This is a genomic window from Rhodospirillales bacterium (genome assembly GCA_016872535.1).
Taxonomy (GTDB): Bacteria; Pseudomonadota; Alphaproteobacteria; order Rhodospirillales; family 2-12-FULL-67-15; genus 2-12-FULL-67-15.
The window spans coordinates 1-49,104 of record VGZQ01000011.1 but is presented as its reverse complement, the minus strand read 5'-3'; the positions used below and the strand labels follow the sequence as shown (position 1 = coordinate 49,104).

Annotated in this window: 48 protein-coding genes; 20 read left to right on the top strand and 28 right to left on the bottom strand. The window is 65.7% G+C overall.

What is annotated here, in order from left to right:
- Positions 1 to 250, bottom strand: a 250-nt coding sequence (locus FJ311_03855; GenBank protein MBM3950570.1) for a hypothetical protein, incomplete at its 3' end; no start/stop codon positions are given.
- A gap of 177 nt (positions 251 to 427) precedes the next feature.
- Here FJ311_03855 and FJ311_03850 point away from each other — a divergent pair.
- Positions 428 to 670: a type II toxin-antitoxin system prevent-host-death family antitoxin gene (locus FJ311_03850; GenBank protein MBM3950569.1), complete on the top strand. Its 243-nt coding sequence runs from the start codon at positions 428 to 430 to the stop codon at positions 668 to 670.
- Entirely contained in the window at positions 670 to 1,083 is a 414-nt protein-coding gene (locus FJ311_03845) for a type II toxin-antitoxin system VapC family toxin (GenBank protein ID MBM3950568.1), read from the top strand. The genes FJ311_03850 and FJ311_03845 overlap by 1 nt, the downstream gene beginning before the upstream one ends.
- 34 nt (positions 1,084 to 1,117) lie before the next feature.
- Here FJ311_03845 and FJ311_03840 read toward each other — a convergent pair whose 3' ends face one another.
- The 8 genes from FJ311_03840 to FJ311_03805 all read right to left on the bottom strand — a co-directional run bounded on the left by FJ311_03840 (position 1,118) and on the right by FJ311_03805 (position 6,834).
- Entirely contained in the window at positions 1,118 to 1,771 is a 654-nt protein-coding gene (locus FJ311_03840; GenBank protein ID MBM3950567.1) for a fumarate hydrolyase, read from the bottom strand.
- A 1-nt stretch (position 1,772) separates the two neighbouring features.
- Positions 1,773 to 2,654 carry a fumarate hydratase gene (locus FJ311_03835; GenBank protein MBM3950566.1) on the bottom strand — a complete coding sequence of 294 codons (882 nt, stop codon included), beginning with the start codon at positions 2,652 to 2,654 and terminating at the stop codon, positions 1,773 to 1,775.
- On the bottom strand, positions 2,651 to 3,547 hold the full coding sequence (locus tag FJ311_03830; GenBank protein MBM3950565.1) for an ABC transporter permease: 897 nt from the start codon (positions 3,545 to 3,547) through the stop codon (positions 2,651 to 2,653). Before FJ311_03830 ends, FJ311_03835 begins: the two co-directional genes overlap by 4 nt.
- Entirely contained in the window at positions 3,540 to 4,352 is an 813-nt protein-coding gene (locus tag FJ311_03825; GenBank protein ID MBM3950564.1) for an ABC transporter ATP-binding protein, read from the bottom strand. The genes FJ311_03830 and FJ311_03825 overlap by 8 nt, the downstream gene beginning before the upstream one ends.
- Positions 4,353 to 4,356: 4 nt before the next feature.
- The gene (locus tag FJ311_03820; GenBank protein ID MBM3950563.1) at positions 4,357 to 5,358 is read right to left on the bottom strand and encodes an ABC transporter substrate-binding protein; all 1,002 of its coding nucleotides are present in this window, start codon (positions 5,356 to 5,358) and stop codon (positions 4,357 to 4,359) included.
- 62 nt (positions 5,359 to 5,420) lie between these two features.
- Positions 5,421 to 5,786, bottom strand: a complete 366-nt coding sequence (sdhC, locus tag FJ311_03815) for a succinate dehydrogenase, cytochrome b556 subunit (GenBank protein ID MBM3950562.1) — start codon at positions 5,784 to 5,786, stop codon at positions 5,421 to 5,423.
- Positions 5,783 to 6,175 carry a succinate dehydrogenase gene (locus FJ311_03810; GenBank protein ID MBM3950561.1) on the bottom strand — a complete coding sequence of 131 codons (393 nt, stop codon included), beginning with the start codon at positions 6,173 to 6,175 and terminating at the stop codon, positions 5,783 to 5,785. The genes sdhC and FJ311_03810 overlap by 4 nt, the downstream gene beginning before the upstream one ends.
- Positions 6,118 to 6,834 (bottom strand): succinate dehydrogenase/fumarate reductase iron-sulfur subunit, encoded by a 717-nt coding sequence (locus tag FJ311_03805; protein ID MBM3950560.1) that lies wholly within the window; start codon positions 6,832 to 6,834, stop codon positions 6,118 to 6,120. Before FJ311_03805 ends, FJ311_03810 begins: the two co-directional genes overlap by 58 nt.
- Before the next feature lie 107 nt (positions 6,835 to 6,941).
- On the opposite strand from FJ311_03805, the gene FJ311_03800 reads away from it, so the two are divergent.
- Together FJ311_03800 and FJ311_03795 are read left to right on the top strand one after the other, a co-directional pair.
- Positions 6,942 to 7,778, top strand: a complete 837-nt coding sequence (locus tag FJ311_03800) for an amidohydrolase (protein ID MBM3950559.1) — start codon at positions 6,942 to 6,944, stop codon at positions 7,776 to 7,778.
- A 68-nt stretch (positions 7,779 to 7,846) separates the two neighbouring features.
- Positions 7,847 to 8,404 (top strand): hypothetical protein, encoded by a 558-nt coding sequence (locus FJ311_03795; protein ID MBM3950558.1) that lies wholly within the window; start codon positions 7,847 to 7,849, stop codon positions 8,402 to 8,404.
- A gap of 33 nt (positions 8,405 to 8,437) precedes the next feature.
- Here FJ311_03795 and FJ311_03790 read toward each other — a convergent pair whose 3' ends face one another.
- The 3 genes from FJ311_03790 to FJ311_03780 form a co-directional block, all read right to left on the bottom strand.
- Positions 8,438 to 9,043 carry a hypothetical protein gene (locus tag FJ311_03790; protein ID MBM3950557.1) on the bottom strand — a complete coding sequence of 202 codons (606 nt, stop codon included), beginning with the start codon at positions 9,041 to 9,043 and terminating at the stop codon, positions 8,438 to 8,440.
- 101 nt (positions 9,044 to 9,144) lie between these two features.
- A complete protein-coding gene (locus FJ311_03785; GenBank protein MBM3950556.1) occupies positions 9,145 to 11,814 on the bottom strand; it encodes a glycosyltransferase in 2,670 nt (889 codons plus the stop codon).
- Positions 11,815 to 11,904: 90 nt separating this feature from the next.
- Complete coding sequence (locus FJ311_03780; protein MBM3950555.1) at positions 11,905 to 12,378, bottom strand: hypothetical protein; 474 nt, start codon at positions 12,376 to 12,378, stop codon at positions 11,905 to 11,907.
- A 142-nt stretch (positions 12,379 to 12,520) separates the two neighbouring features.
- Between FJ311_03780 and FJ311_03775 the strand changes: the two genes are divergently transcribed.
- Positions 12,521 to 12,925 carry a hypothetical protein gene (locus FJ311_03775; GenBank protein ID MBM3950554.1) on the top strand — a complete coding sequence of 135 codons (405 nt, stop codon included), beginning with the start codon at positions 12,521 to 12,523 and terminating at the stop codon, positions 12,923 to 12,925.
- Here FJ311_03775 and FJ311_03770 read toward each other — a convergent pair.
- On the bottom strand, positions 12,894 to 14,504 hold the full coding sequence (locus tag FJ311_03770; protein ID MBM3950553.1) for a hypothetical protein: 1,611 nt from the start codon (positions 14,502 to 14,504) through the stop codon (positions 12,894 to 12,896). The two genes, FJ311_03775 and FJ311_03770, sit on opposite strands and share 32 nt — an antisense overlap.
- A gap of 3 nt (positions 14,505 to 14,507) precedes the next feature.
- On the bottom strand, positions 14,508 to 16,367 hold the full coding sequence (locus tag FJ311_03765; protein ID MBM3950552.1) for a hypothetical protein: 1,860 nt from the start codon (positions 16,365 to 16,367) through the stop codon (positions 14,508 to 14,510).
- A 123-nt stretch (positions 16,368 to 16,490) separates the two neighbouring features.
- On the opposite strand from FJ311_03765, the gene FJ311_03760 reads away from it, so the two are divergent.
- Together FJ311_03760 and FJ311_03755 are read left to right on the top strand one after the other, a co-directional pair.
- Positions 16,491 to 17,558, top strand: a complete 1,068-nt coding sequence (locus tag FJ311_03760; GenBank protein MBM3950551.1) for a tartrate dehydrogenase — start codon at positions 16,491 to 16,493, stop codon at positions 17,556 to 17,558.
- 73 nt (positions 17,559 to 17,631) lie between these two features.
- Entirely contained in the window at positions 17,632 to 18,732 is a 1,101-nt protein-coding gene (locus FJ311_03755; protein MBM3950550.1) for a YeeE/YedE family protein, read from the top strand.
- A 16-nt stretch (positions 18,733 to 18,748) separates the two neighbouring features.
- Here the strand turns inward: FJ311_03755 and FJ311_03750 are convergent, their stop codons facing one another.
- The gene (locus tag FJ311_03750; GenBank protein MBM3950549.1) at positions 18,749 to 21,037 is read right to left on the bottom strand and encodes an NADP-dependent malic enzyme; all 2,289 of its coding nucleotides are present in this window, start codon (positions 21,035 to 21,037) and stop codon (positions 18,749 to 18,751) included.
- A 65-nt stretch (positions 21,038 to 21,102) separates the two neighbouring features.
- A complete protein-coding gene (locus FJ311_03745; protein MBM3950548.1) occupies positions 21,103 to 21,822 on the bottom strand; it encodes a glutamine amidotransferase in 720 nt (239 codons plus the stop codon).
- Positions 21,823 to 21,879: 57 nt separating this feature from the next.
- On the opposite strand from FJ311_03745, the gene ugpQ reads away from it, so the two are divergent.
- From ugpQ to phnE (FJ311_03720), 5 genes are all read left to right on the top strand, one after another.
- Entirely contained in the window at positions 21,880 to 22,626 is a 747-nt protein-coding gene (gene ugpQ / locus FJ311_03740) for a glycerophosphodiester phosphodiesterase (GenBank protein MBM3950547.1), read from the top strand.
- A 76-nt stretch (positions 22,627 to 22,702) separates the two neighbouring features.
- Positions 22,703 to 23,740: a phosphate/phosphite/phosphonate ABC transporter substrate-binding protein gene (phnD, locus tag FJ311_03735; GenBank protein MBM3950546.1), complete on the top strand. Its 1,038-nt coding sequence runs from the start codon at positions 22,703 to 22,705 to the stop codon at positions 23,738 to 23,740.
- Positions 23,741 to 23,777: 37 nt separating this feature from the next.
- Positions 23,778 to 24,575, top strand: a complete 798-nt coding sequence (phnC, locus tag FJ311_03730; GenBank protein ID MBM3950545.1) for a phosphonate ABC transporter ATP-binding protein — start codon at positions 23,778 to 23,780, stop codon at positions 24,573 to 24,575.
- Between the two features lie 41 nt (positions 24,576 to 24,616).
- A complete protein-coding gene (gene phnE / locus FJ311_03725; GenBank protein MBM3950544.1) occupies positions 24,617 to 25,366 on the top strand; it encodes a phosphonate ABC transporter, permease protein PhnE in 750 nt (249 codons plus the stop codon).
- Positions 25,367 to 25,379: 13 nt separating this feature from the next.
- Complete coding sequence (gene phnE / locus FJ311_03720; GenBank protein ID MBM3950543.1) at positions 25,380 to 26,177, top strand: phosphonate ABC transporter, permease protein PhnE; 798 nt, start codon at positions 25,380 to 25,382, stop codon at positions 26,175 to 26,177.
- A 3-nt stretch (positions 26,178 to 26,180) separates the two neighbouring features.
- Here phnE (FJ311_03720) and FJ311_03715 read toward each other — a convergent pair whose 3' ends face one another.
- Positions 26,181 to 27,674 (bottom strand): glycerol-3-phosphate dehydrogenase, encoded by a 1,494-nt coding sequence (locus FJ311_03715; GenBank protein ID MBM3950542.1) that lies wholly within the window; start codon positions 27,672 to 27,674, stop codon positions 26,181 to 26,183.
- A gap of 146 nt (positions 27,675 to 27,820) precedes the next feature.
- Between FJ311_03715 and FJ311_03710 the strand changes: the two genes are divergently transcribed.
- Positions 27,821 to 29,125, top strand: a complete 1,305-nt coding sequence (locus FJ311_03710) for a spore maturation protein (GenBank protein MBM3950541.1) — start codon at positions 27,821 to 27,823, stop codon at positions 29,123 to 29,125.
- Between the two features lie 15 nt (positions 29,126 to 29,140).
- Complete coding sequence (locus tag FJ311_03705; GenBank protein MBM3950540.1) at positions 29,141 to 29,461, top strand: parvulin peptidyl-prolyl isomerase; 321 nt, start codon at positions 29,141 to 29,143, stop codon at positions 29,459 to 29,461.
- Positions 29,462 to 29,472: 11 nt separating this feature from the next.
- Here the strand turns inward: FJ311_03705 and FJ311_03700 are convergent, their stop codons facing one another.
- Positions 29,473 to 29,817, bottom strand: a complete 345-nt coding sequence (locus FJ311_03700) for a DUF1491 family protein (protein ID MBM3950539.1) — start codon at positions 29,815 to 29,817, stop codon at positions 29,473 to 29,475.
- 21 nt (positions 29,818 to 29,838) lie between these two features.
- On the opposite strand from FJ311_03700, the gene FJ311_03695 reads away from it, so the two are divergent.
- Positions 29,839 to 30,249: an HIT family protein gene (locus FJ311_03695; GenBank protein ID MBM3950538.1), complete on the top strand. Its 411-nt coding sequence runs from the start codon at positions 29,839 to 29,841 to the stop codon at positions 30,247 to 30,249.
- A gap of 6 nt (positions 30,250 to 30,255) precedes the next feature.
- Here the strand turns inward: FJ311_03695 and FJ311_03690 are convergent, their stop codons facing one another.
- Entirely contained in the window at positions 30,256 to 31,182 is a 927-nt protein-coding gene (locus tag FJ311_03690) for an exopolyphosphatase (protein ID MBM3950537.1), read from the bottom strand.
- Positions 31,183 to 31,347: 165 nt separating this feature from the next.
- Here FJ311_03690 and FJ311_03685 point away from each other — a divergent pair, with 165 nt between their 5' ends.
- Complete coding sequence (locus FJ311_03685; GenBank protein ID MBM3950536.1) at positions 31,348 to 31,566, top strand: hypothetical protein; 219 nt, start codon at positions 31,348 to 31,350, stop codon at positions 31,564 to 31,566.
- Between the two features lie 7 nt (positions 31,567 to 31,573).
- On the opposite strand, the gene FJ311_03680 is transcribed toward FJ311_03685, so the two are convergent.
- The 7 genes from FJ311_03680 to FJ311_03650 all read right to left on the bottom strand — a co-directional run bounded on the left by FJ311_03680 (position 31,574) and on the right by FJ311_03650 (position 39,645).
- Entirely contained in the window at positions 31,574 to 32,488 is a 915-nt protein-coding gene (locus FJ311_03680) for a methionyl-tRNA formyltransferase (protein MBM3950535.1), read from the bottom strand.
- A gap of 78 nt (positions 32,489 to 32,566) precedes the next feature.
- Positions 32,567 to 33,910: a formyl-CoA transferase gene (gene frc, locus FJ311_03675; protein MBM3950534.1), complete on the bottom strand. Its 1,344-nt coding sequence runs from the start codon at positions 33,908 to 33,910 to the stop codon at positions 32,567 to 32,569.
- 34 nt (positions 33,911 to 33,944) lie between these two features.
- A complete protein-coding gene (oxc, locus tag FJ311_03670) occupies positions 33,945 to 35,684 on the bottom strand; it encodes an oxalyl-CoA decarboxylase (protein MBM3950533.1) in 1,740 nt (579 codons plus the stop codon).
- Between the two features lie 37 nt (positions 35,685 to 35,721).
- Positions 35,722 to 36,444: a GntR family transcriptional regulator gene (locus FJ311_03665; protein MBM3950532.1), complete on the bottom strand. Its 723-nt coding sequence runs from the start codon at positions 36,442 to 36,444 to the stop codon at positions 35,722 to 35,724.
- Between the two features lie 60 nt (positions 36,445 to 36,504).
- Complete coding sequence (locus tag FJ311_03660; GenBank protein ID MBM3950531.1) at positions 36,505 to 37,962, bottom strand: tripartite tricarboxylate transporter permease; 1,458 nt, start codon at positions 37,960 to 37,962, stop codon at positions 36,505 to 36,507.
- Positions 37,963 to 38,031: 69 nt separating this feature from the next.
- Complete coding sequence (locus tag FJ311_03655; GenBank protein MBM3950530.1) at positions 38,032 to 38,529, bottom strand: tripartite tricarboxylate transporter TctB family protein; 498 nt, start codon at positions 38,527 to 38,529, stop codon at positions 38,032 to 38,034.
- 114 nt (positions 38,530 to 38,643) lie between these two features.
- The gene (locus tag FJ311_03650) at positions 38,644 to 39,645 is read right to left on the bottom strand and encodes a tripartite tricarboxylate transporter substrate binding protein (protein MBM3950529.1); all 1,002 of its coding nucleotides are present in this window, start codon (positions 39,643 to 39,645) and stop codon (positions 38,644 to 38,646) included.
- 389 nt (positions 39,646 to 40,034) lie between these two features.
- Between FJ311_03650 and FJ311_03645 the strand changes: the two genes are divergently transcribed.
- The 4 genes from FJ311_03645 to FJ311_03630 all read left to right on the top strand — a co-directional run bounded on the left by FJ311_03645 (position 40,035) and on the right by FJ311_03630 (position 45,803).
- Entirely contained in the window at positions 40,035 to 40,769 is a 735-nt protein-coding gene (locus FJ311_03645) for a TerC family protein (protein MBM3950528.1), read from the top strand.
- A 39-nt stretch (positions 40,770 to 40,808) separates the two neighbouring features.
- Positions 40,809 to 41,231, top strand: coding sequence for a universal stress protein (locus FJ311_03640; protein ID MBM3950527.1), 423 nt, complete (start codon positions 40,809 to 40,811; stop codon positions 41,229 to 41,231).
- 136 nt (positions 41,232 to 41,367) lie between these two features.
- Positions 41,368 to 43,038: an NADH-quinone oxidoreductase subunit F gene (locus FJ311_03635; GenBank protein ID MBM3950526.1), complete on the top strand. Its 1,671-nt coding sequence runs from the start codon at positions 41,368 to 41,370 to the stop codon at positions 43,036 to 43,038.
- On the top strand, positions 43,035 to 45,803 hold the full coding sequence (locus FJ311_03630; GenBank protein MBM3950525.1) for a formate dehydrogenase subunit alpha: 2,769 nt from the start codon (positions 43,035 to 43,037) through the stop codon (positions 45,801 to 45,803). The genes FJ311_03635 and FJ311_03630 overlap by 4 nt, the downstream gene beginning before the upstream one ends.
- Before the next feature lie 9 nt (positions 45,804 to 45,812).
- Here the strand turns inward: FJ311_03630 and FJ311_03625 are convergent, their stop codons facing one another.
- Complete coding sequence (locus FJ311_03625; protein MBM3950524.1) at positions 45,813 to 47,804, bottom strand: TRAP transporter fused permease subunit; 1,992 nt, start codon at positions 47,802 to 47,804, stop codon at positions 45,813 to 45,815.
- 78 nt (positions 47,805 to 47,882) lie between these two features.
- The gene (locus FJ311_03620) at positions 47,883 to 48,854 is read right to left on the bottom strand and encodes a TAXI family TRAP transporter solute-binding subunit (protein ID MBM3950523.1); all 972 of its coding nucleotides are present in this window, start codon (positions 48,852 to 48,854) and stop codon (positions 47,883 to 47,885) included.
- Positions 48,855 to 49,104 lie beyond the last annotated feature (250 nt).

The window sequence follows — 49,104 nt, the reverse complement described above, 5'->3', positions numbered from 1 at the left end:
CGCCGCCGGGAACCACCAGCAGTTGCCCGAGCAGGCGGGAATGGGTTTCGTTCACCCCCGACCCGAAGACCTCGTGGTTTTCCCGTTTCAGGGCGTCGATCAGGACCGTGTGGCGCACCTCGCGGGTCGGGAGCCTGCGGTAGCGCCCGAAGCCCTCCGCGCCGGCGCAGCCCGCGAGCGCGGCCGCGCACGCCGCGCCCGCGCCCAGGGCGCGCAAGATATCCCGTCGCCGATGTACCCCGCCGTCCATGGCGCGAAGCCTCGCCGCGAGTCCACGCGGACGCGCGAAGTTTAGGCGAAATTCGCGCAACGCGGAAGGCCGCCCCCCGGCCGGGCCGCCGCCCGGCAACTTGGCCAACAGGTTGACCAAGCCCGCGCCGCGGACCTATCATCGGACGGGAACGGCCGGAAAATCCGGGAGCGGACCATGAGCATCACCGTCAAGGTCGCGGACGCCAAGACCCGGCTCTCCGAGCTTCTGGCGAAAGTCGAAGCCGGGGAAGAAGTGATCATCGCGCGCGGCAGCGCGCCGATCGCGAAGCTCACGCGCATCGACGCGCGCGCGCGGCGGCGCGCGGCGATCGGCGCCTTGCGGGCGGAACGAACGCGGCTCGGCCCCGTGACGACGAAGGAAATCCTGTCCTGGCGGGGCGAGGGCCGCCGTCACTGATGGCCTTCGTCGCCGACGCGTCCGTCGTGGGCGCCTGGGTCCTGAACGAGGACGATCCGCTCGCCGAATCCGCGCTGGCCCGTTTGGAGACGGAGGACGCGCTCGCGCCCGACCTGCTTTGGCACGAAATCCGCAACATCCTGATCGTCGCCGTGCGACGGAACCGGATCGGCAAAAGCGACGTCCTGGCGCTCCTGCAGCGCCTCGCCGATTTGCCGCTTGAGAACGCGGGCGGGGGCGACAGTATCGAGATCGTGCGCTTGGCCGGGCGTCATCGGCTGAGCGCCTACGACGCTGCCTATCTCGCGCTCGCGGTCGCGCGAAAGCTCCCCTTGGCGACGATGGACAAACGCCTCGCGGCGGCCGCCCGCGCGGAAGGCGTTGCGCTGGTCGGGCCGGCGCCGCGCGCGTGAACGGTCCGTTCGCGCCGCGTCCTCGGCGAAATAGCTAAACCTTCGCCCCGCCCGGGGGCCGTAGCCCTTCCGCGGGCGAAGGCTTAACCCCCGCCTTGGCCAGCGCGGCGGCGCGACGGCGTTGGGCTTCGTCCGCGACCTGGGCGTAAAGGCTGCCCTTGTGCGAATCCATGCCGACCAGCAGCGGCCCGAAGCCCTTGACCCGGAACTTCCACAAGGATTCCGGATTGAGGTCGTCCAGGTCCACGTCCTCGATTTCCTCGATCCAGGTGGTCTCCAGCGCCGCCGCGCCGCCGATGACCGCGAGATAGGCGCCGCCGATCTCGGCGAACGCGGCGAGCGATTCAGGGCCGAGCCCGCCCTTGCCGATGATCAGGCGCACGCCGTATTGCGCCATCAGGGGACGGGTGAAGCGCTCCATGCGCGCGCTGGTGGTGGTGCCGATGCAGACCGGCGCGTACCTGGGCGCGTTGTCGGGAAACGACGGCAGCCTGCGCACGTTGGGGGCGGTGTGGATCACCGCGTGGCCATTGAGGTCGAAGCGCGTCTTGCGGCCGCGGTCGAACATGTGGATCTGGGTCGCGTCGCGAATGCCGTAGAGCGTGCCGTTGAGGGTCACGGTGTCGCCGGCGCGAAGGTTGCGCGTCTGCGTTTCCGTGATCGGCGTGGTGAAATCGTGGTGGGCCATGTCAGGTTCCGAACGCGACGCCCTTGGGCGTGAAAGTAGCGACGGCGCGCCGCGCCGAATGGCATTGGATGTTGACCGCAACCGGGTTCATGGTGATGTGGGTCGCGGCCAGTTCCACGTGTACCGCGAACGCGGTCGAATCGCCGCCTAATCCTTGCGGCCCGATGCCGAGCGAATTGACCGCCGCCGAAAGCAGGGTTTCGAGCTTGGCGCCCTCCGGGTCGGGGCAGCGGGTGCCGAGCGCGCGGGTCGCCGCCACCTTGGCGAGGTGCATGCAGAGGTCCGACGTGCCGCCGACGCCGACGCCGACGATGGTCGGCGGGCATACTTTTCCGCCGGCCTCCATCACCTTGTCGATGACAAAGGTCTTGATGCCGTCGATCCCTTCCGCCGGCACGCACATGCGCAGGAAAGAGCCGTTCTCGGAACCGGAGCCCTTGGGGATCATCTCCAGGCGCAATTCGTCGTCGCGTTCCGAAAAATCGATGTTGATGACCGGTACGCCCGGCCCGCAACTGGTGTGCTCGTTGATCCGCGTCAGGGGATGGACGACGGAAGAACGCAAGGGATGTTCGCGGGTCGCGCGCGCGACGCCGCTGCGGATCGCCGCCTTGAGGGCCGCGCCGTCCAGCTCCACGTTCCGGCCAATGACCACGTTGTAGATGGGAATGCCGGTGTCCTGGCAGAGCAGGTTATCGTTCTTTTCCGCGACCGAGATGTTTTCGGTCATGGTGGCGAGCACGGTTTTGGCGGTCGGGTCGCGCTCGTTTGCATCGAGGCGGCGGAAGCCATCCTTGATATCGTCGGGCAACAGCTTGAGCGCGCGGATATAGAGCAGCCGGGCGGTGTCCTCGATCGCCGCCAGGTCGGGGTGGAAGGTCATCGCTGCATGCCCCAACGGCGCACGGTGCGCGCCTCGATGGTGCGGAACACAACGCCCTCGACCACAAGCCCGATGACGATCACGGTGGTCAAGCCAGCGAAGACAGCGGCGGTTTCCAACATATTGCGGTTCTCGAAGATGAACCAGCCAAGCCCGCCCGAGCGCGCCGAGACGCCGAACACCATCTCGGCCGCGATCAAGGTACGCCAGGCGAAGGCCCAGCCGATCTTGAGTCCCGCCAGGATCGAGGGAAAAGCGGCCGGAATCAAGATCAGCGCGACGTAACGCGCGCCGGTAAGGCCGTAATTCTGGCCGGCCATGCGCTGGCTCTCGGATACGGCGAGAAAGCCGGTATGGGTATTGAGCGCCGCCGCCCACAACACCGAGTGGATGATCACGAAGACCAAGCTCGGCGTGCCGAGCCCGAACCAAAGCAGCGCGAGCGGCAGCAGCGCGATCGCCGGCAGCGGGTTGAACATGGCGGTGAGGGTCGCGAGCAGGTCGGTGCCGACCCGTGTCGAGACCGCGAGCGAGGTGAGTACGGCGGCCAGCGCGATTCCAGCGGCGTAGCCCATGAGCAAAACGCGGATCGAGGTCCACACCCGGTCCAGGAGAGGCCCCTTGACGGTCGATTCCCACAACGCCCCGACCGTTTCGGAAAAGGTCGGGAACATGAGCGGGTTGCCGACCCAACGGGCGTAGAGTTCCCAGGCGAGCGCAAGGGCGATCAGAATCATGGCGCGGCGGACGGCGGCGACGTTGGTAATCCGCTCCCACGCCGACAGCGGGCGCTCGACCGCGCCGATCGAGGTGTCGGCCTCCAGCTTGGTTTCGAACTCAGGCCGGATCGGCGGCGCGAGCTTGGTCGTCGAGACGGGGCGCGATTCAGGCATGAACGCGCTCCTCCTCTTCGATCCGGTCGGCGAACAGCATGTCGTGGATGCGCTGATGCAGCACTTGGAACTCCGACCCGCCCTGATGATCGTGGCCGAGGCCATGGGCGTTGAGTTCCGCCTTGACTCGGCCCGGGTGCGGCGAGAGGACCAGAATGCGCGAACCGACGATGATCGCTTCCTCGATCGAATGGGTGACGAACAGCACGGTGAACCGAAGGTCGTCCCAGAGCTGGAGCAGTTCCTCCTGCATCTTGCGCCGGGTCAGCGCATCGAGGGCGGCGAACGGCTCGTCCATGAGCAAGATGTCGGGCTCCATTGCCATGGCACGCGCGATGGCGACGCGCTGCTTCATCCCGCCCGACAGGGTGTGCGGATAGGCATCGCGGAACTTGGTGAGATTCACTTTGTCGATGGCCGCCCGCGCCCGTTCGCGCAATTCGGCGCGCGGGAAGCGGCCGCTGACCCGCATCGGAAACAGCACGTTCTGTTCGACCGTCTTCCACGGCAGCAGCTGGTCGAATTCCTGAAAAACCATCATGCGGTCTGGACCGGGACGCTCGACCGTATGCCCGCGCAGCCGGATCGTGCCCTCGACCGGGCGCATGAAACCGGCGATACCCTTGAGCAGCGTCGACTTGCCGCAGCCCGAGGGGCCGAGCACGACGAAGCGGTCGGCAGGATGGACGTGAAATCCCACCCGCCAGGTTGCGGTCACCAGATGTTCGTGGGTCTTGTACTGGAGCGTGACCCCGTCGACGTCGAGTAGTGGCGCGGGGGTGCTCGCCGCGCCGGTCGATGCCATGACTTCAGCTTCCCGGCTTGCCGTGGATCTCGGGAAAGAACATGTCGCTCCACTTGGCCGGCTTTTCCTTGATCGAGCCGACCTTATGCATGAACGAAACGTACGTCATGATACTTTGCGGCGTGGTGGTAAACACGTTCTCCGGATCCTTCAGGATTTTCTCGACAAAGGCTTGGCTGAGTTTCGATTTTTCGAACTCGATCCACAATTTGGCGGCGGCGGTCTTGTCGGCGTTGATGAACGTCATCGCGTCCTCGAGCGCGGCCATGAACGCCTTGTAGGTCTTGGGGTTGCCGTCGCGGAACTTGCTCGCCGCCCACAGCACGTTGAAGGTGGCGGGGCCGCCCGCCGCCTCGTAGGACGAGAGCACGCGCCGGACCTTGGGGTCCTCGAGCTGCTGGTACATGAACGGCGCCGAGGTGAAGTGGGCGGTGATCTCGCTTTTGCCCGACATCAAAGCGTTGTGGCCGTCGGGATGCGACATGGAGACGGTCAGGTGATCGAGGGCGTTGTGCTTGCCCGCCCCGAACACCTTTTCTGCCGCCATCTGCAGCGTCACCGCCTGGTAGGACACCTTGACCGCCGGCAGGGCGATCCGGTCCTTGTCGGTGAAGTCCTTGAGCGACTTGACCGCCGGGTTGATGGTGTTGAGGTAGAGCGGCATCGAGTTGAGCGCCGATATCCCCTTGACGTTGAGGTTACCCTTAGTCCGGGCCCAGATCGTGATGAACGGGCCTTGGCCGCCGGCGGCGATTTCCAGGTTTCCGGACAGCAGCGCGTCGTTCATGGGCGCGCCGGACGCGAGCTGCAGCCAGGAAATCTTGACATCGCCCAGGCCCTGGGCCTTGGCGTGCTTTTCGAACAACTCATTCTTCTCCATCACGATCAGCGGCAGGTAGCTGATGCCGAACTGTTTGGCGACGCGGAGTTCCTTCAACTCCTGTGCCCCCACAGGTTGGGCAATCAGAAACGCCGCGGCGGCGGCGCAGGCAATGCGGATGTTCATGAATGGTTCCTCCCTGGATGAATGTTCATTTTCCCGCATTATGCGGTCGGACGCGCGGGCGTTCAACCCGCCGCGTTGAGCAAAAACAGAAGACCTGCGGCCACGGCAAAGGCGAAAGCGCCCGCGATCGCGGCCTCCTGGCGACCGCGCCAGAGTGCGAACTCGACCAGCAGCAGACGAACCCCGCCGGCCAAGTGCAGGGCGAGCGCGATGACCAAAGCGGTCTCGGCCAACTTGACCAGCGGATGGACCGACCAGGACAGTACCGAATCGAGGGCAGCCTCGCTTTCGTTGATCAAGCCAAGCGCCCAGAAGTGCAGCGGCAGGAACAGCGCCAGCGCGATTCCCGACAGGCGGTGCACGGCAAAGGCGATCCAACCCGCGTGCGCGCGACCACCCCAGACCGGTCTGGTTCCGGCGCCGTTCATCCGATCAGCCCCGCGACCGCGCGAATGCCGAAGACCGCGAGCGCGAGCGCGGCAAGCGCCGTCGCTCCTTCCAGGCTCGGCCCGCGCCAGTCCGCCCATTCGCGCAAGATGGCGCGCAAGCCCAGCGGCGCGTGCACCGCGACCGCCAAAGCGAACACCCAATAGAAAACTTCCCAAGCGGCGGAGCCACGCACGCGCCCGAGGATTTCGGCCGCGGTCAGGCCGCCGCGCACCGCCAGGATCATGGTGCCGAGATGAACGGCGACGCAGACCGCGAGTATTGCCGCCGATGCGCGCTGGGCGAGCCAGAACAGAGATTCAACCCGGGTGTTCACAATTCGCCTTTCAACGCGGCGAGCGCGCTCGCGCGCTTGAGGCCGGCGATCGATCCGGTCGGATCGAGATGCTTCGGGCAATGGCGGCGGCAGCCTTCCTGGCCGTGGCAGGCATGGCAACCCGCGTCGCCGGCAACCGATTTGAGCCGCGTCGGCGATCCGTCGCGGATATCGTTAACCAGCGTCCAGGCGCGATTGAGGGCAGCAGGGCCAAGATAATCCGGATTCCAGGCGACCACGTCGCAGGCCGCGTAACAGACCGCACAGCCGATGCATTCGATGCCGGCGTCGGCGGCGCGCCGCTCGCGCGATTCCGGCGGCACGACCGCGAAGTCGGGCCCGAGTCCGGCTTTCGGCATGAACCGCCCTTCGGCTTTGGTCCATTTGGCGAAGAAGGGCGCGAGGTCGGCGGCCAAGTCCTTGATGACCGGCAGGTTGCGGAGCGGCGCAACGGTGAGGCGACCCGCGTTCGTCACCCGCGCGACGTGGGTGCGGCAGGTCCAGCGCGGGCGGCCGTTGACGGTCATGGCACAGCTGCCGCACATGCCGACCCGGCAGGCGTAGCGGAACGCGAGGGTGGGATCGCGATGGCGCTGAATCCAGAAGACGACGTCGAGAACCGTCTGGTTGGCCCGCCTCGGAACGGCAAAAGTCTGGAACGCGCCGGCGTCGCCCCCCCGCCACACGCGTACGTCGAGCATGGTCTCGCTCATGGAGCAGAAGCCTAAGGTTCCGGCCGCGCAGCCGCAAGGCGCAAGCGACCGCCGGTGAAATCGCGTATAGTCGACACCGGCCCGCCGGACGGCGGAGGGAGGGTTCCATGAAATGGCACTGGTTGCCGATGGCCGTGAGTATCGCCTTGGTATCGCCGGACGCGCGCGCGCAGGCGCAACTGCCGATCTACGACGTGCATGTTCACTACAGCCGCGACGCCTGGGGGACTTACGACACCGCGGCGATCGCCAAAAAGCTGCGCGATGCCGGGGTGGGGCGCGCGCTGGTGTCGTCTTCGCCCGACGACGGCACGTTGAAATTGCGCGCGGCCGATCCGACGATGTTCGTGCCGATGCTCCGGCCCTATTACGAGGGCGTCAACAATTCGACCTGGCATCGGGAAAACCAGGTCGTCGCCTACATGGACGAGCGCCTGAAAAGCGGCGTCTACAAGGGCGTCGGCGAGTTCCATCTATGGAGCGTCGCGGACGCGCAAACCCCGGTCGTGCGCCGGGTGATCGCGCGCGCGCGCGAACGCGGCCTCTACGTCTATGTCCACACCGACGCCAAGGTGGTGGAGGCGATCTTCGCCATGGAACCGGAGGTCAAGGTGCTGTGGGGCCACGCCGGCATGAGCGAGCCGCCGTCGGTCATCGGCCCGCTGCTCGACAAACACAAGAATCTGTGGACCGAGCTGTCGTTCCGCGCCGGCGCCATCGCCGGCGGGGCCGGGATCGATCCGGAATGGCGCGATTTGCTTATCCGCCACGCCGACCGCTTCATGGTCGGCAGCGACACCTATGTCACCTCGCGTTGGAGTTCCTATGGCGATCTGATCGCCGAGCACCGGCGTTATCTCGCGGCGCTTCCGCCCGCGGTCGCCAAGAAGATCGCCTGGGAAAACGCGGTGCGCCTGTTCGGCGGTCCTCCGCTCGGGGAATAGACGCCGCTTCGGGAATGGACTCGGGCCCGCTGTTCGGGGAAACTTGTCGTCCGATGAAGGAGTCTTCCATGTACGATCTGGCGCGCTACGTATCCGATCTCCGCGCGATCGCGGCGGCGACCACCGACGAAAACGAAATTCTCGGCCGGGTCGCGCCGTTGGCGCAAAAATTCGCCGCCGGGAAAAAGACGTGGCTCAAGCCCGGTCATTATGAAACCGACCCCGAGCAGGGATTCGGCGTGCATCTGCTGCACGAAGAACCGGACCACAGTCTCGCGGTGTTCGCCATTGCCTGGGCGCCCCATGACGGCTTCGAAGCCCACGACCACGGCACTTGGGCGGTAGTGGTGGGTGTCGACGGGGTCGAGCGCAACGTCAAATACAACCGGCTCGACGACCGTTCGCGGCCCGACCATGCCAAGCTTGTGGAACGTTGCACCATTCTGGCGGGCGAAGGGGACGTGATCTGTCTCCGCGCCAAGGGGATTCATTCGGTGTGGAACGACAGCGACAAAATCACCGTTTCGCTGCACACCTACGGCCGACACATCAATTACACCGGCCGCTCGACATTCGATTTGAAAACCGGCGAGGTGAAACCGGTCGTTCTCAACATCAAGCAGTAAAACGTCGCGCGGGGCGGAGCGGACTTTTCCCGCTCACATGGTGAGATTGAAGGCGACGCTGATCCGCTCTTCCTTGCCGAGCGTCGGCTTGACGCTGTGGCGGAGCCAGCTGCGGAAAAAGATCATGGTGCCGGGACTGGGGACCACGTTGCGGACCGGGACGTTAAACAGGTTCACTTCCGTGATCGGCGGCTCCAGCATCACCTCGGACATCGGCGAGTGGAACAATAACTCGCCGCTTTGCGGCGGCGCGGCGACATAATAAATGCCGCTCAGCACCGAATTGCGATGGACATGCACGTCCTGGGCGTCGCCTGGACCGTAGACGTTGACCCAGCATTCGTTGAGCCGGAGCGGGAAACGGTCGATGTCGAGGCCGTAGCCCCGCGCGTAGGCGGCCGACTCGGCCATGATGATATCGCCCAGTTTCTTGAACGCGGGCCGGTCCATCAGATTCAGCTGGCTGCGGATGGTGGTGTAGACGTGACAACTCCAGCCCTGCGGCAGGCTGTTGGGCACCGTTCCCTTGATGCGCGCGATCTCTTCCTTGAGTTCGGCGTTCAGGGTTTCGCTATCGGGAATCTTGCTGAACTGGACGCCGACGGCGAACATCGGCTCGATGGTGCGTTCGGTCGGCATAACGGGTGTCGACTCCGGGTGTGCGCGCGGTCGGGGGCGTGCGATCGCTCAAAAAGATAGACCATCCGGCGCGCGAGGCAAAGCGCGCCAAGCACGGGGTTTTATTCGGCGGCGAGCGGATAGACCGGCGTCGGAACCGACGGTTTTGGCGTCGCCGGCTGCGCCGGGACGGCGGGCGGCATCGGCGCCGGCTTGGCGCGCTCGCGCGCGTCCCACGCCTCGATCCCGGCCATGGCCATCGCCGAGAGGAACGGCAGGCCTTGGATTAGGAGCGCGAACGCGAAGACGTCGATCTCCGTCACCCGGAACTCGTTAGTAAGGTAGAGCGCGACGGCGGCCGCGAGCAGAAGAAGGCCGAGCGCGCTCTCGCGCCGGACCGGGTTCTCCGCCGCCCTGCGCTTGGCGTTGCCACCCTTGTCGGTGCGCTTGAACGGCAGATTGTCGCGCACCAGGCCGTTCATCACCGCGCCCGCGACCGTGAGCTGCAGGCTCATGGCGGCGAGCGCCGCACCCGCGATCTTGGCGAGAGGCACCTTGACCCGGGTGCGGTAGAGAGCCACGCAGTGAACCAGATTGACGATGAACGCCGTCAGGATCGGCAGCGTCAGCGCCACGGTCGGGATCAGCACGCCGACGAACAAAATCGCCGGCACCCAGAGCAGATTGAGGATCGAAGCGGCCGCGCCAAGCGCGTCCGACAGCCAGAACGCCCAGCCGGCGACGAACTCGCGTTTCTGCTCGGGCTTCAACGTGCGCGCACCCGGCAGCATGTGGCGCCAGTGCTTGCGAATGATCTGGATCGCGCCGTAGGCCCAGCGCTCGCGCTGGGTCTTGTACGCCTGGAAGGTGTCGGGCAACACGCCGAAGCCGTAACGGCGATTGGTGTACAAGGCCGTGTAGCCGGCCTCGTAGAGGCGCAAGCCCAACTCGGTGTCCTCGACGATGGTGTCGCTCGACCAGCCGCCGGCCTCGGCCAGCGCCGTGCGGCGCACCAGGCACATGGTGCCGTGCTGGACGATGGCGTCGTCTTCGTTGCGCTGGATCATCCCGATGTCGAAAAATCCGGCATATTCGCTGTTCATCACCGATTTCAGCCGCGAGGCGTTGCCGTCGCGGTGGTCCTGCGGCGCCTGGACCAGGCCGACCGCCGGATCCTCGAACGCCGGCGCCAGGTTCTTGAGCCAGTCGGGGTGGACGACGTAATCGGCGTCGATCACCGCGATGATCTCGGCCTCGGGCGCGGCGTGTTCCAACGCGAGGTTAAGCGCGCCCGCCTTGAAGCCCTTGAGGCCGAGCACGTTGATGAACTTGAAGCGGGCACCCAGCGCGCGGCAATGCTCCTCGATCGGCTTCCAATAGAATTCCTCGGGCGTGTTGTTGACGACGACCACCGCTTCGAAATTCGGGTAATCGAGTTGGGCGACGGCATCGAGCGTCTGCTTGACCAGCCCCGGCTGTTCGCGGTGGGCCGGAATGTGGATCGACACCATCGGCAGCGGCGCGCGTGCCTTAAGTCCTTCGTTCGGGATCAGGCGTCCGGGGGCGCGGCCGAGCATGACTTCGGCCATCTCGTGGACCTTGGCGAGCGTGATGATGACGAGCGGAATCATCAGGCTGAAACCCATGATCCACATCACCCAGGCCCCGAAGTGGAGGTAATGGGTAAAGGGATAGGCGGCGGCAAGCGCAATGCCGGCACCCATGGCCTGTGCGGCGGCGGCGTAGGCGAGCGCGTGACCAAAAGTGGGGCGTCGGCGCCACAGGCCGAACACGGTCAACCCGGCGCCGAGAACGAGAGCCGCCACGCCCAGGATGCGATGCTCCTTGAGGGCAACGCGGCCGACCATCTTGAACTTCGGCTGGCCCTTGTCGGTGAACAGGCCCCAATACGGACCGACGCTGCCTTCCGCGGTCTTCCAGGGTTGATCGTAGGCCTCGATGATGTTGTAGAAAATGCCGCGTTGATGGGCTTCGGCGATGAAGCCGCGGATGATCTCGGCCTGGCTCATCAGGTGCGGCGAGGCGTCGTTGCGGTTGTAGCCGCGGCTCGGCCAGCCGAACTCGGCGATGACGATGCGCTTGCCGGGATAAGCGCGGCGCAGGTCCTCGTAGCGGTCGAAGGCGTAGCGGAGTGCGATGGCGTCCGATTTCTCTTCCCAGTAGGGCAGGATGTGGGCGGCGATGTAATCGACTTCCTTCACCAGCTCGGGATGGGCGATCCAGATATCCCAGGTTTCGCCGGTGGTCACCGGCACGTTGACGCGTCGGCGCACCTCGCGCAGGTGGCCGATCAACTCTTCGAGCGTGCGTTCCTGGCGGAGGATGGTTTCGTTGCCGACCACGATCGAGCGCACGTTGCGGTGACGGGCGGCCAATTCGACCGCGCTCTCGATCTCGCGGCGGTTGCGGGTTTCGTCCTTGCCGATCCACGCGCCGAGGGTGACATTGAGGTCGTGGCGCGCGGCGATCTCGGGCACATGAGCCAATTCGGCCAGCACCGAATAGGTGCGGATGCCCTGGGTGATGTCGGCGATGCGCTCGATCCGTTCCTCGATCTCCTCGATGCGGCGCTCGCTTTCGCGCGGCGACGGGTTCTTCTTGCGGATGTCGATGTTGAAGGAGAGGGATTCGATCACGTACCCGGCATCCGGCGGAACCACCGTGCGGTAGGTCCAGACCCAAGCTGCGGCGTGAACGAGCCCGGTCGCCACCAGCGCAGCGGCGATGACCCCGATCCGGGCGGCTTTGGGAGAGGTCTTGAGGACGTTCATGGCGGCGGTTTCGACGGGCGGCGCTGGGTTCGGAGGATGGTCGGGGATTGGGGCGGTTTCGTGGCCGGTTTGTGTCGTTTCGGGCGCAATTCAGCGGTTGAGGTAATTCATCGACGGCTTGTCCCAGCATTGCTCGACCCGCTCGGCCAACGCCTTGGCGAGTGCTTGGCCCTGCTGAACATTCCCCTGGGTAGGGGCGGGCGGCAGGTCGGAACGGATCACGCAGCGGAGCGCCAAGCCGATATGGGCGGTCGGGCAACCGAACTGCTCGTAGAAACGGCGATGCTTGTCGGCGGTGTCCACGTCGTCGCGCACGAGCAGGCTCAGAATGCGCCGTCCGCTCCAGGCGCATTCGGGCGAGGCGGCGGTGATGCGCGGCTCTGCCGCGGCGGCCGGGCGTCTCGGTTGTACGGCCGGGCGCTGGGCCGGAGCCTGGGGCGCCGAAACCGGAGCCTGCGCCGCGGGCGCGGCTTCGGGCGTGCCCGACGGTGATTGGGCCATGGCGATTCCCGCCGAGAGCAGCAGGGCGCCGCATGCCGCCAGCCCGCGCGCGAACTTGATCATGGTCTTCGAACGGTGCGAGAGGGAACGTGGTCGGCGCGCAATATAGGCTTTACCATTCAAAAAGCAATTGCGTCCCCCGCATGGCTTCCCCAAGCCGGTTGCGGGGGCCGAGAGCGGCGGGTTAACGGAAAAGGTGGCGACCATGGCCGAAGCTTCCGACACGCAACCCCTGGCGGGTGGTCGGGCACTTGCCCGCCGCCTGCTGGGGGCGCTCGGCTGGGCGGGTGTCGGCCTGGGGGTCGGTTGGGCGATTCGTTTCGCCGCCATCGAGCCCGAGGCCGTTGGACAGGCTTGCCTCGGGGCGGCGGCCGGGACCTGGGGGTGCGGCCTGCGCCAGGGGCTGATCTCCTTGTTCCATCTCGGAATTCTGGGCGGAGCCGGGACGGCAGTGGGTCTTTACGCGCTGTTCGGCCGCAAGGCGTGCCGGGCGGCCATCCGGGCATCACTGGTCGCGGGCGGACTCGCGCTTGCTCTTTACAACGCGGGCCTCGGCGCGGTTGCGGTCGCGCTCGGTCTTATCGCGTCCATGGCGCCCGGCGAAGGTTGAGCCACGGCAGGGCCAGCAGGAGAGCGGTCAACCCCCACATCAGGGCCTGATGATTGGCCCAGCCTTCGAGGGTCGCGACCGCGATCCCTCCCGCCGCCAGGACCCAGGCCATCGCCCAACCCTGCGGATCATTTGCGGCGTCGCGGCGTTTCGAGCCAAGCCAAGCCATCCCCGCGAACACGGCGGCCGGGATCAGAAAACCCGCGACCGGGAAGCCCCGGTACCGCCCGTCGAAAAGGAGGCTTAGGGTGTGGACCACGGCCGCGAACAGGAACGCGAACCGGATCAGGGCATAGGTCAAGTTCCGGTCGAGGGATGTCCACCGGGGCCGGGCCAGCCAGGCGAGCGCGTCGCTCGTGGGTGGAATCGGCCGGTCGGCGAATCCGCGGGCGAGCGCCATTGCCGCCAGCGCGGCGAGAACAAGGCCGAGACCGAGCCCGACCGCGCCGATCGCCCATTCGAGAGGTCCTCGGCTCGCCGCGACCAGAAACTCGGCGTGGATGACGGACATGGCTGCCGCGGCATGGGCGAAAACTCCAAGCGCGAGCCAGCGCGCGACCGATAGCGCGGGGCCGAACGCGAAAGCAAACAAGACGAGGGCGACGATCTCGGTCGCCGTCAGCGCGAGTCGCCAATGGGGCACGGCGGCGATGGGGCCGGTCCAGGGGAACTTGGGGCGGCGGGCTTCATCGAAGATGCCCCAATGGCCGCCGACGGTTCCTTCCGAGACGCGCTTCCACGGCTGGTCGAACGCCTCGATCAAATTGAAATCGAGCCCGGATTCGCGGGCGGCAAGCTGGGAAAATTCGCGGAGGTATCGGGCCTGCTCGATCCGGCCGGGTCGCGCGCTTTCGCGCATGCGACCCGCGCTCGGCCAGCCGGTCTCGCCCAGGAACACGGGCTTTCCGGGAAAGGTTTCGCGCATTTTGCGCCAAATATCGACCGTGTACGGGGCCGCATCGCGGTTGGCGATCGGCTCGTCCTCCCAGTAGGGCAGGACATGCACGGTGACGAAATCGACCGCGTCGGCAAGGGCGGGGTTCCGCAGCCAGAACTCCCACACGTCGGCGTAGGTGAGCGGAACGGAGGTGCGCGCGCGCACCCAGGCGAGATCGCGGGCAAGATCGTCCGCCGTGCGCTCGCGCCGGAGCAGCACTTCGTTGCCGACGATCACCGCGCGCACGGTCGCGGAGTGCGCGTTGGCAAGGCGGACGGCGGTTTCGAGCTGGATCCGATTCTTGGCGGCCTCGCGCCCGATCCAAGCCCCGAGCAACACCCGGATGCCGTGCCGGGCGGCGATCTCCGGCACGCGCTCGAGGCCCTGATCGACCGCGTAGGTGCGCACGCAGCGGATACCTTCGCCAGCGAGTCGGGCGAGGTCCTCCTCGATCCGCTCGGGCCTGGCGACGAAGCTTTCTTCGAACGGCGTTTCATTGCCGCGAAACGGCGTGTAGGACACGCACGGGATCGCGCCGCCCACGCCGTCGGCGAGCGGCACCGGCCGCCCAGCGAGGAACCAGGCGAGCGCGAACGGCAACGCGGCGATCAGAAACGCGGGGCCTGCGAACCAGCGGGTCATGGGTTAGCGCCGGGGCGGACAACCCCAGGTCGTGCCGGTGCGGACGACAAATGAGCTACCCGGACAGGCGGCCAGAATGGGTGCCAAGGCGTCGCGGGCGTAATCGTCAAGGGTGATCGGCCAGAGAAGATCGGCCTTTCCAGCGATCGTCAGGATTTCTTCCCGTGCCAGAGGCCTCATCCAGATGTTTCCCGCCGTTTGGCCGAAACTGAAGATCGGTTCGAGTTCCAGGGATCGGGTCGGACCGCCTCGGGTTATGCCAAGGGCATGATAGGCAGCGATGACATTCTCGAAGCCGGTGCTTTTCTGGGCGACGATCATGATGCGCGGCAAGGAGCCACCACCGCGAGAATCCGCCCAGGACTTTATTTTTTCGAGGTTGCGGCGAACAGCAAGGACGGCGATATCGCGCTCGTCCCCGCTGTCGCGGGCGGCGATCTCGTGCAGGGCGGCATGGGCTTTGATCCCCTGCCAGCCGAGGAATGCGGCGAAAAGAACCGCTCCCGCGGCGGCGACCCGGCGGCCGCGGAAGTCGAACCAGTTCCGGCGGCCTGCCCATTCGATGACGGATACGAGCAGCATCGCAAGGCCGAAGACATGAAGGACGCGCAGAATCACGCGGCCGTAACGCTCGTAAGAAATGAACGTCTCCTTTTCGTACCCCGACCAGCAACCGACATAGGAAAACAGGAGAGCCGTCAGATAGGTCGCGAAAAATACAATCAAGCTGGAGGTCAGTAATGCCCCGGCGCGGTGGCGAAGGCTCATTGCCAATCCCGCAATCGCGGCAATCGAGACCGCGGGTTTGTATTCGGCGTAATAAGCGGAAAGTAGTCCGCCCAACCCCTTGGCTGTCATCCATACCTCGTCATGAAGCTGCAGCATCTTGGAGATGACGAGGAGGGGCTTGACCTGGCAGCCCCCCTCGCTTGGGACGATCAAGGGCCAACCGGCGGCGGTCAGAAGGGCGGGAAGAACCATTGCCGCCACCGCGATGACGGCGGTCCGGTTGCGGCGCATCAGCAGGATCAGGGCAAAAATCCCCCATGCGGGGAACAGCGTAATCGCGGTGATCTTCAGGAGATAAGACGCGGCCAGCGCGATCCCCGCGGTTAAGCCCCATCGCGGCGCGTTTCCTTCCTGTGCCCCGATTGTCATGATGGCAAGCATGATTGCCGCCACATAAGAGTAAATCTGCGGCTTTTCGATCAGCAGCAGCGTGGGAAACAAAATCCACATCGCCTGGGCGGCGAGGAGAAGCGGGATGGCGATCCATCCCGCGGCGACCACGATTTTATCGTCCATTCCCCGGCCGCGAACTAAGTGGCGGACGAAATCGGCGGCAAGCGCCAGTGTCGAGAGGTGCAGGGCGACGACGGAGGGATAAGAACGCCCTTCGATGAAGTCGGAAAAAAGAGCCTGCGGATAGGCCATCAGAAGTTGCCAGCCGAGGGTATGGCCCTGGTTGGGATAGATCAGGCCGGGCGCGATGGTTTTGTCGGCGACGACGATTTCGCGCGTGATGTACATCCAGTAAGAAAGCTCGTCCCAGGCCACGGGATGATATAGGCCGGGTCCGAAGGCGATCATGACGGCAGCTAGCACCGCGAACGGCACGACGGGATGCCTCAGGTCTTCTCGCTGAAAAGCGGTCCTCGCCCGCGCGACCAATCCGATCGCGGCCAGCGCGGCAATGGCGAGGGAAGTTGCCCGCAACGGCAAGGCGAAAAAGACCGCGCCGAGAATGAGCAGGATCGTCAGCGCGCTCCAGCCAAACGTAAGGCGCACGCCAAGCGGCGCGCGCGGCACCGGGCAAAATCCGCCCAAGCCAAGGACACTCAAAACAATGAACAGAAACGACACCAACATTTCGGCCAAATTACACCATGAAAGGCGCCCCTGTCTTGAATGGGCGCACCTCGTCTTGCCTGGAAAGTGGCGTCCATTCTATGGTTTCGTTGCTTCCGTCCCTAAGAGTGTAAAACCATGACCACCAACATACGCAGGTTCCGCGTTGCCCTGATCCCCGGCGACGGCATCGGCTCCGAAGTCATTCCGGCGGCTATCCAGGTGCTGGAGGCAGCCGGCAAGCGCTTCGGCGTGTCGTTCGAATGGAAGGAATTCCCCTGGAGCTGCGCCCATTACGCCCGCCATGGACGCATGATGCCGGAAGACGGCATCGCCCAGGTGCGCGGGTTCGATGCGATCCTGCTCGGCGCGGTCGGCTGGCCGGGCGTGCCCGATCACGTGTCCCTGTGGGGGCTTCTGATCCCGCTCCGGCGCGAACTGCGCCAGTACGTGAACCTGCGCCCGACCCGGCTGTTGCCCGGCATCCGCACCCCGCTTGCTGATCGCACCGCCAAGGACATCGACTTCGTCATCGTGCGCGAGAACAACGAGGGCGAGTATTCGTCGATCGGCGGGCGCGCCTACGGCGGCACCGACGACGAGTTCGTGATCCAAGAAAGCGTCTTCACCCGCAAGGGCGTCGACCGGGTGCAGCGCTATGCGTTCGAACTCGCGCGCAAGCGCCGGGGTCACGTCACCTCGGCGACCAAGTCGAACGGCATCGCGGTCACCATGCCCTATTGGGACGAACGCTTCGCCGCCAACGCCGCGCGCTATCCCGACGTCAAGACGGCGCAGTTCCACATTGATATCCTCGCCGCCCATTTCGTGCAGAAGCCGGACATCTTCGACGTGGTGGTGGCGAGCAACCTGTTCGGCGACATTCTTTCCGACCTGGGCGCCGCCATCGCCGGCTCGATCGGCCTCGCGCCCGCCGGCAACATCAACCCGGAGAAGGAATATCCGTCGATGTTCGAGCCGGTGCACGGCTCGGCCCCCGACATCGCCGGCCAAGGCATCGCCAACCCGATCGCCATGATCGCGACCGGGGCGATGATGATCGAGCACCTGGGCTGTCCCGAAGCGGCCGCGGCCATCAACGCCGCCATCGAACGGGTGCTGAGGGAAGGCAAGGTTCGCACCCGCGACCTAGGCGGCCGGGCGAGCACGGCGGAAATGACCAGCGCGGTCGAGGGGGCCCTCTAGGGAAGCCGTCTGGCTTCGGTTTTAAGACTATATTATACTCTTGTAATATTGGCGCGGGAGCGGGGAGACGACGGTGGAAGAATTTCCAGTCAAATACGTTGTCGCAACTCTGGGGCTCGCCCTCGGGGTCGTATTCGGAGCGACCGCGCAGAAGACCAACTTCTGCACCATGGGTTCGATCTCGGACATCGTGTTCATGGGCAACTGGAACCGGATGCGGGCGTGGCTGCTGGCCATCGCGGTCGCCATTCTCGGCAGTCAGGCCATGCACGTGGCCGGCCTGATCAACCTCAACAAGTCGGTTTATCTCACGCCCAATCTCGGCTGGCTCGGCGCCATCGTCGGCGGCGCGTTGTTCGGCTTCGGCATGACGCTCGGCGGCGGCTGCGGCAGCAAGACCCTGGTCCGCCTCGGCGGCGGCAACCTGAAATCGCTGGTGGTCGCTTTGTTCATCGCCGTGTTCGGCTACATGACCATGCGCGGGTTGATCGCGGCGGGACGGATTCCGCTCGAAGCCGCGGTCAACATCAACCTCGCCCAGGCCAAGATCCCGGCCCAAGGCGTGCCCGACCTGCTGGCGGCGTCGACCGGCCTCGCGCTCGCCAACGCGCGCCTCGCGGTGGCCCTGATCGTCGCCCTCGGCCTGATCTGGTTCTGCTTCAAGGACGCGGAGTTCCGCGCCTCCCGGCACGACGTCGCCGCCGGCTTGATTCTCGGTGCCACCATCCCGGCCGCGTGGGCGATCACCGGCATCGTCGGCAACGATCCGTTCGAGCCGACGCCGCTCGCCGGCATGACCTTCGTCGCGCCGGTGGGCGAAAGCGTGATGTTCCTGATGACCTTCACCGGCACCGCGATCAATTTCGGCGTCGCCACGGTCGGCGGCGTGATTCTCGGCGCGTTCCTGATGGCGCTGCTCGATCGCACCTTCCGCATCGAGGCGTTCAAGGACGCGAGCGACATGGGCCGGCACATGTCGGGCGGCGCGCTGATGGGCGTCGGCGGGGTGATGGCGATAGGCTGCACCATCGGCCAGGGGCTGACCGGCGTCTCGACCCTCGCGCTCGGTTCCTTTCTCGCGCTGGTCTCGATCTGGGCGGGCGGCTACTTCGGTATGAAGTACCTGGAGGAAGGCAGCCTCGGCGGCGCAATGCGCGCCGTATTTGCACGCTAAAGTCTTACGTTTCCTTTCAGCTGTCGCCCCGGCCGCGCGTCTGCGCGTCGACCGCGGCGAATGCCGTCATGTTGACCAGCCCGCGCGCCGTCACCGCCGAGGTGATGATGTGCGCCGGGCGGTCGGTGCCGAGCAGGATCGGTCCGACCGACAGCCCCTCGCCCAGGGACTTGAGCAGGTTGAAGGAGATGTTGGCCGCGTCCAGGTTCGGCATCACCAGCAGGTTGGCCGTTCCGGCGAGACGCGAATTGGGAAAGATGCGCTTGCGCAGTTCTTCGTTCACCGCCGCGTCGCCATTCATTTCGCCTTCGACCTCGAGGCCCGGCGCGCGCTCGGAAATAATCCGCACCGCTTCCCGCACCTTGAGCGACGACGGCGTGTCGCGGCTGCCGAAACTGGAATGCGACAGCAGCGCCACTTTCGGGACGACGCCGAAGCGGCGCACTTCCTCGGCGGCGAGCAGCGCGATCTCGGCGATCTCCTCGGCGGTCGGCTCGGCCGTCACGTGGGTGTCGGTCAGGAAGAACGTGCCGTGCGGCAGGATCAGCGGCACCAGCGCCGCCATCACCCGCGCGTCCGGCGCCTGGCCGATGACATGGCGGATATGGTGCAGGTGATCGACGTAGCGTCCGCCCGCGCCGCACAGCATGGCGTCGGCTTCTCCCCGGCGCAGCATCAATGCCGCGATCACGGTGTTGTTGGTGCGCACCCGCGTGCGTGCTCGATCGGGCGAAACGCCCTTGCGCTCCGTCAATGAATGGTAGAGCCGCCAATAGTCGTTGAAGCGCGGGTCGCTTTCCGGATTGACGATCTCGCAGTCTGATCCGGGGCGGAAACGCAAACCCAGCCGCTCGATCCGCTTCGCCACCACCTCGGGCCGGCCGATCAGGATGGGTACCGCGATTTTTTCGTCGAGCACCACCTGGACCGCGCGCAACACCCGCTCGTCTTCCCCTTCGGCGTAGGCGACGCGCTTGAGCGCCTGGCGGGCGCGCTCGAACACCGGCTTCATCAGCATGCCGGAGCGGAAGACGAAACGTCCCAACTGTTCGCGGTAGGCGTCGAAATCGGCGATCGGGCGGGTCGCCACGCCCGAATCCATCGCCGCCCTGGCGACCGCCGGGGCGATGGCGACGATCAGGCGCGAATCGAGCGGCTTCGGAATCAGAAAATCCGGTCCGAAGCGCATATCTTCGCCGACATAGGCCGATTCCACCGTCTCGGTCACCTCGGCGCGGGCCAATTCCATGATCGCCTTGGCGGCAGCGAGCGCCATCTCCCGGTTGATGGCGGTGGCGCCGACGTCGAGCGCGCCCCGAAAAATGAACGGGAAGCACAGGACGTTGTTGACCTGATTGGGAAAATCGGAACGCCCGGTGGCGATCACCGCATCGGGCCGCGCCTCTTTGGCGACGTCGGGCATGATTTCCGGCACCGGGTTGGCGAGCGCGAGAATCAACGGGTTGCGCGCCATCGCCTTGACCATGTCCGCGCTCAGGATGTTCGGCGCCGAGAGGCCGAGAAATACGTCCGCGCCCTCCATGACCTCGGCCAGCGCGCGCGCCTCGGTGTCGCGGGCGTAGCGGGCCTTCTGCTCGGTCATGTCCTCGGTGCGGCCCCTGAAGACAACGCCCTTGTGATCGACCAGGACGATATGTTCGGGTTTGAGGCCCAGTTCGACCAGTAGGTCGAGGCAGGCGATGCCGGCCGCGCCGCCGCCGGTCGAGACCAGCTTGACCCCCTCGATCCGCTTGCCGACGACGGCAAGGCCGTTGAGCAGCGCCGCGGCGGCGACGATGGCGGTGCCGTGCTGGTCGTCGTGGAACACGGGGATTTTCATCCGCGCGCGCAGCTTTTTCTCGATGGCGAAGCAGTCGGGCGAGCGGATGTCTTCGAGATTGATGGCGCCGAAGGTCGGCTCCAGGCTGGCGACGATATCGACCAATTTGTCGGGATCGGTTTCGGCGATCTCGAGGTCGAACACGTCGATGCCGGCGAATTTCTTGAACAGCACCGCCTTGCCCTCCATCACCGGCTTGGCGGCGAGCGGGCCGATTGCGCCCAGGCCCAGTACGGCGGTGCCGTTGGTGACCACGGCGACCAGGTTCGCGCGGCCGGTCAGCGACGCGGCCTCGGACGGATCGGCTTGAATTGCCGCGCACGCGGCGGCGACGCCGGGCGAATAGGCGAGCGCGAGGTCGCGCTGGTTGGCGAGCGGCTTGGTCGGCACCACCGCGATTTTTCCCGGCCGGGGCAGACGGTGGTATTCGAGAGCCAGGCGTTCGAGCGGATTGTCGGGCGGCATGGGGGACGCGGAGATGTCGGCGCCGGTTGCGGCGGAGAGCGCCGGGGGAATTGTCGCCCCCCGGATCAGCCGCCGTCAATCGTTTCGACAGCGTCGAGCCAGCGTTCCAGGCATGCCGCGCCGCGGGTTTCCAACGAAGCGCCCCAGCGGGCGGTGTCGGCGCGGAGCTGGCCGACCGATACGCCCGGGGTGGCGGCGATCTCGACCGTGTGTCCGATGAACCATTGCTCCAGGCCCCGCCGGGTCGTCTCGGCGTGGAATTGCAAGGCAAGCCACGCGGAGCCCCACGCGAACGCCTGGTTCGGGCAGATGTCGGTCGATGCCAGGCGCGTAGCTTCTTCGGGTAGATCGAACGTGTCGCCGTGCCAGTGCAACACCGGCTCGCCGTTCGGCGCCAAGGCGGCCAGGGACGAGCGGCGCCCTTCGTCGGTCAATCGGATCGGCGCCCAGCCGACTTCCTTGGCTTTTGCCGGATAGACCCGCGCCCCGAGGGCGCGCGCCATCAGTTGCGCGCCGAGACATATGCCGAGGGTGGGACGCCCGGCCTTGGCGCGCCGCGCGAGCATGTCGAGTTCGTCCCGGATGAACGGATAATCGGCGGCGTCGTTGACGCCGATCGGCCCGCCGAGGATCACGAGAATATCCGGTTCGTACGGCGCCGGACGGGCGAGGTTATCCACGCCGGCTTCGAGGTATTCGATCGTATAACCGCGCCGCGCGAACACGGGAGCGAAACCGCCGAGATCCTCGAATGCCACATGGCGAAGGGCGAGAACGGTTTTCATGGACGGCGGCTCCGGTTAACCTTGCCTGCGGTCGCCGCTAGGATAAAGAAGGAACCGATGGAACGCCATCCGCCCCAAGTGCCTCGGGTCATCGGCCATCGCGGGGCCGCCGGCCACGCGCCGGAAAACACCATCGCCTCGCTGGCCGCGGCCGCGCGCCTCGGCGCGCGCTGGGTCGAATTCGACGTCAAGCTCGCGGGCACGGGCGAGCCGATCCTCTTTCACGACGAGACCCTGGAACGCACCACCGACGGCAAGGGCAAGGTGGCCGAAACTTCGCTCGCGCGGCTCAAGAAGCTGGACGCCGGTTCCTGGTATCAGGCGCGTTACCAGGACGAGCGGATTCCGACCCTGGAGGAGGCGCTGGTGGTGCTGGCGCGCTTGGGTCTAGGCGCCAATGTGGAGATCAAGCCGTGCCCGGGGCGCGAGCGCGAGACCGGCGAGGTCGTCGCCCGGGCGCTCAAGGCCCGTTGGCCGGGACGGCTGCCGGCGCCGCTTCTCTCGAGCTTTAACGCGGGCGCGCTGGTCGTGGCTGCGGCGGCCGCACCCGAGTTTCCCCGCGCGCTGATCTTTCGCGAACCGCCCGGCAATTGGCGCGCGCTGGCCGAAGAAACCGGCGCGACCGCGATCCACTGCAACGGGCAATTCCTGGATCGCGCCCGGGTCGTCGGGTTGCGTGGGGCGGGCTACGCGGTACGGGCCTATACGGTCAACGACGTCCGTTCCGCCGCGCAATTGTTCGCCTGGGGGGTCGAATCGGTGTTCAGCGACTATCCCGAACGGATTCTCGGGGTATTGGAATAGAGGCGAGTCGCCTTCGGGGCGATTTTGTGGCAACCTGCGGATAATATTGCTCAAAACACCAGGGGAGGCCTTGACCATGACCAAGTTGACGTTTGCGTTCGCAGCCCTTTTCGCCGGTACGGTCGCGGGGCTGGCGCCCGCATTCGCCGACGACTGCAAGTCGCGCGGGCGGCTCGATCCGATGTACTGCGATGAGAACGGCGATTTGACCGCCGACCTGCCGAAGGACCAGAAGAAGTGGAAGAACCCTTCGACCCTGATCTTCACCTACACGCCGGTCGAAGACCCGGCCGTCTATAAGCAGGCGTTCGCCGACTTCCAGGAATATCTCGCCAAGGCGACCGGCAAGAAGGTGGTTTACTACACGGTCCACTCCAACGCCGCCGAGGTCGAGGCGATGCGCTCGGGCAAGCTGCACATCGCCGGCTTCTCGACCGGGCCGACCGGTTACGCGGTCAATCTCGCCGGCTACGTGCCGATCGCGGTCAAGGGCGACAAGGACGGTTTCCAGGGCTATCACTTGGCCCTGATCGTCAAGAAGGACAGCCCCTTCCAGAAGCCCGCCGACCTCAAGGGCAAAAAGGTGGCGCACACCTCGGCGTCGTCCAACTCCGGCAACCTCGCGCCGCGCGTGCTGCTGCCCAAGGAAGGCTTGGTGCCCGACCAGGATTACAAGGTGATCTATTCCGGTAAGCACGACCAGTCGGTGCTCGGCGTCAATTCCGGCGATTACGACGCCGCGCCGGTCGCCTCCGACGTGTTCAAGCGGATGTGCGAGCGTAAGACCGTCAACTGCGACGATTTCCGGGTGATTTACAAGAGCGAGACGTTCCCGACCTCGTCCTTCGGCCTGGCGCACGATCTGCATCCCGATCTCGCCGCCAAGCTCAAGAAGGCGTTCGCCGACTACCGCTTCACGCCGGAGATGGTGAAAACCTTCGGCGGGGCGGATCGATTCTTTCCCATTACCTACAAGAAGGATTGGGCCATGATCCGCGACATCGCCGAGGCCAACGGCGAAACCTACTCGCGCGACCAGTTCGAGAAGGAAACGGCCAAGGAAGCCGCGGCGGCGAAAAAAGCCAAGGAAGCCGCCGGGCAGAAAAAGCAATAGTTGGTCTCCGTCGGATCTCGGGTCGGTGAAGCCGGAGTTGTCCGACGGTCGTGACGCGCGGGGGAGCGGGCCCGACGCCCGCTCCCTCGTCATTCGCGAGCTCACCAAGGAATACGTGCGCGGCACGCGGGTGCTCGACGGCGTCAGCCTGACGGTCGAGGGCCGTGGGCTGACCGCGATCATCGGCCCGTCCGGCACCGGGAAAAGCACCCTGATCCGCTGCATCAACCGACTGGTCGAGCCGACTCGAGGCGAAATCCTGTTCATGGGCCAGGACATCGCACATCTGCGCGGGCGCGCATTGCGTACCGCGCGGCGGCGGATCGGCATGGTCTTTCAGGAATACAACCTGGTCGAACGCCTGAGCGTAATCGAAAATCTGCTGTGCGGGCGGCTCGGCTACGTCAATCCGTTCGCCGCGTGGCTGCGCCGGTTTCCCGCCGCCGACATCGCGCGGGCATTCGACCTGCTCGACGCGGTGGGCCTGGGTGCGTTCGCCAAACAGCGCGCCGACGCGCTCTCGGGCGGGCAGCGCCAGCGGGTCGGCATCGCCCGCGCGCTGATGCAGGGCCCCGACCTGTTGCTCGCCGACGAACCGACCTCGTCGCTCGATCCGCGCACGTCGGTCGAGATCATGGAGCTGATGGTCGATCTCGCCGGAAAGGCCGGCATTCCGGTCATCGTCAACATCCACCAGGTGGAATTGGCGCGGCGCTTTGCCGCGCGCGTCGTCGGCATGTCGGGCGGCAAGATCGTGTTCGACGGGCCGCCCGGCGACCTGACCGACGATCATCTGAAGCGTATCTACGGCGGCGAAGGGTGGCTTGCCACATGAGCCGAGCGGCGACCGATCCCACAAACCGGCGCCTGCCCGGCATGAGCTGGCCGGCGCGGATCGGCTGGCTCGCGCTGCTCGCCTATTCGATCTATGCGGCATCGCTGCTGGACATCACCTGGGCGCGGCTCCTGATCGGGTTGGAACAGGGCGCCAATTTCCTCGCGCGGATGTTTCCGCCGGATTTTTCCCGCTGGAAGCTTCTGCTGCACGATCTTTCCGAAAGCCTCGAAATCGCGATCATCGCGTCCGCCGTCGGTATCATTCTGTCGATGCCGATCGGCCTCTTGGCGGCGCGCAACCTGATGCCGGATTGGGTCAGTTGGCCGGCGCGGATGCTGATCGCGGTCTGCCGCTCGTTCCACCCGGTCATCGTCGCCATCCTGTTCGTCAAGGCGGTCGGTTTCGGCGCGCTGGCCGGGGTGTTGGCGTTGATCGTCGCCTCGGTCGGGTTCATCGGCAAGCTGTTCGCCGAGGCGATCGAGGAAATCTCCCTGAAGCAGGTCGAGGCCGTGCGCGCGACCGGCGCGCCGTTCCTGAACGTCATCATCTTCGGGGTGATGCCGCAGGTGCTGGCGCGCTTCATCGGCTTTTCCGCCTACCAGCTCGATTCCAACCTGCGCAATTCGACCATGGTCGGCATCGTCGGCGCGGGCGGTATCGGCGGCACGTTATTCGCCGCGTTCCAGCGGTTCGATTACGACTTCGTTCTCGCCATCCTGCTCGCGATCATCGCGCTGATCATGGTGTCCGAAGCCTTCTCGGCCCGGCTGCGGGCGACATTCCAATAAGGGCGGGACCCGCATGGTCGGCGACCAACGAACCTGGGAACGATTCACTCCGCGCGAAAGGATGGCCCGCTTCGCGGTCTATCTGTTTGTCGTTGCCGCCGTGGTCGTGTCGATCCGGACCATCGAGGTGATTCCCGAGTTTTTCTATGACGCGCCGGAACAAATGGCCGATTTGTTGCGCCGCATGTGGCCGCCGGACGCGAAGTTCTATCCCGACACCGTGCACGGCGCGCTGATGGAAACGCTGCACATCGCCACCCTCGGCACCGTGGTGACGGTGTTCCTGGCGTTGCCGGTGGGCGTGCTGGCGGCGACCAACATCACGCGGAGCGCGATTCTCAACCAGTTCGCCAAGTTCATCTTGGTGTCGTCGCGCTCGGTCAACACGCTGGTCTGGGCGCTGCTTTTCGTCGCCATCTTCGGGCCCGGCGCGCTGGCCGGAATCGCGGCGATCGCCTTCCGCTCGATCGGGTTCGTCGGCAAGCTGTTCGCCGAGGCGCTCGAGGAAGCCGCGCCCGGCCCGATCGAGGCGTTGACGGCGGCCGGCGCGCCGCCCGCGAGCGTCTTCACCAAGGGCTACTGGCCGCAGGTGCAGCCCGCGTTCTGGTCGATCATGCTGTTCCGTTGGGACATCAACGTGCGCGAATCCGCGGTGCTCGGCCTGGTCGGGGCGGGCGGCATCGGCATGGTGCTGGACGACGCCATGAACTTGTTCCGCTGGCATCAGGTGGCGACCGTGCTGCTCGCTATCTTCGCGGTCGTGGTCTTGGCCGAGATCGTCGTCAATCACATCCGCAAGCGAATCATCTGAGAATTATTCGAATCGGGCGGCAAACGACGCGCGCTCCGCGCCGCTCATGTGGAGGCCGCACTTGGTGCGCCGCCACAGCACATCGTCGGCGGTGCGCGCCCACTCGTTCGCTTTGAGATAATCGACTTCGCGCGCGAACAGGCCGCCGCCGAACCCGGCTCCCAAGTCGGCCTGGGATCTGGCATCGCCCAACACATCGCGCGCGAGCGTGCCGTGGCGGCGGAAAATCCCGCGCAACGCTTCCGGCCCGATGCCGGGATAAGCGCGCGCCAGGTCGGCGAACACCTCGTCGGCGCTGCGCCCGCCGAAATCGCCGCCGGGCAGCGGCGCGCCGCCGGTCCATTCCGGCCCCGTGCCGGGAAAGAAGGGCGCGAGCCGCGCCAGGACCTTTTCCGCCAGGCGGCGGTAGGTGGTGAGCTTGCCGCCGAAGACGGTGAGCAGCGGCGGGGTTCCGTCGCCGCCGTCGAGTTCGAGGGCGTAATCGCGGGTGATCTTGGAGGGATCGGCCTTTTGGTCGTCGAGCAACGGGCGCACCCCCGCGAACGACCAAACCACGTCGGCCGGCGTGGGCGGGCGGCGGAAATAGCGCGCGACCGCGGCGCACAGGTATTCCGCTTCCTCGGGCGTGCATGCGGCCTCGGCCGGATCGCCCCGGTAGGGCACGTCGGTGGTGCCGATCAGGTTGAATTTCTCCTCGAACGGAATCACGAACACCACGCGCCGGTCGATGTTCTGCAGGATGTAGGCGGAATCGAGCGGCGTGTTGGCGGGAACGACGATATGGCTGCCCTTGACCAGGGTCAGGCGTTTGTCCGCCCGGACTCCGATCGCGGACCCGAGCACGTCGGCCGCCCAGGGGCCGGCGACATTGATGATGACACGCGCGGTGGTGGTTTGTTCGCGTCCCTCCGCGTCGCGCAAGACGGCGCGCCATAGGGATCCTTCGCGTTCCGCCCGCGCCATGCGCGTGCGCACCATCACCGTCGCCCCGCGCCGCGCCGCGTCCAGGACGTTACCGACCACAAGCCGGGCGTCGTCGACCCAGCAATCGGAATAGGCGAAGCCGCGGCCGAGGGTTTCGCGCAGCGGCGCGCCTTCCGGATCGCGGCGGAGATCGAGCCCCCGGGTGGGGGGCAGGCGGCTTTCGAACGCGAACAGATCGTAGAGAAAAAGGCCGAGGCGCACCAGCCACGCCGGGCGCGGCGCGTCCGCCGGATGCGGAAGGACGAAACGCATCGGGTGCGCGATGTGGGGCGCGATGGCGAGCAGCGCGTCGCGTTCCTTGAGCGATTCCCGCACCAGCCGGAACTCGTAATGCTCGAGATAGCGAAGCCCGCCGTGGATCAGCTTGGAACTGGTGGACGACGTCGCCGAGGCCAAGTCGGCTTGCTCGACGAGCAGGGTTTTGAGGCCGCGCCCGGCGGCGTCGCGGGCGATGCCGGCGCCGTTAATCCCCCCGCCGATGACCAGCAGATCGTAAGGGGTCGTGTGGAGCATCGAGGGCGAATCCGAAGGCGGTTGCGGCGGGGACGGCAGACTAGCATCGCCGCGCCCGCGCCGAAACCCCGCGCCGGGCCTGGACAATTCGCCCCGCTTGGCGAACGCGGCCTCGCCGTGCCATGCCCACATCAGGGGAAATACCCGTGAACGGCATATTCGTCGGCATCGTGCTGGCCGCCTTCGCCGCCGCCGCCATCCGCCAATTGAGCGGGGATTACGCGGTGGGCGCCACGCCAATGGAAGCGCTCAGCCGGGCGATGGTCGATTCGGCGGCCGCCTCGGTCACGCTCGCGATCGGCCTGGTGGGCGTCATGGCGCTCTTCCTCGGCGTAATGAAGATCGCGGAGAAGGGCGGACTCCTCGTCGTTATCGCGCGCACGGTGCAGCCATTGATGGTCAAGCTGTTCCCCGACGTGCCGCGCGGACATCCGGCGATGGGGGCGATGGTCCTCAATATTTCGGCCAACGTGCTCGGACTCGGCAATGCGGCGACGCCGTTCGGCATCCGCGCCATGCAGGAACTGGATCGGCTCAATCCGGTGAAGGGCACGGCGAGCGATTCGATGGCCATGTTCCTGGTCATCAACACCGCGAGCGTAACGCTGCTGCCGACCGGGGTGATCGCGCTCCGCGCCGCGTCCGGATCCGCCGACCCCGCCGGGATCGTGTCGACCACGCTGTTCGCCACCATCGTCTCGACCGCGGTCGCCATCGTCGCCGCGCTGCTGCTGCGCCGGGTTTGGCCGTTGCCCGCCATTTCGCCGACCGCGGGCAGCGTCGGGGCGGTGGAAGCGGAAACGGAAGCAGGAACGAACGGCCAGCTCGCCGTCGCGGAGGTCGCCGGCTATCCCGCCTGGATCGGCTGGGCGACGCTTGCCGGAGTGGTCGCGATCATCCCGCTCACCATTTTCTACGGCCAGGCGATCGGCCCCTGGATCATGCCCGGCATCATGGCCGGCATGCTGCTGTTCGGCTGGCGGCGCGGGGTCGCCGTCTACGACGCGTTCATCGAGGGCGCCAAGGAAGGATTCGAGATCGCGGTCCGCATCATTCCCTATCTGGTGGCGATCCTGGTCGCCATCGCCATGCTGCGCGAAAGCGGGGTGATGGCGGCGGTGATCGACCCGCTCGGGCTGCTGACCGCGCCGGTCGGGGTTCCGGCGGAAGCCTTGACCATGGGATTCCTGCGCTCGCTCTCCGGCTCGGGCGCCTATGCCTACCTCGCATCCGTCCTGCAGGACCCGGCCATCGGCCCGGACAGCTATACCGGCTATCTTCTCAGCACCATCCAAGGATCGACCGAAACGACGTTCTACGTGCTCGCGGTCTATTTCGGCGCGGTGCAAGTGAAAAACGTCCGTCACGCGCTCGCCGCCGGCTTGATCGCCGACGTCGCCAGCGTTGCGGCGGCGGTCGCGATATGCTGGATTCTGTTCGGACACCTTTGAACGGAAGGAACCCGAATGACCAGCCAAATCCGCGCCTCCCATATTCTGATCATGCACGCCGACGCCAAGGCCGGCTCCTCGGACCGTCCGCGCGCCGACGCGCTCAAGGAAATCGACGACCTCAAGCGCCGGATCGCGGCGGGGGAGGATTTCGCCGACCTCGCGGCCGAATTGTCCGATTGTCCTTCGGGACGCGACGGCGGGGATCTCGGTACGTTTCGCAAGGGCGCGATGGTGCCCGCGTTCGAACAGGCCGCGTTCGCGCTCGCCGTCGACGAGATGAGCGACGCGGTCGAAACCGAATTCGGCTACCACCTGATCCTGCGCACGGAATGACGGTGCGGGACTTACGATACGATCGGATCGGCGGGAACGAAGCGGGCGTGCGCGTCCTCGATCTCGACCACCCACAGGTCGGGATCGCGCTTGACCTGGCGGGCGATGTAGGCGTCGGCTTCGGCCTCGGCGACCGGTGCCGGGCCGGTGCCGCGCACCCAAGCGGCGGCACCGTCGAAGGTGCGGGTTTGGGCCAGCACTTCGCAGCCCTGGACGAAGCGGTTGATCTTGAGCAGCACGGCTCCGGCGTCGGCGTCGCCCCGGCGCGCGACGGCGACGGGGATGGCTTCGAGCCCGAGCCGGCGCACTTCGGCCTGAACCCAGATCGCGGTTTTGAGACGCGGAGCCGTATCCATCGCCAAGGGACTCGCTAAACCATGTTCCGATTGCACGAACGCCTGGCCGCCGAAACCCTGGAAGCGGCGCACTGGCCGCTCAGCCGGGTCCTGCTGATGAACGACAGGGCGTATCCCTGGCTGATTCTGGTGCCGGAACGGGAAGGACTCAAGGACTTGCACGATCTGGCGCCGGCGGATCACGGCGCGATCATGGCCGAGATCGGCCGAGCGTCGCGCGCGTTGCGGCGCCTTTACAACCCCCACAAGATCAATGTCGCGGCGCTCGGCAACGTGGTGCCGCAACTCCACGTCCACGTCATTGCCCGCTTCACGACCGACCCCGCCTGGCCGCGCCCGATCTGGGGCGTGCGTCCGCCCGAGCCCTACGACGACGCCGGGGCGCGCGAAACGCTCGCCAAGTTTGCCGCCGCCTTCGCCGCGGAAGCGTGACGATTCTCAGTTTTTGCTGATGCGCGCGACGATGCGGTCGAGAACCGAGTCGGCCTCGGCCTCGCGCACCAAGGCGCCCGCCGCCGCCCGGTGACCGCCGCCGCCGAATTCGAGCATCACGGCGCCGGCATCGACCTTTGCGCCGCGATTAAGGATCGAATGGCCGAGGGCGAAGCGCACGTAGCCGGAGGAAACGTCCTTGAGCACGTGGAGCGAAAGCTTGATGTCCGGATAGAGGCCGTAAACCACGAACCGGTTGGTAGCGTAGATCATCGGTTCGCGCCGCATGTCGAGAACGATCAGGTCGCCGTGCACGGTCGCGCAGCGCACGATCTGGTGCTCGGCGCGTTCCTCGTGCTCCTGGTAGCGGCGCACGCGCTCTTCAACCTCGGGCAGGCGCATGATCTCGTCGATCGGGCTGTGGCGGCAATAGGTCATCAGATCGAGCATGAATTGCTCGTGGGTGGAGCTGAAATCCTTGAACGCGGCGAGCCCGGATCGCGGATCGACCAGGAAATTGAGCATCGCCCAGCGGTCGGGCGCGAGGATGTCTTCTTCGGTGTAGTCGGCCGAGTCGGCCTGATCGACGGCCTTGATCAGATCGTCGGAGATGGCCGGGAATCCCTTCTTGCCGCCGAAATGGTTATAGACGACCCGCGCGGCCGAAGGTGCCGCCGGATCGATGATCCGGTTGGGGCGATCCTGCACCCGCTTGGTTTCGCTGGCATGATGGTCGAAGCAGAGATGCACGCCATCGACGAACGGCAAGTTGGTGGTGATGTCGCGATCGGTGACCTTGACCCGTCCGGCCTGCATATCGCCGGGTTCGGCGAACACCACGTCGTCGATCATATCCAGTTCCTGGAACAAGGATCCGCACACGACGCCGTCGAAATCGGCTCGGGTGATCAGGCGAAATTTCTGGTCGGACATGAAAAAGGCCTTGTTCAATGGGAATCCGGAGCGGCGCCAAAGATACCGACACGTCGCACATTGGACAATAGGCCGACCTGCGGCTAAGGCCTTCCGCCATTAGGGAAAATCCCGATCATGCCGGGCCATGACCGGCCCCGCGCGGTCGGTTAAAATGCGATCCGCATGAACGCATTCAGGCCCGCGTCTTCGCCGGTAAACCCGCCCGTGCCGTCGCTCTCCGGTTGGCGCACGCGCGATACGGATTCCGAGAGCAAGGCGGGCGCGATTGTTCCCTCGACGAGCCGGCTTTCGGGCAAGGTGCGCGGCCTGGTGGAGCGGCACCCCGCCGAATCGCTGAGCGTGCTGCGCCGCTGGATGGAGGAAAAATCCGGCGGCGGCTGAGACGGCGTCAGCCGAGCTTGGCGCCCTTGCCGAGGCCCGTTTCGGCGGCGAACTGGCCGGCGGAAATTTTCTGGCCGCCCTCGGGGCGGACGCGCAGCACCTTGATCTGGCCGCCTTTGGCCGCGACCGTGAAGCTGTCCTTGCCGACCGCGACGATTTGGCCGGGCTTGCCCGCGCGCTTCGCCACCTTGACGCAGTCATAGATGTCGAGCGTCTTGCCCTTGAAAGTCGTCCATGCCCCCGGCTGCGGGTTGGTGCCCCGGATCAGGTTGTAGACGTCGGCGGCCGGCTTCTTCCAATTGATCTTGGCGACCTCCTTGTTGCACCAGCCTTCGTAGGAGCCGGCCTTGGGGGCCTGCGGGATGCGCGGGGCCTTCTTGGCCTTGACCAGATCGATGGCTTCGAGCATCGCCGCGACGCCCATGGGAAACAGGCGATCGAAATAGATGCTGCCCAAGGTATCCTTGTCCGAAATCTTGGTTTTTTTCTGGAGCAGGATCGGTCCGGTATCGAGGCCGTTGTCCGGCCAGAAAACGGAAAGGCCGGTTTCCTTCTTGCCCATGATGATCGGCCAGTTGATCGAGCTTGGCCCCTTGTGCCAGGGCAGCAGCGACGGGTGATACTGGATGGTGCCGTGGGTCGGAATCGCGAGCGCCTCCTCCGGCACCAGCAGCAGCACGTAGGCCATGACGCCGAGTTCGGCGTTGAGGCTTTTCATTTGTTCCCACACCGCCGGGTCCTTGAAGGAGGCGGGTTGGAAGACGCGCAAGTTTTTGGAGAGCGCGTATTCCTTGAGCGGGTCCATCTTCTTGCCCGGCTTGTCGGGGGCGCAATAGACGCCGACGATTTCCTCGCCGCGATTGACCAGCGCCTCAAGCACCGCCTTGCCGAAGGCCTGTTGGCCGTTGAACAGGATGCGCATGGCTGATATCTCCCTCGAATGCGCGCGGGCGAATCCCCGCGCGCGTGAAACGCCGCGCCCCGTCGGGGCGCGGAATTATTAAACCGCGCCGGTCTTGCGCGCTTCCTCGATGTCCTTTTTCGAGAAGCCGACGACGCCGCGCAGGATTTCGTCGGTGTGCTCGCCCAAGAGCGGCGAGCGCACGACCTTGGTCGGCGAATCGGAAAGCTTGATCGGGTTGCCGACCGTCAGGTACTTGCCGCGGGTCGGATGATCGACCTCGACCACGGTGCCGGTCTTGCGCAAGGACGGCTCCTCGGCCAGTTCCTTCATCGACAGGATCGGCCCGCACGGCACGTCGAGGGGGTTGAGGATATCCATCACCTCGAACTTGGTCTTGGTCATGGTCCATTGCTCGATGATCTCGAACATCTTGTCGAGCTTGGGCAGGCGCGCCTCGGGCGTGTTCCATTCCGGGTCCGTCAGCCAATCCTCGCGGCCGATGGCCTTGGCCAGCGCCGGAAACGCCGCCGCCTGGGCGATGACGTAGGAATAGGCGTCGGGGTCGGTTTCCCAACCCTTGCACTTGACGATCCAGCCCGGCTGGCCGCCGCCCGAGGCGTTGCCGGCGCGCGGCACGGCGGGCCCGAACGGGATGTTGGGGTATTGCGGGTATTCCTTGAGCGGTCCGTGGGCGAGGCGCTGCTGGTCGCGCAGCTTGACCCGGCAGAGGTTGAGGACGCCGTCCTGCATGGCGCAGGTGACGCGCTGGCCGCGCCCGGTACGCTCGCGCTGCAAGAGCGCGGCGACGATGCCGAGCGCCAAGTGCAGCCCGGTGCCGGAATCGCCGATCTGGGCGCCGGTCACCAGCGGCACGCGGCCGATCTCGCCGGTGGTCGAGGCGCTGCCGCCGGTGCATTGGGCGACATTCTCGTAGACCTTGCAGTCTTCGTAGGGGCCGGGGCCGAAGCCCTTGACCGAGGCGTAAACCATGCGCGGGTTGATCTTCTGGATTTTCTCCCACGGAAAGCCCATGCGGTCGATCGCGCCCGGCGCGAAGTTTTCGACCATCACGTCGCATTCCTCGATCAGGCGGGCGAAGATTTTATTGCCGACCGGCGATTTGGGATTGAGGGTGATGCTGCGCTTGTTGTGGTTCAGCATGGTGAAATAGAGGCTGTCCACGTTGGGAACATCGCGCAGCTGGCCGCGCGTGGCGTCGCCCGTGCCGGGGCGCTCGACCTTGATCACGTCGGCGCCTAACCACGCCAGCAGCTGCGTGCAGGTCGGGCCCGACTGGACGTGGGTCATGTCGAGAACGCGAATCCCGGAAAGGGCCAAGCCGCCCTTGCCCTTGGGGGAACGGGCGGCCTTCTTTGCCGTCTTGATGGTCTTGCGCGCCGTCGGCTTCGCCTTGGCGGACTTTTGCTTCTTCTTAGCCATTGCAGGTTCTCCAGTAAGATCGGTGCGATAAAGACTACTTCTTCTTCAACGCGCTTTGCGGGTTAAGATTGCCGATGCGGCCGCTTTCACTGCCGGCCGCCGGGTCGATCGCCGCGTTGATCAACGTCGGCTTGCCGGAATCGAGCGCCGCGTCGACGGCGCGTTTCAGTTCGTCGGGCGTGGTCGCGTTGACGCCGACGCCGCCGAAGGCCTCCATCATCTTGTCGTAGCGCGCGCCTTTTACGAACACCGTCGTCGCCGGGTCATCCCCGGCCAGATTCACGTCGACGCCGCGATAGATTCCGTCGTTATTGAAGATGACGACGCAGACCGGCAGCTTGTAGCGGCAGATCGTTTCCACTTCCATGCCGGAGAAGCCGAAGGCGCTGTCGCCCTCGACCGCCAGCACGGGCTTGCCGGTCTCGACGGCGGCGGCGATAGCCGAACCCATGCCGATGCCCATGACGCCCCAGGTGCCGACATCGAGGCGATGGCGCGGCTTGTAGATGTCGATCACGCCGCGCGCGAGGTCGAGGGTGTTGGCGCCTTCGTTGACCAGGATGACCTCGGGGCGCTCCTTGATGACGGTCTTGAGCGCGCCGAGCGCGCCGTGGAAGTCCATCGGCGAATTGTTGTTCATCAGGCGCGGCGCCATCTTGGCGATGTTTTCGTCGCGCTTGGCCTTGACCGCGGTGGTCCAGTCGGCGGGCGGCGGGTTCCACTTCGCGCCCATGGCGTCCAGCAGGGCCGCGACGCACGAGCCGACGTCGCCCACCAGCGGCGCCGCGATCTCGACGTTGCTGTCCATCTCGCGCGGCTCGATGTCGATCTGGACGAACTTCTTGGGCGCGTCGCCCCAGGTCTTGCCCTTGCCGTGCGACAGCAGCCAGTTGAGCCGGGCGCCGATCAGCATGACGACGTCCGCGTCCTTCAGCACCAGCGAGCGCGCCGCGCCGGCGCATTGCGGGTGGGTGTCCGGCAGCAGACCCTTGGCCATGCTCATGGGCAGGAAGGGGATGCCGCTCTTTTCGACGAAGGCGCGGATCGCGTCGTCGGCTTGGGCGTAGGCCGCGCCCTTGCCGAGGATGATGAGCGGGCGCTTTGCCGCTTTCAGCACGTCGAGGGCGCGCAGGATCGCGGCCGGGGCCGGAATCTGGGCGGGCGCCGCGTCGATCACCTTGACCAGCGACTTGCGGCCGGCTTCCGCGTTCATCACCTGGCCGAACAGCTTGGCCGGCAGGTCGAGGTAGACGCCGCCGGGGCGCCCCGACAGAGCGGCGCGGATCGCCCGGGCGACGCCGATGCCGATGTCCTGGGCGTGCAGGACGCGGAACGCCGCCTTGCACAGCGGCTTGGCGATGGCGAGCTGATCCATTTCCTCGTAGTCGCCCTGCTGCAGATCGACGATCTCGCGCTCGGACGAACCGGACACCAGGATCATCGGAAAGCAGTTGGTGGTGGCATGCGCCAGCGCGGTGAGCCCGTTCAGGAAACCCGGCGCCGACACGGTGAGACAAATGCCCGGTTTCTTGGTCAGGAAGCCGGCGATGGCCGCGGCGTAGCCGGCGTTCTGTTCGTGGCGGAACGACAGCACGCGGATGCCGGCGGCCTGCGCCATGCGGCCCAAGTCGGTGATCGGAATGCCGGGCACGCCGTAGATGGTGTTGATGCCGTTGAGCTTGAGCGCGTCGATGACGAGGTGGAAACCGTCGGTCAAGATTTCCGTTCCCGACGTTGCGGTCGTCTCGAGCTTTCTTGCCGTGGCTTCGGTCATGATGATCTCCTCGAAATTCGGTGTCGAGCGGAGGTCGTCAGTCGAGGTAATGAACGTTATCGCGGACGTGATCGGCAAGCTTGAAGGTGTGTTCGCGCACCAGCCGCTCGGCGAGGTCGGCGTCGCGGGCCTCGAGCGCCTCGATGATGTGCAAGTGATCGATGATCGAGCGGTTGGCGCGGTTGCTTTCGCCGATGGTGCGCACGCGGATCGAGCGCATGTGGACGAACAAATGATCGGCCATGTGGCGCAACAGCGGGCTCTTGCCGAGCGCAAGAATGGCTTGGTGGAACCGGACGTTGGTGTCGGAGTATTCGTCGATGCGGGCTTCGACCTGGCCGTTCTTGAAGGTGGTGAAGAGTTGGCGCAGCCCCGCGATCTCCGCGTCGCTGGCGTTCCGGGCGGCAAGTCTGGCGGCCATGCCCTCGAGCGCCGCCCACACCGTAATCATGTCGAGGATCTCGGCTTTGCTCTTGCGCACGATATAGACGCCCTTGCGCGGGACGATATGGACCAGCCCTTCCTGTTCGAGGCGGGCGAGCGCTTCCCGGATCGGGGTGCGGCTGGTGGCGAGCCGCACCGACAGTTCGCGCTCGTCGAGCCGCAATTCGGCGTTTTCGGCGTAGATGTTGATCGACGTGATCGCGCGCTTGAGGCGATCGTAGATGCGGCCCTTTAGGCTGGTGTCGGCTTCGATCGGCTGCACGTTCAAGAGAGCGGTATGGGAGGCCGGCATCAGATAGCCCTCCTGGTATTCCATACACCAGAAAACGAGACCACAAACCGCGCGCTGCCGACAACAGGAAATAATGTCATCGGGTCAGGCTCTTTTCGGGAGCAGGGAATTCTTGGCCTGGACGATCAGCGGCCAGAACAGAAGGGCGAGCGCCAGCGCCATGATGCTGCCGACCAGGCCGTTCGCCCAGAAAGCCGAGAGGCTGCCGCGCGAGATGATCATGGACTGGCGGAACGCGCTTTCCGCCATGTCACCCAGTACAAGGGCGAGCACCAGCGGCGCGAGCGGATAGTTCAGCTTCTTGAAGGCATAGCCGACCACGCCGAAAAACAGCATCAAGGCGACATCGAGCATGGCGTTGTGCACGGTATAGGCGCCGATGGCGCAAACCACGACGATCGCCGGGCCGATGATGCTGAACGGAATGCGCAGGATCGCCGCCCACCACGGCACCGTCGTCAACACGATCAAGAGGCCGACGATATTGCCGAGATAGATGCTGGCGATCAGGCCCCAGACGAACTCCTTCTGCTCGACGAACAGCAGCGGTCCCGGCTGCAAGCCCCAGATCAGGAGCCCGCCCAGCAACACGGCGGCGGTCGGCGATCCGGGAATGCCGAGGGTGAGCATGGGCAAGAGCGCGCTGGTGCCGGCGGCATGCGCCGCGGTCTCCGGCGCCACCACGCCCTCGATCTTGCCGGTGCCGAATTGCGGCCCGTCCTTGGAAAATCGCTTGGCCAGGCCGTAACTCATGAACGACGCCGGCGTCGCGCCGCCCGGCGTGATGCCCATCCAGCAACCGACCAGGGCGCCGCGGATCGACGTCGCCCAGTATTTCGGAAGTTTCTTCCACGTCTGCCAGACGACGCGGGCGTTGATCTTGGCCGATGCGCCCTTGAACGACAGGCCTTCTTCCATGGTCAGCAGGATTTCGCCGATGCCGAACAAGCCGATTACCGCGATCAGGAAGTCGAAGCCGCGGATGATTTCGTAGATGCCGAAGGTCATGCGCAGCTGGCCGGTCACGGTGTCGAGGCCGACGGCGGCAAGCGCGAAGCCGATCATCATGCTGGCGAGTGTCTTGAAGGGCGGCTCCTTGCTCATGCCGACGAAGCTGCAGAAGGTCAGGAACTGGACCGCGAAGAACTCGGGCGGGCCGAACTGCAGGGCGAACTGGGCGACCAGCGGCGCGAGGAACGTCAGCACCACCACCGCGATGAAGGCGCCGACGAAGGAGGACGTGAACGCCGCCGTCAGCGCCTCGCCGGCGCGGCCGTCGCGCGCCATGGGATAGCCGTCGAATGTGGTCGCGACCGACCATGGCTCGCCCGGTATGTTGAACAGCACGGACGTGATCGCTCCGCCGAACAGCGCGCCCCAATAGATGCACGACAGCATGATGATCGCCGACGTGGGCGGCATCGAGAACGTGAGCGGCAACAGGATGGCGACGCCGTTGGCCCCGCCCAGGCCCGGCAGCACGCCGATCAGCACGCCGAGCAGGATGCCAACGAGCATGAACAAGATGTTCTTCAGCGACATCGCGACGGCGAAGCCGTGGAACAGTGCTTCGAGGGATTCGGCCACGGGGGACTCCGAGGAAATCTGGGGCTAGAAGCCGAGCAGGGATTCGACCGGTCCCTTGGGCAGCGGGACCAGGAACCACATCTCGAACAGGACAAAGAGGAAAACTGGCATGCCGAGCGCCACCGGCGCGATCATCGCCGGGCCGTAGCCACCGTGCACGCGCATGAAGAACGCGAGAAAGATGGCGGACGCGATGTAAATCCCGAGCAGGTAGATGAGGGCGATGTAGACGGCGCTTGGGACGAAGATGGCGAGAACCGACCGGAACTGCTGCCGGTCGACGAAAATCCGGTCGGAGGCTTTCGGCCGCAGCGCCAACAGGAAAGTGGCGCCGGCCGAGACAAACATGATCAGGCCGACATAGAAGGGGAAATAACCCGCCTGGGGGCCGTCGGAGGCCCATTTCGCGCCGAGCCGCTGGCTGTCATACATGACCAGTGCGGCGAGCGCCATGATCGCGGCGGCCACAAACAGATCGACGGCCTTTTGCGAGGCGCCGCCCTGCTCCGATTCGGCTTCCATGATGGGATGTCCCTGAACGTCGGGGTGGTGAAGTCGCGGGGATAAGACGTCCTGTGCGCCGGGGCGGCCCCCGATCCTCAGTGAGAGGGGCCGCCCCGGGCAACGACGCGGAACTTACTTGGCGAGGAAGCCGGCCTTGGTCATCAGGTCCTTATGCGTGGCCTCGGCCTTTTCCACCCAGTCGCGGTATTCCTTGCCGGACATGAACGTGGTGTTGAAGGCGCCGGTCTTCATGAAGTCCTTCCAGTCCTGGGTCTCGCGGACCTTCTTGAACAGGTTGACATAGTAGTTGACCTGGTCCTGCGTCACGCCGGCCGGCATGAAAATGCCGCGCAACATCAGGTATTCGATGTTGAGGCCGCCTTCCTTGCAGGTCGGAATGTCGTTCCAGGACATGTTCGAGGTGACTTTGTCCTTGAGGTCGATCCGCTTGGAATCGAACACGCAGAGAGGACGCAACGCGCCCGCGCGCCATTGGGCGACCGCCTCGATCGGGTTGTTGACGGTCGAATCGACGTGCTTGCCGACCAATTGCGTCGCCACTTCGCCGCCGCCCTTGTAGGGCACGTAGCTGAATTTGGTCCCGGTGATCTGTTCGACGCCGACGGTGATGATCTGGTCTTCCTGCTTGGAGCCGGTTCCGCCCATCTTGAACTTGCCCGGTTCCGCGCCCTTGACGGCGGCGATGTATTCGCCGGCGGTCTTGTAGGGCGTTTCGGCATGGACCCAGAGGATGAATTCGTCGAGCGCCAGCATCGCCACCGGGGTCAAGTCGCGCCAATTGAACGGCACGCCGGTCGCGAGCGGGGTGGTGAACAGATTCGAAAGCGTGATGATGATCTTATGCGGGTTGCCCTTGGAATTCTTGACGTCGAGGAAGCCCTCGGCGCCCGCACCGCCGGCCTTGTTGATGACCACGAACGGCTTCGGCATCAGTTTGTGCTTTTCAACCACGCCCTGAAGCATGCGGGCCATTTGGTCGGCGCCGCCGCCGGTGCCAGCGGGAATGATGAACTCGACCGGCTTGCTCGGCTCCCAGGCGGCGAACGATGGAGCCGCAAAGCCCCCCAAGAGAACGGCGAGCGAGGCGGAGATGGCGTATGAACGTGTTTGCATTTAAGTCCTCCCAAATATTCCACCGCGCATGTCGGCGGATTTTCTACGGCCCATCGATCTCGCTACCCGAAAGAGTTGGCCTTCACCAGCAGCGAATCGCTTCGATTTATAGCGAACCCTCTTGATGGGGTTCTGGGGTCTGGATCGCGCGGAACCCGTCAGTTGGTTCGTTCTCGACAACTCGCGCGGACCTAGGTATGTGGTGTACCACTATCGAAATGCCGGAGCAACCTGATTCCCTCGTGCGGCAAAATCGAATTCACGTTGCGCCGCAAAAATTAGCGCGACGGCATGTTCGACACGACCGGAGCGCGAGCACGTCGATCGGCGCCGGTTTCCGGTGAGCCGAAAAAACAACGGTTTGTAGACGGGAAGAGGCGTACCTTTCGATGACTTATAGCGACCCGCAATTCTGGATCGCGTTGCTGCAGATCATCGGCATCGACATCCTGCTCGCCGGCGACAACGCGGTCGTGATCGCGCTCGCCGCGCGCAATCTGCCGCAAAAGCAGCGCACGGTCGCCATCGTCGGCGGCACCGCCGGGGCCATCGGGCTCCGCATCGCGTTCGCGACGGTGATTGTCTACCTGATGACGGTGCCCTACCTGAAGCTGGTGGGGGCGGTGCTTCTGTTCTGGGTCGCCATCAAGTTGCTGGTGCCCGAGGAAGGCGGTGTCGACGAAGAAGGCAAGATCAAGGCCGGCACCACCATTTGGAGCGCCATGTGGACCATCGTGGTCGCCGACGCGGTCATGAGCCTCGACAACGTCATCGGCATCGCCGCCGCCGCCAAGGACAACGTGACCCTGATCGTGCTCGGCCTCTTGATCAGTATCCCGCTGGTCGTTCTCGGCAGCACGATGTTGTTGAAGCTGCTCGATCGTTACCCGATCCTGATTACCTTGGGCGGCGGCCTGTTGGGCTGGATCGCCGGGGGCATCGCCGTGGTCGATCCGGCAATCGCGCAGTATACGCAACCCCATCAACCCATGATTCATTACGTCGCCGCCGTCGCCGGCACGGTCTTCGTCGTCGCTCTCGGAAAATTCCTGGTGCGGCGCCGGGACCATCGCCGAAAAATCGAATCGGTCGCGTCGGAACACCACGGCGCGTCCGGATCGTGACGCGGTCGGCGATCACGCTCGCATAACAGGAGATCGACTATGCACACGATTCTGATCCCGATCGACGGCTCGCCGGCCTCGCTCCGGGCGGTGGACGCGGTGATCGATCGGGTGCAAAAGGGGCAAAAGACCCGCATCCACCTGATCAACGTCCAGCCGGCGTTGCCCCAGGCGGTCACCGACTTCGTCGGTAAGCGCTCGGTGCGCGACTTTCACAAGGAACTGGGCGAAAAAGAACTGAAGAAGGCCTGCGCCAAGCTGAACAAGGCGAATATCGCGCACGGAATCGAGATCGCGGTCGGCGACGTGGCCGAAACCATCGCCGCGTATGCGACCAAGTTGAAGTGCGACGAAATCGTGATGGGAACGCGCGGCCATTCGCAAATCGCCAACCTGCTGCTCGGATCCTCGACCACCAAGCTGCTGCATCTCGCGAAGGTTCCGGTGACCCTGGTCAAATGACGCCGCGCGTCGGCGCGCGAGGGCGAGTCGCTTTTATCACCCGCAAGCCACCGCCTATCGCATCGCCCAGGCTTGGGGTTGTTGCCGCCGGTTCCGGGGATTATTTTGCAAGCACCTGAAAGCCGATCGACCGCCAATGAACACGGAACTCGCTTCCCATAAACGGGGCCCCGCCCGGGCCACGCCCAAGGGCCGCCAGGTCAAGCCCGAGGCGCTGGCCGAGGTGCGCGCGCTGCTGGGCGATAAACCGCGCCGGCGCGATTTGCTGATCGAACATCTGCACCTGATTCAGGACCGCTACGGATGTCTTTCGGCGGCGCATCTCGCCGCGCTCGCCCACGAAATGCGCCTCGCCATGACCGAGGTCTATGAGGTCGCCACCTTCTACGCCCACTTCGACGTGGTGCGCGAAGGCGAAGCCGCGCCGGCCGCGCTCACGATCCGGGTCTGCGACAGCCTGACGTGCGAAATGGCCGGCGCGGGCGCGTTGCTCGAAGGCCTGGCGGCGCGGCTCGGCGCCAAGGCGCGGGTGGTGCGCGCGCCGTGCATGGGCCTTTGCGACAAGGCGCCCGCGGTCCAGGTTGGCCAGCGCCAGATCGCGCCCGCGACGGTCGAGGCGACCGCGGCGGCCGCGAACGCCGATATGTCGGCGCCGGTGCCGTCCGCGCGCGCATTCGAAGCGTACACGGCCGACGGCGGCTACGCGCTGTTGCGCCAATGCCTGAAAGGCGAGCGCAAAGCCGAAGACCTGATCGCGCTTCTGAACGATTCCGGCTTGCGCGGCCTCGGCGGCGCCGGTTTCCCCACCGGGCGCAAGTGGGGATTCGTGCGCGGCTATGCGGGTCCGCGCCTGATGGCGGTCAACGCCGACGAGGGCGAGCCCGGCACCTTCAAGGACCGCTATTATCTCGAACGCGATCCGCACCGCACCATCGAGGGCGCGCTGCTCGCCGCCTGGGCGGTCGGCGCCGAGGCGATTTACTTCTATCTTCGCGACGAATATCCGGGCATCCGCAAGTTTTTGTTGGCGGAGCTGGAAAAGGTGCGCGCGGCGAAGCTGGACACGCATGCGCCAATCCATCTGCGTCGCGGCGCCGGCGCCTACATCTGCGGTGAAGAATCGGCGATGCTGGAAAGCATCGAAGGCAAGCGCGGCCTGCCGCGCCACCGGCCTCCTTACGTCGCGGAAAAGGGCCTGTTCGGTCGCCCGACCCTGGTCCAGAACGTCGAGACGCTCTATTGGTTGCGCGACATCGTCGAAAAGGGCGCGCAATGGTTCGCGACCCGGGGCGGTTCGACGCGCCTGCACAGCTATTCGGTGTCGGGCCGGGTGAAAAATCCGGGCGTCAAGCTGGCTCCGGCCGGCATCTCGGTGCGCAAGCTGATCGAGGAGCATTGCGGCGGCATGGCCGACGGCCACACGTTCGCCGCCTATCTGCCGGGCGGCGCCTCGGGCGGCATTCTGCCCGCCTCCATGGGCGACGAACCGCTCGAATTCGGCCAGCTCGAAAAACACGGATGCTTTCTCGGGTCGGCGGCGGTGGTGGTGCTCTCGGACAAGGACGACGCGCGCGCCGCGGCCCTCAACCTGATGCGCTTTTTCGCCGACGAAAGCTGCGGCCAATGCACGCCCTGCCGCGTCGGCTCCGAAAAGGCCGTCATCGAGATGGAGAAGAAGACCTGGAACGCGGCGCTGCTCGGCGAGCTGGCGCAAGGCATGGCGGACGCCTCGATCTGCGGGCTCGGCCAGGCGGCGGCCAATCCGATCCGCTGCGCGCTCAAATATTTTCCGGAGACCAAGCGATGAGCCAGAAGATCACCTTCGAGCTCGACGGCAAGACGGTCGCCGCCGAGGCGGGCGAAACCATCTGGGACGTGGCGAAACGGCAGGGCACCGCGATCCCGCACCTCTGCCATTCGGGCGAGCCGGGCTACCGGCCGGACGGCAACTGCCGCGCCTGCGTGGTCGAGATCGAGGGCGAGCGGGTGCTGGCGGCCTCCTGCATCCGGAAACCCTCCGCCGGCATGAAGGTCAGGACGGGAAGCGAGCGCGCCAAGGCCGGCCGCAAGATGGTGTTCGAGCTGCTGCTCGCCGACCAGCCGGCGCGCGAGCGCGCCCACGATTCAGGGTCGCGCTTCTGGCAATGGACCGAGAAACTCGGCCTCACGCAAAGCCGCTTCGCGCCTCGCCATGCGCCGGAATCCGACCGCTCGCATCCGGCGATGGCGGTCGCGCTCGATGCCTGCATCCACTGCAACCTTTGCGTCCGCGCCTGCCGCGAGGTTCAGGTCAACGACGTGATCGGCATGGGCGGGCGCGGGCATCACGCCCGCATCGTGTTCGACATGGGCGACCCGATGGGCGCGTCCACCTGCGTCGCCTGCGGCGAATGCGTGCAGGCCTGCCCGACCGGGGCCTTGATGCCGGCGAACGCGGTCGACGCCAAGGGCGTCGGCAATCTCCGCGCCGACCGCCATGTGGACAGCGTCTGCCCCTATTGCGGCGTCGGTTGCCAGATCCGCTATCACGTGCAGGGCGACAAGCTCGCCTTCGTCACCGGTCGTCCCGGCCCGGCCAACGAAAACCGGCTCTGCGTCAAGGGCCGCTTCGGGTTCGACTACATCCACCACCCGCACCGCCTGACCAAGCCGTTGATCCGCAAAGAGGGCGTCAAGAAGCACGCCAACGACCGGGTCGATCCGGGCAACCCCTTCACCCATTTCCGCGAAGCGACCTGGGAAGAAGCGCTCGCGCGCGCGGCATCGGGATTGAAAACGATTCGCGACCGCTCGGGCGCCGAGGCGCTTGCCGGGTTCGGCTCGGCCAAAGGCTCCAACGAGGAAGCGTATCTGTTCCAAAAACTGGTCCGGCTCGGCTTCGGCACCAACAACGTCGATCACTGCACGCGACTCTGCCACGCGTCGTCGGTGGCCGCCCTGATGGAGGGGATCGGCTCCGGCGCGGTCACGGCGCCGTTCACCGAGGCGATGAACGCCGACGTCATCATCGTCATCGGCGCCAATCCGGCCGAGAATCATCCCGTCGCCGCCACCTATTTCAAGCAGGCGGCGAAGCGCGGCGCGACGCTGATCGTGATGGACCCGCGCGGCCAGGCGCTCATGCGCCACGCCACCCACATGCTGCAATTCCGTCCCGGCACCGACGTCGCGATGCTGAACGGAATCATGAACGTGATCGTGAGCGAAGGGCTCTACGACACCCAGTATATTCAGGCCCACACGGCGGGCTTCGAGAAATTGAAGGCGCATCTCGCCGATTTCTCGCCGGAAAAGATGGCGGCGATTTGCGGCATCGAGGCCGACACGCTGCGCACCGTCGCGCGCGCGTTCGCGCGCGCCAAGGCCGGCATCATCTTCTGGGGCATGGGCATTTCGCAACACGTGCACGGCACCGACAACGCGCGCTGCCTGATCTCGCTCGCGCTGATGTGCGGCCACACCGGCCGGCCCGGCACCGGGCTCCATCCGCTGCGCGGCCAGAACAACGTACAGGGCGCCTCCGACGCCGGACTCATTCCGATGGTGTTTCCCGACTATCAATCGGTCGAAAATCCGGACGTGCGTCGCCGCCACGAGGAATTCTGGGGCGCCAAGCTGGACCCGAAACGGGGCTTGACCGTGGTCGAGATCATAAAGGCGATCCTCGAAGGCCAAATTCGCGGCATGTACATCATGGGCGAAAACCCGGCGATGTCGGACCCGGACGCGGGCCATGCGCGCGAGGCGCTCGCCAAGCTCGAGCATCTCGTGGTTCAGGACATCTTCCTCACCGAAACCGCGTTCCACGCCGACGTGGTGCTGCCCGCGTCCGCCTGGCCGGAAAAGGACGGCACCGTCACCAACACCAATCGCCAGATCCAGCGCGGCCGCCAAGTATTCCAGCCGCCGGGCGAGGCGCGTCAGGATTGGTGGATCATCCAGGAAATCGCGCGCGGTATCGGCCTTGAATGGGATTACACGGGTCCCGCCGACGTTTACCGCGAGATGGGCGGGATCATGCACTCGCTCGACAATATTTCGTGGGAGCGGCTGGAGCGCGAAAACGCGGTGACCTATCCGTGCGCGGCGCCGGACAAGCCGGGCGAGGGCGTCGTCTTCGCCGACCGTTTCCCGACCGGCGACGGCAAGGCCAAGCTGGTGCCCGCCGACGTGCTGCCGCCGGCCGAACTGCCCGACGCCCAGTATCCGATGATCCTGACCACCGGCCGCCAACTCGAGCATTGGCACACCGGCGCGATCACCCGACGCGCGAGCGTGCTCGATGCGTTGGAGCCCGCCGCGGTCGCGTCGCTCGCGCCCGGCGACATCGCCAAGCTCGGCATCCAGCCGGGCGGCAAGGTGCGCGTCGCCACCCGGCGCGGCGCGATCGAACTGGTCGCGCGCGCCGATACGGCGATTCCGGAAGGGGTGATCTTCATACCCTTCTGCTACACCGAAGCGGCCGCCAATCTTCTGACCAATCCGCAACTCGATCCGTTCGGCAAGATTCCGGAGTTCAAGTTCTGCGCCGCGCGCGTCGAGAAAACCGAGGCCCGGTCGGCGGCGGAGTAATTCTTCGCTTTACGCGGCGCTTCGCGCGCCGCGGGCGCGGAGGTAATGGAACAGGGCGACGGCAAGCGCGATCGCCAATCCCGCCCAGCGCAATTGGCCGTGGGTCGCGAACGCGACCGGCGCGATCCAGTCGTCGACCAGGTCGGGGAACATGAGCAGGAATCCGCCGACGATCAACGCCGTCCGTTCCCAGGCCGCGAGCGGCGTGATCAAGCGCCCTTGCAACCCGGCGGCGACGGCGGCGGTGCCGGCGGCGGCGGCCAGGATCACCACGACCATGGCCGCGATCCCGCCCGCCTTCGGCATGGCGAGCAGAATGCCGATACCGGCCGGATCGAGCACGAACATGAACGGCACCACGAACGCGGGCATGGTGTATTTCCACGAGTGGAACGTGGTGCGGTAGGGATCGCCGCCGGTGATCGCGGCCGCCGCGAACGCCGACAGCGCGGTCGGCGGCGATACTTCGGAGAGAACCGCATAATAGAAGATGAACATGTGCGCGGCGAAATCGGGCACGCCGAGCTTGATCAGGGCGGGCGCCGCGATCACCGCGCAGATGATGTAGGACGCCGTCACCGGCACGGCGAGGCCGACCACCCACACGATCAGCGCGGTGTAAAGCGCGGTCAGCGCCAAGCTGCCGCCCGCGTATTCGATGGCGATGGCCGAAAACTTGAGGCCGAGCCCGGTCAGCGTCACCACCCCGACGATGATCCCGGCCGCGGCGCAGGTGGCGGCGACGTTGAGCACGCCGGTGGTGCCGTCGGCGAGCGCCTGGATGAGCTTCCTCGGGCCCATGGCGCAGTCGCGATGGAGAAAGCTGGTGGCGAAGGCGAGCACGGTCGCCCAGAACACCGACATCATCGGCGAAAAGCCTATCAGCATGAAAACGATGATCGCGATCAGGGATGAAAAGTGGAACCAGTAATCGCGCACCAGGGGGCCGAGCGGCACCGGCGTAATGCCGCCTTCGACGCTGTCGCGGCTGGCAAGCTCGACAACGATGAAGAGCGAGAAGTAATAGAGGCACGTCGGCACCACCGCCATGCGGATGACGTCGAGATAGGAGATCTTCAGGAACTCCGCGATCAGGAACGCCGCCGCGCCCAACACCGGCGGCGACAGGATGGCGCCGATGCCGCCGGCGGTGAGCAGCCCGCCCGCCGAGTTTTTGCTGAATCCGGCCTGGGCGAGCATCTTGTGCGAAACCGAGCCGATGGTGACGGTGGTGGCGACGCCCGATCCCGACGGTCCGCCGAGCAGGAACGAGGACAGCACCACGGCGCGGCCCGCGCTCGATGTCTTGCCGCCGGTGGCGGAAAACGAAAAATCGATGAAGAACTTTCCGGCGCCCGAATGCTGCAGGAACGCGCCATAGATGGTGAACAGGATGATCAGGCTCGAGGACACGTCGACCGCGACGCCGAAAATGCCCTCGAGGGTCATGTATAGGTGCCCGACCAGGCGGCCGAGGTCGTAGCCGCGATGGGTCCAGGGCGGCGGCAGGTAGGGCCCGGCGAGGGCGTAGGCGAGGAACGCGACGCAGATGACCAGCATGACCACGCCGCTCGAGCGCCGCACCGCTTCGAGAACGAGCAGGATGAACACGGCCCCGGCGATCAGGTCGGTCCGGTTGGGCAAGGTGTTGCGGTCGCCGAAATCGTCGCCGCCGACGATGGCGTAGGCGATCACGGCGATCGCCGCCGCGACCAGCGGCAGGTCCCACCACGGGAAACGATTGCGCAAGGCCTTGACGACGGGGAAGACGAGAAACGTGAGGACCAGCACGATCCCGACGTGTGCCGGGCGCAGAACGTCGGGCGACACGATGCCGACGGCGGTATAGAGGTGGAAAAGCGTGCTGCCGACCGCGAGCGCGGTCAGGAACGCCGCCATCCAGCCCCGATAGCGGTTGTGAACGCCTTCTTCCGCTTCGATCAGCTCTTCGATCTTGTGCTGAACGTCGTCGGGGGCGGCGACGGATTGCGGATCGCTCATGCGGCGTCAATCACCGGAAACGAGACGCGCCGCCGGCCTCGTCGTGCGAAGCGGGCGGCGCGCCGGATCGAACGTCCTTCAGTCGAGCTTCACGCCCTTCTCGGCGAAGTACTTCTTGGCGCCGGGATGGAAGGGGATCGGCGAACGGCCGGGCTGATTCTTGACGTCGAAGCTCTCGGCTTCCTTGTGCACGGCGACCATGTCGGCCTTGCGGTCGAAGATGGTCTTGACGATGGTGTAGGCGTCCTGGTCGGACATGTCCTTGTGCGCGATCAGCACGTTCCACACGGTCGCGACCTGGTTGTCCTTCTCCATGCCGCCGTAGACGTTCTTGGCGATGGTGTCCGGGGCGTAGAGATTGCCGTACTTCTTGTTCATGGCCGGAACCGTGTCGGCGTGATCGATCATCTGGATCTTGACGCCCGGCGTCGCGCCGAGGTCGGCGACGGCCGCCGTCGGCAGGCCGCCGACCCAGAAGAAGGCGTCGATCTTTTTGTCCTTGATCGCGTTGACGGACTCGGCGACGCCGAGCCGTTCGCGCTTCATGTCCTTGTCCTTGTCGAGGCCGGCGGCCTCGATCACGCGGAAAGCCATGACTTCGGTCGCGCTGCCGGGCGATCCGGTCGACACGCGCTTGCCCTTGAGGTCCTTCATGGTCTTGACCCCGGTGCCCTCGATGCTGACCACGTGCATCCGGTTCGGATAGAGCACCATCAGGGTGCGGATCTCGACCGGCTTGTCCTTGAACTTGTCTTCGCCTTTGAGCGCGTCCAGGCCGGCATCCACCATCGAAAAGGCGATTTCGGCCTTCTTGGCGCCGATTAGCTGGAGATTGGCGACCGAGCCGCCGGTGACTTCCGCCGTCGCCTGCCAGCCGGGCACGTACTTGGAAAGCACGTTGGCGAGGCCGCCGCCCATGGGGTAGTAGACCCCGCCGGTGCCGCCGGTGGCGATCGACAGGCTCTTCTGCTGTTGCGCGTCCGCGCCGAGCGGCGCAAGGACGATCGCGGCGACGGCGGCGGCTATTCCGAATTTCAGGGTTTTCAGCATGGCATCCTCCCGCAAAAAATAAAAAATTTGATTGGAGCGCCTTCGAGGCGGCGCCCGGAGTCCAACGGTTATACCGGCTATCCGACGGCCTGCCAACCCGCCGAAAACCGCCATATTAGTTAAGGTAATTAGGGCGATTCGTAACCATGTGCTAGGAGGAAAGGCGCATGGTTATAGGGGGTTCGAGGGTTTTCGGGTGTGCGGCCAACTTTGAGCGGGGCCGCAAGTGCGTTTTCTGCGGGTCGTTCAA

What these genes read in the sequence shown, in the direction of transcription:
- FJ311_03665 (MBM3950532.1), bottom strand. Translation starts at nt 36,444, where the DNA reads ATGGAATACCAGGAGGGCTATCTGATGCCGGCCTCCCATACCGCTCTC.
- phnD (MBM3950546.1), top strand. Translation starts at nt 22,703, where the DNA reads ATGACCAAGTTGACGTTTGCGTTCGCAGCCCTTTTCGCCGGTACGGTC.
- FJ311_03700 (MBM3950539.1), bottom strand. Translation starts at nt 29,817, where the DNA reads ATGGATACGGCTCCGCGTCTCAAAACCGCGATCTGGGTTCAGGCCGAA.
- FJ311_03805 (MBM3950560.1), bottom strand. Translation starts at nt 6,834, where the DNA reads ATGAGCGAGACCATGCTCGACGTACGCGTGTGGCGGGGGGGCGACGCC.
- FJ311_03650 (MBM3950529.1), bottom strand. Translation starts at nt 39,645, where the DNA reads ATGCAAACACGTTCATACGCCATCTCCGCCTCGCTCGCCGTTCTCTTG.
- sdhC (MBM3950562.1), bottom strand. Translation starts at nt 5,786, where the DNA reads ATGAACGGCGCCGGAACCAGACCGGTCTGGGGTGGTCGCGCGCACGCG.
- FJ311_03775 (MBM3950554.1), top strand. Translation starts at nt 12,521, where the DNA reads ATGGCCGAAGCTTCCGACACGCAACCCCTGGCGGGTGGTCGGGCACTT.
- FJ311_03620 (MBM3950523.1), bottom strand. Translation starts at nt 48,854, where the DNA reads ATGCTGAAAACCCTGAAATTCGGAATAGCCGCCGCCGTCGCCGCGATC.
- FJ311_03795 (MBM3950558.1), top strand. Translation starts at nt 7,847, where the DNA reads ATGTACGATCTGGCGCGCTACGTATCCGATCTCCGCGCGATCGCGGCG.
- FJ311_03695 (MBM3950538.1), top strand. Translation starts at nt 29,839, where the DNA reads ATGTTCCGATTGCACGAACGCCTGGCCGCCGAAACCCTGGAAGCGGCG.
- FJ311_03830 (MBM3950565.1), bottom strand. Translation starts at nt 3,547, where the DNA reads ATGCCTGAATCGCGCCCCGTCTCGACGACCAAGCTCGCGCCGCCGATC.
- FJ311_03660 (MBM3950531.1), bottom strand. Translation starts at nt 37,962, where the DNA reads ATGTCGCTGAAGAACATCTTGTTCATGCTCGTTGGCATCCTGCTCGGC.
- FJ311_03850 (MBM3950569.1), top strand. Translation starts at nt 428, where the DNA reads ATGAGCATCACCGTCAAGGTCGCGGACGCCAAGACCCGGCTCTCCGAG.
- FJ311_03630 (MBM3950525.1), top strand. Translation starts at nt 43,035, where the DNA reads ATGAGCCAGAAGATCACCTTCGAGCTCGACGGCAAGACGGTCGCCGCC.
- FJ311_03825 (MBM3950564.1), bottom strand. Translation starts at nt 4,352, where the DNA reads ATGGCATCGACCGGCGCGGCGAGCACCCCCGCGCCACTACTCGACGTC.
- FJ311_03780 (MBM3950555.1), bottom strand. Translation starts at nt 12,378, where the DNA reads ATGATCAAGTTCGCGCGCGGGCTGGCGGCATGCGGCGCCCTGCTGCTC.
- FJ311_03800 (MBM3950559.1), top strand. Translation starts at nt 6,942, where the DNA reads ATGAAATGGCACTGGTTGCCGATGGCCGTGAGTATCGCCTTGGTATCG.
- frc (MBM3950534.1), bottom strand. Translation starts at nt 33,910, where the DNA reads ATGGCTAAGAAGAAGCAAAAGTCCGCCAAGGCGAAGCCGACGGCGCGC.
- FJ311_03845 (MBM3950568.1), top strand. Translation starts at nt 670, where the DNA reads ATGGCCTTCGTCGCCGACGCGTCCGTCGTGGGCGCCTGGGTCCTGAAC.
- FJ311_03840 (MBM3950567.1), bottom strand. Translation starts at nt 1,771, where the DNA reads ATGGCCCACCACGATTTCACCACGCCGATCACGGAAACGCAGACGCGC.
- FJ311_03685 (MBM3950536.1), top strand. Translation starts at nt 31,348, where the DNA reads ATGAACGCATTCAGGCCCGCGTCTTCGCCGGTAAACCCGCCCGTGCCG.
- FJ311_03790 (MBM3950557.1), bottom strand. Translation starts at nt 9,043, where the DNA reads ATGCCGACCGAACGCACCATCGAGCCGATGTTCGCCGTCGGCGTCCAG.
- FJ311_03715 (MBM3950542.1), bottom strand. Translation starts at nt 27,674, where the DNA reads ATGCTCCACACGACCCCTTACGATCTGCTGGTCATCGGCGGGGGGATT.
- FJ311_03745 (MBM3950548.1), bottom strand. Translation starts at nt 21,822, where the DNA reads ATGAAAACCGTTCTCGCCCTTCGCCATGTGGCATTCGAGGATCTCGGC.
- FJ311_03760 (MBM3950551.1), top strand. Translation starts at nt 16,491, where the DNA reads ATGACCACCAACATACGCAGGTTCCGCGTTGCCCTGATCCCCGGCGAC.
- FJ311_03835 (MBM3950566.1), bottom strand. Translation starts at nt 2,654, where the DNA reads ATGACCTTCCACCCCGACCTGGCGGCGATCGAGGACACCGCCCGGCTG.
- phnE (MBM3950544.1), top strand. Translation starts at nt 24,617, where the DNA reads ATGAGCTGGCCGGCGCGGATCGGCTGGCTCGCGCTGCTCGCCTATTCG.
- FJ311_03635 (MBM3950526.1), top strand. Translation starts at nt 41,368, where the DNA reads ATGAACACGGAACTCGCTTCCCATAAACGGGGCCCCGCCCGGGCCACG.
- FJ311_03820 (MBM3950563.1), bottom strand. Translation starts at nt 5,358, where the DNA reads ATGAACATCCGCATTGCCTGCGCCGCCGCCGCGGCGTTTCTGATTGCC.
- ugpQ (MBM3950547.1), top strand. Translation starts at nt 21,880, where the DNA reads ATGGAACGCCATCCGCCCCAAGTGCCTCGGGTCATCGGCCATCGCGGG.
- oxc (MBM3950533.1), bottom strand. Translation starts at nt 35,684, where the DNA reads ATGACCGAAGCCACGGCAAGAAAGCTCGAGACGACCGCAACGTCGGGA.
- FJ311_03680 (MBM3950535.1), bottom strand. Translation starts at nt 32,488, where the DNA reads ATGCGCATCCTGTTCAACGGCCAACAGGCCTTCGGCAAGGCGGTGCTT.
- FJ311_03750 (MBM3950549.1), bottom strand. Translation starts at nt 21,037, where the DNA reads ATGCCGCCCGACAATCCGCTCGAACGCCTGGCTCTCGAATACCACCGT.
- phnE (MBM3950543.1), top strand. Translation starts at nt 25,380, where the DNA reads ATGGTCGGCGACCAACGAACCTGGGAACGATTCACTCCGCGCGAAAGG.
- FJ311_03770 (MBM3950553.1), bottom strand. Translation starts at nt 14,504, where the DNA reads ATGACCCGCTGGTTCGCAGGCCCCGCGTTTCTGATCGCCGCGTTGCCG.
- FJ311_03690 (MBM3950537.1), bottom strand. Translation starts at nt 31,182, where the DNA reads ATGTCCGACCAGAAATTTCGCCTGATCACCCGAGCCGATTTCGACGGC.
- FJ311_03705 (MBM3950540.1), top strand. Translation starts at nt 29,141, where the DNA reads ATGACCAGCCAAATCCGCGCCTCCCATATTCTGATCATGCACGCCGAC.
- FJ311_03625 (MBM3950524.1), bottom strand. Translation starts at nt 47,804, where the DNA reads ATGAGCGATCCGCAATCCGTCGCCGCCCCCGACGACGTTCAGCACAAG.
- FJ311_03645 (MBM3950528.1), top strand. Translation starts at nt 40,035, where the DNA reads ATGACTTATAGCGACCCGCAATTCTGGATCGCGTTGCTGCAGATCATC.
- FJ311_03655 (MBM3950530.1), bottom strand. Translation starts at nt 38,529, where the DNA reads ATGGAAGCCGAATCGGAGCAGGGCGGCGCCTCGCAAAAGGCCGTCGAT.
- FJ311_03640 (MBM3950527.1), top strand. Translation starts at nt 40,809, where the DNA reads ATGCACACGATTCTGATCCCGATCGACGGCTCGCCGGCCTCGCTCCGG.
- FJ311_03785 (MBM3950556.1), bottom strand. Translation starts at nt 11,814, where the DNA reads ATGAACGTCCTCAAGACCTCTCCCAAAGCCGCCCGGATCGGGGTCATC.